We start from the raw sequence: 57,117 nt of genomic DNA, 5'->3' as shown, positions 1-57,117 counted from the left end.
CTGCTGCACTCCTCGCTCGCCGGCGACGGCTTCAACAACATGGCCCGCTACGACGACTCGGTCGTCGACAAGGCTCTCGACACCGGCCGCCGCAGCTCGGACCAGGCGACCCGCAGGAGCGCCTACGACCGCCTCCAGCGCGAGCTCGTGAAGAACCCCGGCTACACCTTCCTGACCCACATCGACCACGTCTACGTTCTCGCCGACCGCTGGACCGGTCTGACCACGCAGGTGGAGCCGCACGAGCACGGCTTCGCCTCGGGCCCGTGGTGGAACCTCGAAGCCTGGCAGCCCAAGAAGTGAGCCGACTCCCCTGGGGAGCGATGGCACGGCTGGCAGGGCGACGGCTGCTGTTCGCCGCCCCGATCCTGCTCGTTGTCACCTTCGGTGTCTTCGCGATCGCCGCCGCCTCCCCCTTCGACCCTGTCAAGGCGTACGCCGGCACGGCGGCGCTCGGTGCCGACGCCGAGACCCTGGAACGTCTGCGGGACAACCTCGGCGTGGACCAGCCGTTCACCTCACGCTGGTGGCACTGGCTCACCTCCGCCGTCACCGGTGACTTCGGCCAGTCCAGTGTGCTGCGGCAGCCGGTGGCCGAGGTGATCGGCGAACGTCTCGTCTGGTCCTCGCTGTTGTGCGCGGTCGCGTTCCTGGTAGCCGTGCTGACAGGAACGGTGCTCGGGGTGCTGGCGGGCCGCCGTCCCGGATCCCTGCTCGACCGGGTGGTCACCTCCGCCGCCTACTCTCTGGAGGCGGCACCGGTCTTCTGGCTTGCCTTGCTGGCTGTCTGGCTGTTCGCCCTCCAGCTCGGGGTGCTCCCGGCGGGTGGACTGACCGACACCGCCAGCGAGCAGGTCACCTTCAGGCAGGTCGCGAGCCACATCGTGCTGCCGGCAGGGGTACTCGCCGTCTCCCAGCTGCCCTGGTTCACCCTGTACGTTCGCCAAGGCGTCAGCGACGCCCTCGCCGAGGACCCCGTACGCGGCGCCCGCGCCCGGGGCTTGAGCGAGAGCACCGTCCTGCTCGGCCACGCCCTGCGCTCCGGACTGCTGCCGGTGTTGACCCTGGTCGGCTCCCGCGTGCCCGAACTCATCACCGGCGCCCTGCTGGTGGAGAGCGTCTTCAGCTGGCCCGGCATAGCGGCGGCCACCGTGGAAGCGGCCACCGCCGTCGACTTCCCCCTCCTGGCCGCACTCACCACACTCGCCACTGCCGCCGTGCTCCTCGGCAACCTCCTCGCCGACCTGCTCTACGGCCTGTTCGACCCGAGGGTGAAGTTCAGTGACATGTGAACCCACGGCTACATCCGGCCCCGTCTGGCGGTCGTACGGCATGAGCCGCCGCTCCACCCGGACGGTGCGCGTACGCATCTCCGCCGCGCTGGTGGCCGCGACCGTGCTGGCCGTGCTCCTCGTGCCGCCGCTGGTCCAGCTTGATCAGCAGGCCGTCGACCTGTCGTCGAAACTGCTGTCGCCGAGCTGGTCGCATCCGTTCGGCACCGACGACCTCGGCCGAGACCTGTTTCTGCGCTGCGTCTACGGCCTGCGCGTCTCCCTGCTGGTCGGTGCCGCCGCCGCGCTCACCGCGACGGTCATCGGCACGGCCATCGGGGCGATCGCCGGTGCGCTGGGAGGCAGGGCCGACCGGGCCCTCATGCGGCTCGTAGACACCTTCTCCTCCGTGCCGCACCTGCTGCTAGGCATCTTCATCGTGGCCATGTTCCGGCCCGGTGTATGGCCGGTGATTGTGTCCGTCGCGCTCACCCACTGGTTGTCCACCGCCCGGATCGTGCGCGCCGAGGTGCTCTCCCTGCGCGCCCGCCCCTACATCGACGCGGCCATCTCCGGGGGCGCCTCCCGGTGGCGGGTGGCGGTACGGCACCTGCTGCCCGCGGTGCTGCCGCAGGCCGCGCTGGCCGCCGTCCTGATGGTGCCGCACGCCATGTGGCATGAATCCGCGCTGTCCTTCCTCGGGCTCGGCCTGCCCACGCACCTGGCCAGCCTCGGCAACCTCATCCAGGGCGCACGGGGTTCGCTACTGGCCGGGCAGTGGTGGCCAACCCTCTTCCCGGGGCTGTTCATCATCGTGCCCACGCTCGCCATCGCCGGGCTCGCCGGTGCCTGGCGGGAGCGGATCAATCCCCGCCGCCGATCGGAGCTGATGCTGTGACCGCCCCAGTCCTTTCCGTGCGCGGACTCTCGGTGCGCTTCCTCATGCCCAGCGGACGCCGGATCGCCGCCGTCACTGACGCCCACTTCGACGTGGCAGCAGGTGAGTGTCTCGCCCTGGTCGGCGAGAGCGGCTGCGGTAAGTCCGTCCTTGCCTCCGCGCTCTTGGGCCTGCTGCCCGCCAACGCGCAGGCCGCGGGCGGCGCATACCTCGGCGACGTGGACCTGCTAGCCGCGGACGAACGCACCCTCGCCCGCACGGTACGCGGCCGGCTGATCGGGCTCATCCCGCAGAGCCCTGCCGCCCACCTCACTCCGGTCCGCACGGTCCGCTCCCAGTTGGAGGAAACAGTCGTCGCGTTGACCGGCACGCGCGGTCGGGCAGCCGTGCGACAGGCGGCCGAAGCAGCCGCCGAACGCGCGGCTTTCCCCGCCGGTCACCTCGACCACCATCCGCACGAGCTCTCCGGCGGCCTCGCCCAGCGCGCCGCCACCGCGCTCGCCCTCATCGGAAACGCACCTCTCCTACTCGCCGACGAACCAACCACAGGTCTCGACCGCGACCTGGTTCACCACACCGTCGATGAGCTGCGCCGCCAAGTGGACGTCGGCCGGCGAGCCCTGCTGGTGATCACCCACGACCTGGCCGCCGCCGAACGCATCGCCGACCGCATGGCCGTGATGTACGCGGGCCGCATCGTCGAAATCAGCGACGCGACAGCTTTCTTCGGCCTGCCGGGTCCTCGTCACCCCTACAGCCGCGGCCTGCTCGGGGCCCTTCCTGAACGCGACTTCATCCCGATTCCCGGCATGCCGCCCGAACTCGGAGATCTCCCAGACGGCTGCGCCTTCGCCCCGCGTTGCGAGCGGGCTACCCCCACCTGCACCACCCTCCCTGCGGCGGCCGCCGGGCTCGTCTGTCACCACCCGCACGTGACGGAGGACCTTCGTGCTTGAACTCCAGGCCATCACTGCCGGATACGACAGGAAGGCCCCCGTCGTCCGAGACGTCACCCTGAGCGTCGCGCCCGGCGAGAGCGTCGGCCTGCTGGGGCCCAGCGGCTGCGGCAAGTCCACCCTGGCCCGTGTTGCGGCTCTGCTGCACCGCCCCGACGCCGGCACCCTGCTGCTCGACGGCGACCCGGTACGCCGCTGGCGGCACCGCGCCCCATGCGCCCAGCGCACCGCCATCGGTGTCGTCTTCCAGCAGCCCCGCCTCTCCGCCGATCCCCGGCTGCGGCTCACCGACCTGATCGCCGAGCCCCTGCGCGCCACCGGACGCCGTGATGAAGTACGAGAGCGGGTCGCTGAACTGGCCCCGTCCGTCGGCCTCACCCCTGACCTTCTGGACCGTCGGCCCCACGAGGTCAGCGACGGCCAGCTCCAACGTGCCTGCCTCGCCCGCGCCCTGCTTCTACGCCCGCGCTGGCTCATCTGCGACGAGATGACCGCGATGCTGGACGCCTCCACCACCGCCGCTCTGGTGGCCGCTGTCGAGGAGTACCGCTCCGCCACCGGCGCCGGACTGCTTGCCGTGGGCCACGACCAGGTGCTTCTGGGGCGCTGGTGCGACCGCACCGTCTCCTGGGAGAAGCTGACCAGTACGGAAGCTGGGGAGTAGGCGGAAGCATTCCTGACGATCAAGTGGGTCGTCGCGCAGGACGCTGATCTCTTCACCGACTTGGTCCAGAATTCCGGCGCCTACCGGGGAACGTATGCCTCGATCATCGGCCCCCGCTGCGGACTTCGATGGCGAGGAGCGCTTCTCCGTCGTATGCCTAGGACTCGAGGCCGTGTCGGGGCAGGTGCGGCCAAACTTTTGCCGTGCAGGAAGGGGTGGGGCGTCGGCCTGGGTGGTTGCGGCCTTGGTGAGCTGGGCCCGATACGGTGGAACGGCTCCAGGGCTTCTATGCCCTGTTGCCGGAACCAAAGGAGTTGGACGACGCGATCCCCGAGTCCTTCGGCTCCTTCGCCGGTCGCCACTCGCTGATCTTGTACGTGATCTTGTACGTCAGTGAGGTCCGGGGGCGATACCGTCCCGGAGCGCCCGGCGCTCAGGCCTGGTGCGCGGAGTTCGCGCCCTATCGCCGGACGCTTGCGCTCCTCTGCGGCTTGGGGCGCCGGAATCGGGGGACACCCCGGAACCGGGAGAGGGGCCGAGAGGGGCGCTCGAGGCTGCCGGACGGGTCAGTGGGGGTCGTTGCGGGAGTAGTAGGTCTTGTGCGTCAGTACGCCGTCGGTGAAGTGGAACTCGATGTCGGGGTAGGCCTCGGAGACCGTGCCGGTGCACTGGATCATGGTCTTCCAGCCGCTGGGCGACGGGTAGCCGGGGTACTCGACCCACCTGTCGGTGCATGCCGTGCCGGCGATGCGTGCGTTGACCTCGGCCAGCGTGTCGCCCACCGCGAACTGCTGCTCGTACTGGGCCTTGGTCATGATCATGGGCAGATCGCGTGTGTACCAGGCGTAGGCGAAGGCGTAGTCCTTCTCCTTCCTCGTCAGCTGATCAGCGGTGTTGAAGGTGAAGGACCCTGTCTGATCGTCGAACTGGTTCTTCGCCCAGCACACCAGGGGGCCGTCGCTCCCGGTTCCGGAGCAGTGCGGCCGTGTGCCGATGACGGCTGCGACCTGCTGCCTGCTCATGCCGAAGGAGATGGCCTGGTACTTGGTGTCGGTGAGGTAGTTCTCGTCCGGGTCGGTTTTAGGGGCGGCCGAGGCGACTGCCGCGGTGGGGCCGGCCATGGTGGCCGCGAGAAGGGCGGCGGTGACGAGACGACGAAGACGCATGAGCATCCTCCTGCCGGAAAGGGGCGAACGTCCGCGACTCGGACGGGCGGCCACAACGGCCAGAGGGATCCTGGGACCTACCGCTCTCACGACTCTCTCCACCCGGTATCCGACGGCCGGCGATGCTACGCCTGTCGAACTCTTGACACGCTCTGACTGGAAGTAATCAACGTTGCAGGTCGGTTGGCGCACAGGTACCTGCAGGGGAGACTCCGACAAGACGAGGTCGATCATCCGTTCGGTGAGAGGTTCGAGCGAGATGTCGTAGGTGCGGGAGACCCGCTGCAGGCGGGCGATGGCCTTCCGGACTCCTGCGGTGTTGCCGGTTGCCCCTTCGATGCGCATCCAATCGCGGTGGAGCACTTCCCACGTTTCGTCGATGTCTAGGCCACGAAGGGCTGCGTGCCGGGTCGCGTCCATGTCGGGATCGTTGTCTTCGGTGAGCCAGGCGGCGAGAGTGCGGGTGCCGTCGACAACTCGGGAAGTGACCTCCTGCTGGAGGGGCTCGGCTCATGGTACTCATGGCCCTCGGAGGGCTTGCCGCGGACCAAACTGAGCGCGTTCTCCACGTCTGGGATACCGGTCTCCGGGCCGGCGGCCGCGGGTAGCCAGCTTCTGGAAACGGTCCCAGTCCGAACGGATACCAGGTGGAACGCATAGCCACGCCTGCGGCGTCCCTTGCACGGGCGTCTGCGGCTGGACGGTTTCCGACGACGTCGCCGAAGCCGTCGCTGCCCGGGTCGCCCGATTCCGGTTCCTCTGCCAACTTGATTTTTAACCCGTAGGAGGTTTCTGCCCGTGGCTCGCATACTGGTTCGATGAGCTCGAGCTCCAGGTGTCATCGGTTCCGGGACCCTCGCAGCACGAAGTACGACTTTCTCGCGTCGGTCCTCGTGTGTTGTCCTGGCTGCGAGAAGGTCGCGCACGTCGGTATAGCACCGCATCGGTCCGGGCTGCACGACCAGGTTCTCTTCGCACCAAGGCGCCTCGTTTGTCGGAACTGCGGTGTGGTTAAAGAATGGAGTCGTGGCGGTGTGGTCTTGCATCGGGACCGGCACGCGCCGGCCACGGACCCATACTTCGATGTCCGTCTCTGGCTGCAGGCCGAGGCCCGGCACGGGTGGATATGGGCCTACAACTTGGAACACCTGGACCTGATCAGACGATTCGTGCAGGCACCACTGCGTGAAGCGATTCCCTGGCACGACCACGGCCGAAAGATGACCGTGGTCGCCCGCCTGCCCGCATGGATGCAGCAGGCCAAGAACCGTGATGAGGTGCTGCGTCTTGCCGGTTAGAGCGTTCCCAGTCTTGTGCCCACCTTTCCAGCTCCGTACGGCGCCGCAGCTTGTCGGTACTGGCCGCGGCAGCTTGACGTAGCGGGGCCCACTGGCGGAAGAGCGCCTCATGGGCGACGTCCAGCACGGCATTGTCGCTGGTGATCAGGCATCCGGTGACGAACGCATCGGTCACGGTGCGTTCGTCGGGCGTGAGGTCGTCGCGGTGCGCGCGGCGGCGGGTCGGTTCGCCGTGCTCCAGGGTCACGAATTTCAGCAGTGTGGAGAGCACAGGCGTGTCCGCGTCGGCCGCACGCAAGTCGGCGGTGATCCGGTCCGCGTGTTCGGACAGTGCCCCAGCGACCCCGCCCAGGCGACGGTAGTCGTCCTCCGTCACCGTCCCACCAGAGCTGACCCGCAGGAAGAGCTCCTGAAGGGTGTACGCCAACAGCGGCAGTGCGTCCCCGCCTTCTGTGTCGTCCACCATCCGGGCCACGCCCCCGGGAGCGAAGCTCAGGGCCGCCTGTTCTGCGGGCTTCTCGATCACTTCGAACAGTTCTGTGCGGCCGAGCACACCGACCAGCGTCGGCTGGTGAATCAGCGCGGCGTATGCGGTTCCCAGGAAGTCGGTAAGGAAATCCGATCGCAGGGTGGCCACCACCCACAGATGCGGATCCGCCGCAAGCGACTCATCGATCAGCGAGAAAACCGCGCCGTGCGCAGCCGGTCCAGGCACCGCCGTATGCCCGCAGACCCCTGGGCCAGTTCCGTCTGGACCTGCTCGACGGTCATATCGGGCAGCACCGCAGCGACACTCGACGCGAAGCCCACCAGCGGATCGGCGCCCGGTGCTAACGCCGGCGTGATCACCCACCGGCCCGCCGCCGCCTCAGGGCGGGCAGTAGCCCCGCCCGCACCAGCGAGGACTTACCACTCCCGGAGGGACCGATTACCGCGACGAACCGGTGCGCACGGGCCGGGGCGGACGGATTGAGCCTGCCGACGAGATCCCTGATCTCGCGGTCACGGCCGAAGAACACGCCGCCATCGTCCTCGGAGTTCCACGTCCGCGCGATCGCGACAGGCCGCTCCAGGAAGTGCAGCCAGACCTGTCCCGCGACGAGAAGCAAGAGCACGACCGCTACCAAGGGAACCGACCATTCCCGCAACAGGCGCAGTGGCCACGGGACATGATCCGTCTGACTGGTGGCGTAGTTGGCCGCCATGCCCAACAGAGCCCCGAGCAGCATCAGCAGGACGTCCAAGACAAGCTTTACCGGACGACGGTCCACGCATCCCCACCAGAATCAGAGTCCGCTATCACTCCACGCGTTCGAGCAAGGGTCAGAACCCCTCGGTTGCCAGTATCTACCGGGTGCTCGCCGAGCACGCCAAGCGCGAGGCGTACCCGGAAGCCGTCGAGCAGGTTCACGCCGACTTCGCAGCCCTCGCTGGCCCCGAAGTTCCAAACCCGTACGGAAGCCAAGGCCCCAACAACACGCTGAGTTACTAGCCGCTTCGTGGCAGCTTCGGGAGAACAGGACCGTATCCAGCAGTAGTCACCCCGGCGCCGGCAACGCGTAGTCGCGCGCGGTTGTCACCAGGCGCCGCGGGGGCGGTCGACATCGAGTTGGACTTCGCGTCGGCACTCCGGCAGTCCCTCTACCCGGCGCGGCCGGCCGCCCTTCACCCAGCGGAACCCGCACAGCGCGTTGTGCGTGACGCCCCGGAAGAATTCGTCCTTGGTGGCGTGCGAGCCGTAGCCCGGCACCATCCAGGTCAACGTCGACTCCCCGTCATACGGTGCTCCGCCCGGCCACGTGTAGGCCGGCTCGGTCGTGGTGCAGCGCATCCGCAGATCAGGCCCGGTCCAGCGCTGGCCGTACCGGAGCTGCGAACTGGCGCCGACCGCGTCCGCGAGACGCCCGAAGGACAGGTCGTAGTCGTGCAGGTGCTTCCACTTGCCAGGTGGCTGCTCGCGCGTCAACGAGCGGAACATCAGCAGCAGCCGCACCGAGTGGTGATGAACGACCCGGACCGTGTTCGTCTCAGCGTCGAAACCGTATTCGGACTACAAATTGAGACAGAACCCGAAGTCGTGTACAAACCCAGGTGGCCAGTTCCGAATGTCTGGCGGGCAGCTGCTTGTTGCGGTTGGCTGGCGGGATGCCACAGCCCCGAGTTCTGATGGTCTACGGCATGGTGAGTAGGGGGTGGTTTTGTGGAGGCGGGGGTATGGGCGCCGTTGTTTTCGCTCGTGGGTGTGGTGCTGGGCGGAGGTCTGACGGCGTTGTCGCAGCGAGCCACTCAGCGTTCTGCTGAGCGGTTGGATGAACGGCGGCAGATCGCGGCGGGGGTTGAGAGCCGTCGGGCGGAGCAGTTGCAGGCGATCAAGGATTTTCTGGCGTGTGTGCAGGAAGCAGAAGGTGTGGCATACCGGCGCCCTGAGGGGTGGGGTGAAGCGGTGAGCGGGGAGGATGACGAGGGTTGGCATGCGGTGGCGTCGGCGGTGATGGGCAGGCTCTGGATCGCCGAGCGGCACCTGGTGCTGCTGTGCCACGCCAGTCTTCACGCTCCCGCGGAGGGGTATGCGCGGGCGTTGAATCAGGCGGTGTGGCGGGAGATCGGCCAGGTCGAGGTCAACGAGTACGTCGAAGCGCACAAGGACGCTTTCATGGCCGCGGCCCGGGCGAGTCTCGCCACCGTCTGAGCTGTTCAGCTCGCGGGCTGGCGCTTCAGGTCACTGGCGGCTGAGAAGCTTGGGACGCCCCGAGGCGATCACGAAGATGTCCGGGATGCAACGGTGGCGGAGGCGAGGGCTTAGACCGGCGGCTGCCTGCGTTGCGGGGGAGGGGGCAGACTGACGGCATGGATTCAGGTTTCGCGGCGGTCCTGGGCGCGGCCGTCGGCTCCCTGGCGACGCTGGGCGCTGCTTTCATCACCGGACGCTCGCAGGCGAAAGCGCAGCAAAAGCAGTGGCACCGTCAGCAGCGGCGTGACGCCTGCGCCGTCTACCTCGGCGCCCTGCACGCCCGGGACATCGCCATGGACGGCATCCTTGATCTGCTCCGCCGAGACGCCCCGGTAGCGGACATCGACGATGCGGTCCGCCGCTTCGTGTCGCTGGCCCGTGAGGTGCACCGGGCCGTTGAGGTGGTCATGCTCGAAGGACCTGCCGCGCTGGCTGCTTCCGCAGAACGTGTGGCCCGCGCATCCGGCGACCTCTCCCAGGTCATGCGAGGGATGGTCGACGACGCGCATGCTGGCGACACGACGCATCGGACCGAGAACCTGGCTCGCGCAGCGCGGATGGAACATGCCCTCTACCAAGCCGTCCAGGACTTCCGTCGGAAGGCCCGCGACACCATCACCAACACCGGTTGATGCATTGAGCGCGCGCCCCACGACATGTTCGCCCCCGGCCAGCCCGCCTCGCCGGCAGCTCCTGGACGCGAGAGCGCCCGCATGGGACAGATGTCGATGCCATGAGTCATGTCCGTCGCCGTTGACCCAGCAGGCGGGTCTGCTCCGTCTTGAGCGTCGTGAATCCATGGCGCGCGTAGGCGGCGAGCTGCTCGCTGGGGAAGGACACCACTGACAGGTGCTCGTCGTGGTGGCCCTGCGCCCATCGTGCGGCAGTGATCTCGTACCCCGACACATGCGCGCACAGATCGAGAAGCAACGGCGGCATCATGGAGCCGGTCAGTAGGTCTGCGTGCTTGACGACCAGATCACGCATGGCCTGGATGTTCGGCAGGAACACGGTGGTGACCCACAGACGCCACTCAGTGAGCTCTTCCTCAGTCGGCGCGGCTTCACCGGCGAACGGTGACCGGCCACCGGGGCGGGCATGACGTTCCACGAATGCGGCAAACGTACGGCTGTTGGCCTCGGTGAGGGCAAACAACGGACCGTAAAAAGAGGCGAGTTGCCGGTTCACTCGCGCCAGTCGTTCTTGACGCTGAGCCAGCCGAACGCTGTTGAGGTATGTGACGACATAGCCGGCCAGTGCCAGCCCGATGGTGACGACCACTGCGCTCATGCGAGGGGATGCTAACGACCTCGTGCACGATAAGCATCACCGCAGGTCAGGGGCTTGCACCGTCGCAACACTCGGGCCGTTGACCTGCATGGATGGGGCGACAGTTCTTATCGTGCACGAGGTCGTTAGGCGGGGCAGCACGGTAAGGACTCTGGTGGTGGGGTCGCGGCGGACGATGCGCAAGTCGATGCCGAGGGTGGCGGCGTGCTCCAGGAGATGCTGGCGGTAGCCGCCCGTCGACCCAGGTTGTGCGCATGGCTGGAAGCATGATGAGTGGACCGTCTGAGAACCCAGACCTCTGGGCATTCCTGGAGTCGCTGCACCGCGGCGATTTCCTTTCCGGCGCCGTCACAGCGATCGAACGGTTCGGTGTGTTCGTTGCGCTGGATGACGGCCCCGACCATCCGGTCTTCCCGGCGTCGGGTTCATCTCCTTCGCTGAACTGTCCTGGCGACGCTTCGCGGCAGCACCGACGTCGTGCAGGTCGGGCAGCGCGTCTCATGCGAGTTCCTCGAGTTCGACTCATGGAACCTGGAGGTCAGACTGTCCTTGAAGGCCACACAGCCGGACCCTTTCAGGTATTCGCCGACACCATCGCGGTGGGGCAGAAACTGCCTGGCCAGGTCACCAAGCTGATCCCGTTCGGCGTCTTCGTCCAGGTCGCCGACGGGATCGAGGGACTGGTTCACCTGCGAGAGCTCGCCTGGACACCGTCGGAGACTCCAGGAGATGTCGTTCAGGTCGGCGATGAGGCACGGTGGTCGTAACCGAGATCGACCGAGAGCGACGCAGGCTATCGCTATCCCGACGACAAAGCTCATCCGCCGGCGTGTGACGCGCCGCAGGCGGGCCGGCTGGCCGAGCCTCGGGAAACTCCTGGGGCCCAGCCAGCCGGTGAGAACGCGGCGCTCAGGAGCGGCGACATCGTCCACGAACGCGCCGTGCTGCGGCGTCTGACGACGGCGGGCGGCAGGATCGCGCAGGCCGCCCGGCAGGTCCGGGAGCTGGAAGGAGTACCGGCCGAGCATATTGATGTGGTGCCGCACAAATGGCGAGAGCCGGGCCACCTCCTCGTCGCGGACGTCGAAGCGGTCCTCGCGAAGCTGGGTGATTGCGGCGTCCATATAGCGGGTGTTGAAGAGCGCGAGAGCGTTGAGGACGAGGCCGAGGGCCCTCGACGCCAGCGAAGCCGATGTCCTGCCGTTCGACGGGACGCAGTAACCGCACAGGGCGGAGCCTCGCACGGCTGGTTTTCACATCGCTGAGCGTCGAGAACTCCGTGATCATGTAGGCCCGCGTCGCGGACTGCGCGCTGGACGCGGTCGTCGCCCATACAGGGCGGGCTGATCCTGGCGCGTGCATACGGCGACGACGCGACGTTCCTCGGAATCGTCGCCCGCACCGAGCAGCACCTGCTCGGCCCCACTCGCTGAGCCGACACCCCGAATCGGCCTCAGCCAGGCGACCGGTTCGGCCCGCTTGCTGTCGTGGCTGCTGGTTCGTTACTGGCGGCTGATCGCTCGTGAGATACCGGTGGCGGCGGTCGTGGCCAGGATCCATCCGGCAGCGGTCAGTGCGTAGGCGAGCCATTGCCCACTGCCTCGTGGCGCGAAGGAGGTCTCCTGTCCGAAGGCGGTGATCGGGATAAGAAGGTCGAGTGTGTAGAAGACGGCGCTGAACGGAGGTGCCTTCGCCGCTTCGAGGGGTGCGGGAGGATGCGCTCCGAAGAAGAGAGCGCCGCAGGCGAGCAGAGCCATGAGCCAGAGGCCGGCACGGAGCGGCCGGTATCCGTAGCCGACGGTCGCGTCCTGGAGGTAACCCCAGACGCGGAGGTGCAAGGGGAGCGTGGAACGGCGGTGGCGTTGCTTGGCGAGGAGGACCGTGCGTGCTTCGTCCTCGTGTCCGAGTCGCCGGTAGTCGGCTGCGAGCTGCTCGAACGGCTGTGGGAGGTAGCCGTTGGTGCTGCGCCGGAGCCAGTCAAGCCGTTCGGTGGCGGTCAGCGGGGAGGCGAGGGCGTCGTAGGTGGTCCCGGTCAGCCGGAGGTCGGCGGGCCAGGTGGCGGGTGCGTCGTACAGGGTGCCGAGCTGGGCGTGACTTGCGTCGACGGTGCCGTCGATTGGTTGCCGGGTGCGGAGATCAGTCTCCCGAGCTTGTGTCAGGCGTAGGGACAGGGCGGTGCCCCCGGGGTTCGTCAGCGTGGAGTTCCGGAAGCTGAGCTGCGTACCGATGCGGCTGCCGTCGAGTTTGATGCCGCCGTTGACGCTGAGGCCCAGGCCGAGGTCGAAGTTGCGGGCGACGTTGACGTCGACGGCCTCCAGCGCGATGTCGCTGGCGTTGTTCAGCCGGGCGCCGCAGAAGCCGATGGCCGCCGCGACCGTGGCGCCGGAGAGGATGATCCGCCCTTCGGCGCTGAAGCCCGGATGGAAGGTGAAGTCCTCGGTGACATGGACGTGATAGGCGTCCAGGGCGTTGCCGCCCGGGTTGCTCAGCGAGGCGCTCTCGAGGTCGAACTCGCCGGAGATGGTGGCGCCAGAGATGCGGAATGTTCCCTGGACGGCAAGGTTGGTACACAGCACGTCGCCGCCCACGGTAAGGCGAACTGCGGATATCGCCTCGGTGCCGGGCACGGTAATTACGGTGTCGCGGACGTCCAGGTTGCTGTGAATCTGTGCGCGGGTGAGTACGAGGGGCCCGGTCAAGTGGGAGCGGGACAGGACTAGCCGGCCGTCGATCTGGGCAGTGTCGGCTGCGAGACCTGGCAGAGTGCAGCCGCTGAGAGCCAGCTCGCGGATCTTGGAACCCTCGAGCAAGGGCACTTCGTCGAAGTGGCACTCTTCTAGGACGATCGGCACCGCGATCTCGGCGAATCGCAGATCCAGTTTGCCCGCGATGCAGGCACCAGTCAGGCGTAGCGCCGGGCGGTCGCCCGGGGCCGGATCGGCACCGGCACCTAGCAACAGTGCTGCGACGACCTCGGCCCGTACTGCGCGTTCCGCTGCTGACAAGCCGTCGTGGACATCGACGACTCCGCCCCGCGCGAAGGACCGCCACAACTGACTTTCAACAGCACTGAGTTCGCCGAGATCCACGATCAAGGATCATCCCGGTGCGGGCATGCCAACGACAAGACCCAATGACGTCCCGATCTCGCGGACAAGGCAATCGCGGCTGTCCATCGTAGGAGTGAAAACCATGATCCTTTCTCTAAGATCTCGTACACGATAAGAACTGTCGCCACATCCCTGCAGGTCAACGGCCCGAGCGTTGCGTCGGTGCAAGCTCCTGAGCTGCGGTGATGCTTATCGTGCCCGAGGTCGTTAGTCGGCGGCGGTGATGCCGAGGACGACGTGCCCGGGCTCGCTGAGGTGGCGGGCTGCGATGACGGAATTCCGTACCCGGTCGACGCCGCGGCTGCTCAGGGCTTTTTGGCGACTGCCCCGTACATGGCGATGTCACGGCCGTTGATGCCGGTCTGTTCAGGGCCGGGACGCCAGGAGTGCACCTGGGTGACCCCCGGCTCCTGCAGTTCCAGGCCGTCGAAGAGCGAGGTGGCGGTGGCGAGTTCGCGCAGGACGAAGGGCATGCCTTGCTGGCGGTATTCCTGGGCGACTTGGTTGACCTCCGCGGGTGCGAAGTCTGCGGTGCCGATGGTCATGGCCAGGTAGCTGCCGGACGGCAGTGGATCCAGCAGCTCAGCGATCAGGCGCCGGTCGTCGGGCGGCAGGATGAAGTGCATGATGCCGATCACCATGAGGCCGACGGGCTGGCTCAGGTCGATCAGTTCCCGGAACTCGGGGCTGTCCAGGATGGCGTCGGGGTCGTGCATGTTCGCGTCCACGTATGCGGTTGCGCCCTCGGGTGAACTCTGCAGGAGGGCGCGGGCGTGGGCGAGGACGATGGGGTCGTTGTCGACGTAGATTACGTGGGATTCCGGCGCCACTTCCTGCACGATCTCGTGCAGGTTCGGCGACGTCGGCAGGCCGGTTCCGATGTCGAGAAACTGGCGGATGCCCCGTTCCTCTGCCAGGAAACGGGCGGCTCGATGCATGAACCGGCGGTTTTCCAGCATGTGCACGGGCAGGGCGGGCCAGTGCCGGGCCATGGCGTCGCCAGCTTCCGCGTCCACGGGGTAGTGGTCTTTGCCGCCCAGGATGTAGTCGTACACCCGGGCGGAATGGGCACGTGTGGTTGCCAGTCCGTCCTGACGGTCGCTCGGCGTGTTCATACAGAGCCTCTTTCGTCAGGGGACGGGCCTTCTCGACGGTATAGAGGCACTGTCCCGGGTGCAACCGATGAGGTGCTCGGTAAGGGGCTGGTCATGAGTCCGGCCGGGCTTGCAGGGCGATGATGGCGATGTCGTCTCGGCGGTGGTGAAGAGGTGGGAGAAGGCCGCGGATCAAGGAGCGTAGCGGAGGGCTTTGGCGGGCCAGCGCGTCGGTGCGTTCACGCAGCTTTCGGAGGCTGTCGCTGATGTCCGTGTCCGGCGTCTCCACCAGCCCGTCGGTGTAGAGCACCAGGGTGTCGCCCTCAAGCAGGTCTGCGTAGAGGGTTGCGCGGGTGAGGCTGTCGGTGACGCATAGGGGCGGGTCCGGGGCTGTGAGGTCGTGCAGATACCGCGACGGCGCGTCTGCCGGAATCAGCAGGGGCGGCGGGTGCCCGGCGTTGGACAGGGCGATGGACCAGCCGCCGTGTGCCCGGCGACGCAGGACCGCGTGTACGGCCGTGATCATCGCCGGGCTGTCGAGCGCCTGCACGATGCGGTCGAGACGGTTCAGGGTGGCCGCAGGGCTGGCGGTCGGGCCGCTGTCGTACGCGAGTCCCCGCAGGATGCTGTTGACCCGTGCCATGGCCATGGCCGCGTCGAGGTCGTGCCCCGCGATATCGCCGATGGACAGGGCGAGGGCGTCGGCGGAGAGCCGGACGGCGTCGTACCAGTCCCCGCCGACTTCCGCCGCTGAGTCCGCCGGATGGTAGAGCGCGGTGATCGTGAGACCGTCGATGGACGGCGGGGCCGCCAGGAACGACTGCTGCAGCGCAAGCGCCTTGCCACGGATGCTCTGCAACTCCATCGTCCGGCGCAGCGGCCCGCTCATCTGCTGAAAAAGGTCCTGCAGCAGTGAGAGGTCGGCCTCGTCCGGGGGCGGGTTGCCCCGACACGTCGCGATCGTCGCCAGCGCGACGGTCCGGCCGTCCACCACCACGGGCACCAACGCTATGCCAGTCGCCCCGGCCTCCCGCAGCCACCGTACGGAAACGTCCGAGAGCCCGTCCCCGGGAGGCCCGTCGGGAGGGAAGGCCAACAGGCTGGCCTCCTGGCTCTCGATCGCCCGCTGGGCGACCGGGCCTAGCACAAAATCGGCGTCGAGCGGGGGCAGGGAGGGCAGCCCCGGGGCGAGCCCCACACGCTCCGGCGACGTTGCGGCTGGTGCGTCGGCGGGCCGCACACCGGCCTCGACGCCGTCCACGAGACGGAAGATGGCCACCGCGTCAGCGAGCTCGGGCACAACGGCTGCGGCCGTCGTCAGAAAAGCCTCCGAAAGATCGCGGGCGGCGGGCACCGCCGCCATACGAGCCAGCAACTTCTCCCGCATACGGCCGTGCCAGTGTTCCTCCGCGTCGGTGGCCGTTCCGACAAACTCCACCTCACCGTCCTCGTCGACAACGGGCGCAGCGATGATTTTGACGTGGCGGAAGCGGTCGACGGCACCGTCGAGCCGCACCCTGACGTTCGTGTCGAGAGGGGACCGCTGTTGCGTGGCCCTGCGCCACGCCCGCTGGAACCAGTCCCGGTCCTTGGGATGCACGGCATCCATCCACGAGGTATCGGTGCCGGGAGTCCACAGCTTCTCGGCGATCCCGCCTCCGGACAACACGGTGACGACACCGCCGGGCGACATCACCCATACCGACTGCGGCACGGCCCCCATGAGCGCCTGGTACCGCCTGAGGAGACGTTCCTCGTTCACGGCCGTCCCCTCCGCCGCCAGGCCGACGGGACCGAGGACCGGGCCGGCGGCATGGCACCGCCTGCGGCCTGCCCTGAGGGCCTCCGCCCGTCCCACTCTCCGGACGGCGCCAGTGGATCATCACCACTCATGCTCCGATAGTCCCTCGCATCCCGCACATCAGCACACCCAGGCGCTCCGCGTGACCACCGAGCCTTTCAGCGGCCGATGGCGCCGCGGTACATACCGTCGGTCACAGAGTGCACTCGTGGGGGCAGGCCCAGGCAGACGGAAGCGAGGACATGCCCCTGAGGGCGACCGGCGTTTCCTCGGAACGGCACTGCGTGCGGGATCTAGCGTCCTTCGCGCACCTGTGCGGCGCCACCCCGATCCCCGCCTTGTCCGGCCGGACCGACCGTCACCGCATCAACCGCGGCGGGGACAGCAACGCCAACAGTGTCCTCTGCACCATCATTCTGGTCTGCATGCGGTACGACCAACGAACCCGGGACTACGTCGCCAGACGCACCACCGAGGGCATGTCAACCAAGGACATCATGCGGTGCCTCAAGCAGTTCGTCATCCGCGAGATCTATAGGCACCACAGGAGCACAAGCACCCTGGACAGCGCGGGCTCGGCCGGAACCAAGATCGATCTCTAGCAATGAGGCCGGCAGGCATACGCCGAGCTGGCACTCGGCACCCTGCACGACCGCGTCGGTCAGCGGCGGCTGAACCCCGTACAGGCCCTCGCCCCCACAACGTCGCCTTATCAAACCGCGCCACGAACGCATCCTATGGACCTCGCAGCTCGGCTTGACGATCTATAGGAGCTTCAATAAAACAGCGCCGCCCCTGGGTACCTCCGCCGCGTGAAGAGGTCCGGGGGCGGCTGAGGGCTGTTCTACTGCGCGACCTCGTACTGCACGGTGGTGTCGGGGCAGGCTTTGGCGAGCGGAGGAGTGCGGCGCGTTCCTTGTCCTCGGCGGTCGGGCCCCGGCGGAGCTTGGTGCTGCTGCAGTCCGCACCGTAGGTGCAGTGAGCGCCATCGGCCGGTGGCAGCCACGCGGCGGGGTCCTGGTCGGACTTGGACCGGTTACTCTTCGCGGTGACCGCGGCCAAGGGCCGGTCTGCGCCGAGGTCGTTGGCGTAGGCCTGGCGTCGCTCGGCGGCTCAGTCATAGGCGCCAGTTGGTGAGGAGCGTCATTCGAACCGTGCGGTATTCCCACTCCGACCCAATAAGGAAGAGGTTCGCGCCAGTGATGCAGGCAGCGTGCGGTTCCATCGCTCGCTTGCCATGGAGACGGTACGAGAGTTGCCGGCGCTGTCAGTGGGTGGGGCTACGGTACGTCGTCGTGGACATTGGTGATCTTGACTATCAAGTCCGGATGCAGTCCGGCTGTATACCGCCGCATCTGGTCTCCCGGCTTGTCGAACTCGGCCATGTCGAGGAGGTGGAGTTGTGGGCCGGTCGTGGGGAGTGGTTCTGCGCGCAAGAGTGGGCGCGGCTGCTGGCAAGGTCAGGGCCGCGAGGAACAGGCGCTGGCAGTGCTCACCCCCTACGTCGCCACGGGATGGTGGACGGCTGTCAGGGCTACGGCGGAACTGCTGGAGAGCTGGGGGCGGGCCGACGAGGCGATCGCGTTGTCCCGGTCACGCATGGAGGCCGGGCACCCGCAGGCACTGCAATTCCACGCACGGCTGCTTGCTCGCCACGGCCGGGGCGACGAGGCATTCGACCTGTTGCGACCTCACATTCACGACTGGTCCCTCGCCGCTGCCCTGACCGACGTCGCGGACGACGCTGGCCGGGACGACGAAGCGGCCGCGCTACTCGCCGCCCAGATCCCCGACGAGCACCGGTGCGACGGACCATGGTGCTGCCGTGGCCTCGACCCCGACACGGCGATCGGACTGCTCGCCACGATCCGCGAACGCCAGGGCCGCATCGACGACGCCATCGCCCTGCTGCGAACCCGGGACAACAACTCGCTCAACAACCAGGATCAGCTGGCCGATCTGCTGGCCCGGCAAGGCCGGACCGAGGAACTGCACGCCTACGCGGCAACCGAGCCGCTCGGGCACGCCGCTCGGCGTCTGGCGGAGCTGTTGGAGGAACGCGGCGACGTGGAGGGCGCGATTGCCGTGTACCGGCATGCTGGTGACGCGTCCGTCTGCCCGGGAAACGTGGCAGTGGATCTCGCACAACTCCTGTCGCGCCACGGCCGGGTCGACGAGGCGGTTGAGGTGATGCGCGCGCTGGCCGACGCGCCTGGCGGAGCCGAGGACTGGATCGTCGACATGCTCTGCACCCTCTATGCCGACCAGGGCCGTCCCCAGGACGGCCTGGCCTACCTCGACGCCCTCAAAGCACGTCGCGGCGAGGAGGAGTGGGAGCTCTTCTGGATCCGGCTTCCACTGATGGCAGCGTGTGACCGGGTTGACGAAGCGGTTGAGCAGACCAGTTACCATCCCGAGGGCGGGACGTCGTACGCGGTGTCGCACGTTGCCAGGCTGCTGGCGGGCGCCGGACGTCTCGAGGAGGCCGTCGCCGCACTCGAACCCTACTCGTCGGCCAACAGCCATGACCTGGCTGGGTACCTCATCGACCTCGGCCGCGTGGAAAGAGCCGTAGTCGTCCTCCAGCAGCACAGCCCCAAGCCGCCCCCACCATCACCCGGACCCTGGCACGACACACCGCCGTTCTGAACAAACGTGATGGTGTCACGGTCCGTCTGGTGACAAGCCTGCTCCCCGTCATCGTTCTCGACGGGACTGGATGCCCGGCCAGGCCGCTTTCAAGGTCCGTATGGCCGGATCCTGCTACGACGGGTCTGATCACGGCCCTGCACACGGATGCCCGTCATGCTCGGGACCCGTCGCTGGCGGTGCCGATCCGCTACAGGACGGGTTCGTAGCTGACGATGGTGGGGAGGTCCTCGGCGAGTCCATGGAGAGCCTGGCGCTCAGCTTCATCGGAAGCGAGGTCCCAGCGCTCATTCGCCCCTTTGGCTGTGAGGCGAGTGAGTGCTCCAACCACCCGCCCAGTTGGCCCCGGTCGGTACCACGACTCTTCGCGCGCGGCAGGGCAGAATGCGAGTGTGGCTCTTTCCAGTAGTCGGGCGCAGACGTCAACAGCGCGCTGGTCGCCGTGAATGAAGGGCTCTACGGGGCCAGGAATGCTGACAGAGGGGCGATCCGGATGACTGATCGGGAACGTAACCCGATCTGCCAGTGGTGTGGACAGCCCGCTCTGGGTGTCCCTACGGTTACGGAATCCCCCTCGGCAGGGTCCTGGCCGGAGCAAACCGCCACGACTCCCCGCTGCTCGCCCCCCTGGACTTGCTGCACGACCTGGGGCCGTTGCCCGACGCGGTAGCCCGCCGTCGCCACCGCAGCGGCTGTTCCCGCCGAGGACCGGATCTCCAGGCTTACCGCCCTGGTGGAGCTGAGGAAGCAAGGGGCGCTGTCGGAAGCGGAGTTCGAGGCGGGGAAGGCCCGCGTCCTCGCAGGTCCCTGAGGCCGCCGTGACTGGAGACGGGCGCGTCGTCCGGTACCCGTCGGGCGGAGGCACCCCATGAGCGATCGCACCGCCGATCAAGGCCGAGCCTCACACGATCGCCAGGATTCCGATCGTGCGACGGCGGGGTGGCTGCGCTTCCGGGGTAGCGATGCACCGTCAAACGCCGTGCTGGTGCAGAATCACGGTATGACCGAGCACAGCCCTGACTACATCCGCTCCCTAAACAATGCCGAGCGGATCCTCGGCTTCAGCCTGGCGCCGTTCGTCGACCCCCGGCCGTCTGAGCCGGCCAACGCCTACGACTTCACCCGGATCGCGACCGAGCACGCCTTCAACGACGCCTGGCCCCGCACCGATCACCTCGACCTGCGTACCCGCGCGCTGGTCTCCGTCACCATCACGGCGAGCCTGGGCATCTTGGAGCCGCTCCGCGGCCAGCTGCGGATCGCCCTGTACAACGGCGTGACCAAGGAGGAGATCGTCGAAGCCTTCATCCAGATGGCCGTCTACGCGGGCGTCGCCCGCGCGTTCGACAGCTATTCCGTGGCGCGCGAGGTCTTCGCCGAGTATGACGAGGCGCGGGGCGCGGCCGCGACCGACGATGATTAAGAGCAGGTGTGTATTCATGGGTGCCGGTTCGGGCGGTCGTCCCAGCGGTGGGTGGTCCAGGCGCCCCGGATCAGGCTACGGACGGTGATGATTGTGTCCGCGAGGTCGAAGAAGGCGTCGATGACCGTGGCCCGACGTTCGTAGCAGCGGGCAAGGCCATGGAAGGCGTTCTGCCAGGCGCGCGTGCGCTCGACGTGCCAGCGCTGGCTTGCCTGGATCGGCGTCTTCTTGCCCTTGCGGGCGATGCGGCCGTGCAGTTTGCGGGCCGACAGTTCGGCGCGGGTCCTGTCCGAGGCGTAGCCGGCGTCCAGGTGGACGGTGATGTCGTCGGGCAGCGGCCCGAGGTCGTGCAGCAGGTCCAGGATGGGGGCGAGCAGCGCAGTCGTGGCGGTTTGCTCCGGCCAGGACCCTGCCGAGGGGATGCCGTAACTATCTGTCATGCCCGAGCGCTTCAGGCCCTGTTTGCCGCGGTCGACCGGTGAGCCCCCGGCGTCCTCGCCGCCACCGGGCGCCTTGGTGATGGAGCCGTCGATCGCGATCTGGTCGAGCACGAGTTCGACGATCCGGTCGTAGGACTGGAGCCCGATCTGCGTGAACTGGGCGAAGACGCCCAGCCGGGTCCACTCGTCACGGCGGTTGCGGATGGTCGTGGCCGAGCAGGTCGTGTCGGCAATCGCAGCTTGTCGAACACGATCCGATCGCTGACGCGGCGGCGGTGGCACCGCAGTGGGTGCGTCGGATCGAAGGCCGGGCGCTGCGGCAGCAGCGCCGCGAATCGGTCCCAGAGTGGTTCGGTCAGCCATGATGGCAGGACGGGCACAGGTCCCCTCAGTGATCACAGAGCAACGCATCTCCATGATCACCGAGGCCTGTGCCCGCCTTGCTGCCGGAGTTCCCGCACCGCCTATCTGCGCGAGCTCTAATATCCTGCCGAGGTCAGAAGCCCCGGAAGACACCGTTGTCGGCGACGTTCTCGAAGTCCTCCCAATCCATGTTGGCGAGGGAAAGATTGTTCTCGACCGACCACAGTTCTGTGGCTACGACCCGGAGCGGGCTGTGCTCCTGCCTGGACTCACCCTCCTCACGTTCGTCGTCTTCGTCGACTCCGTCGAATAGCGGGAGGGCCAGCAGCGGCATCTCCGGCGTCGTGAGGGCGGTCTTGTCGGCCACGATGAGAAGCTCGGTGTCCAGCTCGTGTGCCGCCGAAAGGATCTGTTCGGTCGTCAGGTCGCGATAGGCGGGATCATCCACGGGGTGGACGTTCGCGAGGAAGCCGTCCTGGTTCGGTGTCATGACGGTCGTGAGCAGGGCTTGCCAAGCGGTCGGGTCGGAGAAGTCGGTGCGGATCAGCAGGGTCTCGTCCACGTCCGGCAGGCTCTCCACGAGCCCTCCCCGTGCGGGCGGGTTCGGGGTGGCGGCCGGCTCGGCCACCGCCTCGCCGTCGCGCCAGACGACGGTGCGTCGGCACGGCACAGGACCACTCCGCCCTCCTCGACACGCAGTTCGTCGGCCGGTCCGCCCAGCGGTGGGCGTTCGTCGCCGAGAACGCGCAGCATGCCGTCCTCGTCGAGCCGCAGTCCGGGCTCGACCGCCTCGCCGAGGTGCAGATACCAGAGCCAGGTCTGGTCCGCCCCGAACAGCACGAGGCGGCGTTCGTCCCAGTGTCCGAGTACGGTGCTTCCGTCGGGGGAAGTGAGGGAGTGCCGTCCGAGCGTCTGTCCTCGGCGCAGCACAGCACCCTGCGGGGCGTCGGCCGTGGGGCCATGGCATGCCGTGTGTGTGCCTGTTGACCACACCGACCGGCCGTCCACGTCACGCAGTTCGGCGCGGCCGTCATCACCGACCACGAGCCTGCGGGCCCCCGAACCGGACGGGCCGGAACTCCACACCGGGACACCATGGGTGTTGCGGACCGAGAGGACGCCGTCCTCGGAGAGCTCGGCCCACCCTCCGTCCACCCACCCGGTGCCGGTCGACCACACGGCACGGCGCTCGGTGTGGCAGTACAGAGTCAGGTCGCCGTTGCCCTGGTGAGTCAAAGTGTGCGTACCGGCGGGAGACGTCAGCGACTGGTTGCGCAGGCGCCCTCCCACCTCCAACGCGGGCCCACCGTACGCGTAGGGCTTTCCCGGGGGGACCGGTCCATGCGGGCGTTGGGTGCCCTCGTGCCACAGGACGGTCCCGGCGGAGTCGACCAGGCACAGCATCAAGGCTTTGGATTTCGAACCACCCGCCAGGTGCCGGCGCCAGGTGAGCACGGTGTCTTCCTGTTCGAACCAGTCGACCAGCGGACGGGTCAGCGCGTAGCTCCTACCCCCGCCCTTCCCGTACGCGCAGACCCGCAGCCATCCGTCCTGCTCGCGGGCCACTGTCCGCCGCATCTTCCCCTCCCTGACCAGATACGTATCCCGGTTGATGGCAGCCGCAGGCGCCGCGTCCCCGAGCGGCACAGGGCGGGTGAGTCCGGTGCGTATGTTGCCCAGGCGGACGTGGGAGCGGTCAAGGAGTTCCAGCTCTCCGGCATCCGTGAGGACGAGGTACTGCGCGCCGGGCGCGGCGAAACCGGAGCGCCACACCGTGTCGTGGTCCTCCCCACCCTCGACGACGACCTCGTACCCGTGTCCGAGAAGCAGCTGTCCAGCTGCGCCCGCCCGCCAGACGACCTGACCGCAGTCGGTGTCCGTGACCACGGCGACACCCTCCGAGTCGCACCGCAGCACGAACCTCTCCGAGGGAGACGCCAGCTGGACATCGGGGTAAAGACGTTCGAACATGGGCAGTTCACGCACAGAAACCCTCTTCTCCTACCGGGTGACGCCAGGTCCTGGTGGCGTCGGTGAAGCAGATTCTGCCGGACGCCACTGACAACGCACCTGGTTGGCCCGTCGGCCCCCGCCCTGACACCCCCCACAGTCGGCAGTCTGGCGCCAGGCCCGCCTCTCCGCCGAGCCGATGCCAGCTCGGCTCGTGGCACTGCCGAGCAATGACGGCACGTCACGCTCGGCGACGGGGTTCCCTTCGCCATCCGGGACACGTTCGTCCGCGCGCACACGGGTGACGGCGCGTTGAGCCGCGCGCTCGCCTACTACCGGGCCCTGCCTCACAGCGCAGTGCAGACGGCGCAGGCTGTCAGCACGGCCCGACTGACAGTGCCGACCATGGCAGTGGGCGCCGTCCTGGAACGCCAGCTCCGCCCCGTCACCGACGACCTGACCGGACACCTCATCGAGGACTGCGGCCACATCATTCCCTTGCATCGTCCACACGCCCTGCTGGAGCCGCTGATTCGATCGTGGAGTGCGACGGCTTTCTCGGTGACCCCCGTGGTGCGGCCTACTCACCTTGACCTCACGGTCGTCCGGACTGGCCTGGATGAACCAAGGCGCGGGCCGGGCCCGCCCCACTCGGGGGCGCTGTCGGTGGCGGCTGCGAGGATTCACGGAGGCGAGCAGATGCTGAACGGCCGCGTCTACGGCCACGACCACAACGACCCCAACCCCGGCCCGCTCCCGCACCGGACCTACGCCGAACTGGTCGGCGGGCCGCTGGGCGGCCTGCTGCTGGACACGGGTGGCGGACCGTGGAAGTCGACGACGGAGTTGCTCTGGCCACCAAGCTCGGGCGGTTCCCCGGGGGGCCGCGTTCCCCGAACAGGCCGAACGCCTCGCCGCCTACCGGGCGCGCATCCTGGAGCTGACCACCCAGATCATCACGCACCCCTACTGGCGCACGCTGTCCGGACCGGACCGTGTGGAGGCCCGTACCGCGCTCGAGCACGTCCACGACACCCCGCCGACCCCGACGCGTAGCCATGCCCGACGACACCCCGACCCCCGGCGCCATCAGCGACCTGGAGAAGAACCGGGCCTCCTGGACTGGCTGCGCCGGCAGGTCGGACAGACCGAACCGGAAATCCAGGAAGCCCGCGAACAGGCACGCCGCGAGCGGGCACGAGCCGAGATGGCGTTCAAGATCCAGCCGCAGCGCTCCTCGTCCACCGCACTGCTCCACCGCGGAGGCTGCGCCACCTACCCGAACCAAGTCGGCTTGATCTCCCGCGAGGACGCCCTGGTGGCGCTCGCAGAGCCGGCATCGAGCCGTGCGAGGTCTGCCGACCCTGTGCGCACGCCCGCCCCGCCACCCATTCCGGCTGATCGAGCAGTCGTTCCGCGTCCCGGGAGCCCGGGCGGCTCGCCGCGGGCGACTCTCCGAAGAAGGCGTTCAAGGCTGGAGCCCTCGGGCGCCGGGTCACGGTCACGGGTGTGGACTTCGTGTTCCGGCCGCAGCCGACGATCTACCTCCTGTGGGCGTTCGGGGGTGAGGAGACCCATCTGGTGATCGAGGCTGCGCACGAACGGGCGATCGAGCGGGTGCTGGAGTGGTTCGAGGACGAGGTCGCGGTGATCCGGTACGGCAAGGACGGGCATCTACCGGGTGCGGCCGCCTGGCGGTCTGGTCGCCGCCCGCTTCCGCAACTACGAGGCGCGTTCCGGGATGCCGCTGCTCCAGGACCGTCTGCTGCAGCTGTCCGTGAAGGGGCAGCGCCTGGACGGCACGTGGGGCTCGATCCACATCACTGCCCCGCACGAGAGCTCCGTGGCCGCCTCCGCGCTGCTCGAGGAGGAATTGGCCAAGGGGCCGGCTGCTCACGGATGGCCGGACCAGCGGTGGACGCTCGCCCGGATCAAGACGTTGATCGGCCGACGGTTCCACACGTCCATGACGCTGTCGGGGGTCTCCAGGATGCTGCGGTGCCGTGGCTGGAGCCATGAGGTTCCGGCCCTTCGTGCCGTCGAGCGACGAGGCAGTCGTCGCCGGCTGGGTGAAGGAGGTGTGGCCACACCTGGAACCGCCGCGGCGGCGCTCGGGGCTTGGATCGTCTTCGAGGACGAGGCCGGCTTCTCGATGACGCCGCCGACCACACACGGGGGGCAGAGGTGGATCCACCCCGGTCGTCCGTGCCCGGGGCCGTTCCCGGCGTCGCTTCTCCGTAGCAGGCCTTGTGCTGCTACCGGCCTGGCGAAGGCTCCCGCCTGATCTACGGCCCAAACGGCATACCGACCACAAGAGCGGCGGCCGCAAGGGCTTCGCCTGGACCGAGTACCGCGACCTCATCGCCGCCCACCAGCAGCCCGACGGCCCCATCGTCCTCATATGGGACAACCTGAACGTCCACAAAGACCGCCGCATGCGGGCCTTCATCGACGCTCAGGACTGGATCACCGCCCGCCGGCACGTCTGTGGGTGGCCCTTGACCGTCACCGTGCACGTGACCGGCCCTACCCCGGTCGACAGCGCGGCGTTCCGCCCCTTGAGCAAGACGTGGTCACCGGCACCTCGGTCGATCATCGACGAACACCACTGCTTCTTCCTCGCCCGCCCGAGCGGACACGCGCAGACAGACCCACATCCTGATGCGCAGTCCTCGGTGTTCCCGGCGGCGGCCTCGATTCGGGCGGCTCGCCCCTGGGGCCTGTTCCCGGGCCTGGACGGTGTCGCGGTGTGCGGTGGTGGCTTCCGCCGACCTTAGGGGCACGCACGGGGCCCGCCAGGAGCTTCGTACACATCGACCGCCGGACCGGCGGTGTCGCCCCGCCGCGGTGGCTGTGCCGGCAGGGAAGCGCGACAGCGCCGTCTCCCCGGGATGCGGGAGCGGCGCTGTCTCTGTCAGCGGCTACGGGTTGACGCAGCCGATCGAGCCGACCGGGAGATTGTTGCCGGTCGATGTCGCTGTGAATCCGAAGGTGACGCTGCCGTCCGGTGGGATGGACCGGTTGTAGTCGAGACTCCTGACCGTGACCGCGCCGTCGGATCCAGTGGTCAGCGCGCCGTTCCAGACGCTGCTGACCTTGGCTCCGGCGCCGGGTGTCCACTTCACCGCCCAGCCGTCACGCGCCGTCGTGCTGTGGTTCATCACCTCGACGGACCCCTGGAATCCACCACTCCAGTAGTTGGTCACGCGGTAGACGGCCATGCACCCGCTGTGCGGGTCGGTCGGCGTGGGGGTCGGGTCCGGGGTCGGCGTGGGCGTCGGGTCCGGGGTGCTGCCCGAACCCCGGATGCCGGTGACCTCGCCGTTACCGCCGTCGAAAACGACGTCGGAGCAGGAGAAGAAGTTTTCCTGGCTGTCGGAGCGCACCCACTGGATGAACATCACCGCGTCACCCGAGCGGCCACTGGGCAGGTCCAGATTCCAGTAGTAGTGGCCGCCGTCGGTGCCCGGCGAACCCGTCTGGGGCGGGTTGGTGACGGTCTCGATCAGCTCCAGGTCGTCCCAGCCCAGTTCGGTGCTGGGCGAGTAGCCGGGCTTGGACAGGTACACCCGGAAGGAGCCCGGATGCGCGGCCCAGTTGCTGTGCTTGACCTGGATCGTCCGGCCGGCCGTCAGGTGCGTCCGAGGCCAGTCGGAGCGGGCGGCGTTGTATCCGGTGAAGTTGTACGGCGACCGGTCGCCGGCACTGCACAGCTTTCCGTCCGGGACGTAACCGGCCCCTCGTCCACCCGCGTTGGAGTCGAGCACGGCGAACCAGTTGTACAGCGCATTCGAGCCGCTTTCGCTGAGCGCAGCCTTGCACGCCGGGTTGGTCGGGTCCAGGGAGCCGGTGCTGGTCTTGGCGTCCAGCCAGCAGAGGTAGGTACGCGAGCCTGGGGTCATCGTCACGCCGTGAGCCTGCGCGTTGCCCTGTCCGAACAGGGTCAGGGCGATTCCGCCGAGCAGGGTCGCGAAGACCGCTGTCAGAGATACAAGTAGTCTTTTGCCTCGAGCCATGGTGTCTCCTTTTCCTGTGTGGAGTTTTCTTCCGATTGAGCCTGTCTCCTGCTGTCGCCGTCCGGTGAGGGAAGCCTCGTCCTACGGTGGAGGCACCCGCCCTGAGGGGAGAGAGGTCCGGGAGTCAGGCGTGTTCCAGGGAGGCTGTCGGGTCGCGGCGGTGAGGTTGGGCGGCCTGTGCGTGCGGGGAGACAGGGCAGTGGTCGTGCGCCGTACTCATGCGCAGCGGGCGCCGTTGAGACTGAACCCGGACGGCTTGGAGAACGTGCCGCTGTAGGTCCCCTGGAAACCGAATGTCTGGCTGGCCCCAGCTGCTACTCGGGCGCTGTGCGCGAGGCCGGTCGCCGTCACTGCTCCGGTCGGCCCGCTGACGGTGGCGTTCCACGCGTTGGTGACGCGTTGCCCGGAGGGCAGAGTGAAGGACAGTGTCCAGGAGTCGACGGGCGTCGAGCCGGTGTTGGCAATCGTGACGTCGGCGGTGAAGCCGTCGCTCCAGACGTTCGTCGCGTAGGCCACCTCGCAGGCTGTCACCGGTTCCCCGGGCGCCCCCGGGGAACCGGTGCCCGGAGTCCCGAGGTTCACGGTTGAGGAGAAGGAGTTCACCGCGAGTCCGGCACCGTTCTGCCACGGCTCGAATCCTGCCTGGACACTGGTGAGATACCAGTTGTTCTGCGCCATGCCGCGGGCGATGGTGTTCCGGACGAAGTCCATGACGTCGAAGCTCCAGCTGACGACGGCCGAAGGGGCGACGAAGGAGATGACGTCGTTGGAGCCGTTGCTGCCCCTCCACACCTGCCAGGTGCGCCCGCCGACGGAGGCGGTGCCGGCCTGCGAGCCGATGGGCTGGATCGGGCCGACCTTGTTGAGCCAGATCATGATCTCGGTACGGTTCACCCCGTTCTTCTTGGGTGTGGGGTCCAGCCAGATGTCGTACGACGCGTTGTACACGGCGCTGCCGACAAAGCCGTAGGAGATGCTGCTGGGGGCGCTGGCGATACCGCTCACCTGCGCCGGGAGGTTCGTCCCGGGCGGGCAGTTGGTGTAGTGACAGCCGTTGAAGACCGAGGGATAGGACTTCGGGGCACCGTTCGTGGGGACGGCGCCGTCGGCCTGGGTCACTCGGAAGCCGCTGTCGGTAGCGGTGACGCACTGGGGGGCACTCGTGCCCCAGCGGTTGTTCTGGACCACATAGCGGCCCTGGATCGTCGTCGAACCGTACTGTTCGCAGACCAGAGTGTCCGCGTGGGCCGCCGGAGCAGCGGCCAGGACGGCCGCCACGGTGGCGAGAGCGAGGAGCAGCGCACCGAGCAGGCTGCGCGGAGTTCTGGGGCCGTGCGGTAACGCTCGCATGGGGGCCTCTCCAGGAGGGATGACCGGATGGGGCGATCAGGGAATCGGCAGCGCCCAGCCGTGTCGAATCTGGGAGCGCTCCCACCCTTGGTTCGTAGGGACTGTAGGAGCGCAGACGTGCCCCTGACAACCCATCGGGGTGGAATGCGGCAAAGGGTTTTCAAAGGGGCAGGTCAGGCACAGGGGAGCCGGTCGGCGAAGACCACCGGCGCTTCGCACCGGCGCCCATTCGCACGCCGCCGCAGCCGGGCTGCCCTCATGACCTTGTGCCGCCGGCCATGACACAACGGCCCGACCATGCAACGAGCCCCCCGCCACTCGGCCGCGATCAACGGTGCAGCGCTCGACTTCACCGGTGTCCGCATACGAGCTTGGTAAGAGCTGCCGCCATATTCGTGGAGCTCAAAAGGTTCGGGGTGTCGCGAAGGTGCAGGCGAGCGACCTGCGGTGCTGCCCCCGTGCGCAAGGTCATCAGTTGATGACGAAGGCGACGCGACCGCCGTCAGCCATGCTTTCTGCCCGCAGGGACGTGCCGAAGCATTGGGTATGCGTAACAGTGTCTGAATCATACCGATGGCATGCGCCTGGCTGAAGAACAAGCTCAGGAGGAGCGCCGGCCGACAAGGGTCCGCTCGACCACTCACGGCTTCGGGGAGCAGAGTCGCATCATCCGTGCCGGGCAGGGGGTTGCGAGGACTTCCGTGCCGCGCCGGTCGGCATTCCGGGTGACCGGGCGATCTCTTCCTCGGCGGCTTCGATGAGGGCCAGGACCGCGGCCGCCGCAGCCGAGGGATTGCGGGCCTCGACGGCACGCACGATGGCGCGGTGTTTCGGCAGTGAGGCTTCCACGGCGCCCGGCGTCCGGGTACTGACGAGGAAGCTGTGTTCCAGCGCGATGTCGACAGCGCGGCCCAGTGAACCGAGAAGACGGTTGCCGCTGGCATCGAGCAGGGCCCGATGAAAGGTCATGTCGGCCTCCACGTAGCCGCTGCGGCCGGGTTCCGCCGCTGCGGCTTCCATGGCCGCGAGGCAGTCGTACAGGACTCGTACAGCGTCGGGGTCGGCCCGGTCGGCGGCGAGCCGGGCCGCCTCGGGTTCGACGATCCGGCGCAGTTCACCCGTGTCGCGAAGCAGGGAGGCGGCGTCCCCGGCCTGTTTCCAGCGCAGTACGTCACGGTCCAGGTGGTTCCACTGCTCCGGGGGCAGCACGCGCGTGCCGGTGCGTGGACGTACGTGGAGCATCCCCTTGGCCACCAGCGCCTTGACCGCTTCACGCAACGCCCCTCGGCTGACACCTGTCTCGGCGGCGAGCGCCTCCTCGACCGGCAACGGGTCGCCCGGCCTCCACACGCCGGCCACGATGCGCCGCCCGAGTTCGTCGACCACTCGCTGATGCATGGTCAGGTAGTGCACCACGATCTCCGCCCGCCCCCTGGACACCATTCATCGAATCATCTAATGATTGCCTCACAGGGTAGGGCCCACGGGTCCTCATCCGGAAACGCCCCATCGCGAAGCGACGACGCCAGAGCAACGGGAGTGCCTCCATGACCGACGGTCGGAAGACGAGTCGCAGCCAGGCATGGTTCGGTGCCCGGGGCCGCAGCGGGATGCTGTACCGCTCCTGGATGCGCAATCAAGGTCTCGGGCACGAGGTGTTCGACGGGCGCCCCGTCATCGGCGTCGCGACCAGCGCCTCCGAACTCGCCCCGTGCAACGCCCATCTGACACATGTCGCCGAGGCCGTCAAACGTGGCGTGTGGCAAGCAGGCGGCCTACCGCTTCAGTTTCCCACGATGGCCACCGGCGAGACCCTCATGCGCCCCACCGCCATGCTGTACCGCAACCTCATGGCCATGGAGGTCGAGGAGCTGATCCGGGCCAATCCGCTCGACGGTGTCGTACTGCTGTCCGGCTGCGACAAGACGACGCCCGCTATGCTCATGGGCGCCGCCAGCGTCGACCTGCCTGCCGTCATGGTCACCGGCGGGCCGATGCTCAACGGCAAGTACCGGGGCCAGGACGTGGGGTCCGGCACCCACGTCTGGAAGTTCGAGGAGGACCTGAAGACCGGTCGGATGACCGAGGAGGAGTGTTTCTTCGCGGAGGGGTGCATGGCCCGTTCCCACGGGCACTGCATGACGATGGGTACCGCTTCGACCATGGCCTGCATGGCCGAGGCGCTCGGGATGCAGCTGCCGGGCTCGGCGGCCTGGCCCGCGGTCGACTCCCGGCGGATGGAGACCGCGCAGGCGGCGGGACGGCGCATCGTACGGATGGTGGACGAGGATCTGCGCCCGTCTCAGATCATGACCCGGGCGGCGTTCGAGAACGCCATCCGGGTCAACGCGGCCATCGGCGGCTCCACGAACGCCATCATCCATCTCACCGCCATCGCCGGACGGCTCGGCGTCGAACTGAGCCTGGAGGATTTCGACGCCCTGGTCCGCGCGGTTCCGACCCTGGTCAACCTGATGCCCAGTGGCAGGTATCTCATGGAGGACTTCTGCTACGCCGGTGGCCTGCCGGCCGTCATGGCCGAGCTGCTCGGCGGCAAGCTGCTGCACGGCGAACAGACCACGGTGACCGGACGCACTGTCGCCGAGAACACCGAGAGTGCCGAACGCATCATCTCCGATGTGATCACCGGCCTCGAAGCCCCCTTCCAGCCCGCTGGCACCGGCATCGCCGTCCTGCGTGGCAACCTCTGCCCCGACGGCGCCGTGATCAAGCAGTCCGCCGCCTCACCGCACCTGCTCACCCACCGCGGCCCCGCGCGCGTCTTCGACTCACCCGAGGCCTATCACGAGGTGGCCGACGACCCGGACCTCGACGTCGACGAGAACACCGTCATCGTCATCCGCAACGCCGGCCCCAAGGGCTACCCCGGAATGCCCGAAGTCTCCAACGTCCCGCTGCCCGCCAAGCTGCTGAAAGCCGGGGTCAAGGACATGGTGCGCGTCTGCGACGGTCGGATGAGCGGCACCGGGTACGGGACGGTGATCCTGCACGTAGCGCCCGAAGCCGCCGTCGGTGGGCCTCTCGCCCTGGTGCGCGACGGGGACCCCGTGATCCTCGACGTCCCGAACCGCATCCTGAGTCTGGAGGTGGACGAGGCCGAGCTCGCGCGACGCCGGCAGACATGGAGGGCACCCGCCGAGCGGTATACCAGCGGCTACACCTGGCTCTACACCCAGAACGTCGAACAGGCGGACCGAGGGGCCGACTTCGGATTCCTGCGCGGAAGCCGTGGTCACGAGGTCCCCCGCGACTCCCACTGATCCCGTCCAGGGCGACCCGCCAGTCCTCGAACCCAGGAGAGCAGCGATCGTGGAACCGGCAACGACGCGCACCCGCCAGACCCTGACAACCGGCTCCGTACTGCCCGAGGACGCCGATCGAGCGGCGCTCGTCGCGCGGGTGTACGACCCGGAACGGGGCGGACCGTGTGTGGCCGCGGTCCGCGGAGAGCACGTCGTCGACCTGACTGCCCTCGTACCCACGGTCGCCGACCTCATGGAACTCGACGACGCGACGGCGGTCGTCCGCGAGGCCGACGGCGGACGCGTCTGGAGGCTGGCCGAACTGATCCAGGCACCGGCCGACCGCCGTGAGGCTCCGCATCTCCTCTCTCCCGTCGACCTGCAGGTGATCAAGGCGGCGGGTGTCACCTTCGCCCGGAGTCTGCTGGAACGCGTCATCGAGGAGCGTGCGGGCGGCGATCCGGCGCAGGCGCAGCGGGTACGCGCCCGCATCGGGCAGGCGGTGGGCGGCGCACTCGACGGAATCCGCCCCGGGTCGCCGGAAGCCGGCAGGGTCAAGGAGCTGCTCGTCGCAGAAGGACTGTGGTCGCAGTATCTGGAGGTCGGGATCGGTCCGGACCCGGAAGTGTTCACCAAGGCGCCGGTACTGTCCTCGGTCGGCACCGGCGCCGACATCGGAGTCCTCGGTGCCTCGGTGTGGAACAACCCTGAGCCCGAGGTCGCCCTCGTCGTGGACTCGCGTGGCAGGGTGCGCGGTGCGACGCTCGGTAACGACGTCAACCTCCGCGACATCGAGGGTCGCAGCGCCCTGCTGCTGTCCCGGGCCAAGGACAACAACGCCTCGTGCGCGATCGGCCCGTTCATCCGCCTGCTGGACGAGGGCTTCGACCTCGACACCGTGCGCGGACTCGAGGTCGGCCTGCGGATCGACGGCCCGGACGGCTACGTACTGCACGGCAGCAGTTCCATGCGTGAGATCAGCCGCGACGTGCTGGAACTGGTGGCCGCCACATACGGTCCGCACCATCAGTACCCGGACGGCCACGTCCTGTTCACCGGAACGCTGTTCGCCCCCACGGAGGACCGCCGGGCGCCGGGCGAGGGCTTCACCCATGCGTACGGCGACATCGTGCAGATCTCCAGCCCGCGGCTCGGCACTCTGGTCAACACCGTCGTGCCCAGCGAGCAGGCCGCGCCCTGGACCTTCGGTGTGCGAGCGTTGATGCGCAACCTCGCGCAGCGTGGCGTGCTGTGAGGGCGGCCGGGAGCCCTGGGTCGGACACCTGACGGCGGAGTTCCTGCGCTCACGGAGTACCGACCCGTGCCCGGTGGGACCCGGGTCCGGACCTGCGCGTGTCCGGCCCTGCGGCCGGAGTGCGCAGCGGCGCCGCACCTGCGACGTTCGCTGCGCCCCTCGGTTCACGCCTGATCGACCGGATCCTGCTCGATCGTGGCGTGCAAACGGCGTGTGTGGTCCACGTGGCGCACGGCTCCGGTCAATGTGACCCTGGCTGTCAGCCGCGGATCCACGCTGGACGCCGCCAGCCTCACTTCCAGCTCGCCAGGCTCGACGACGCGCCGATGGTCGCGTCCGGTGAAGGAGGCGACGTCGGCGGGGACGACGACACGCAGGCGCCGGGCCTCGCCCTGTTGCAGTTCGACCCGGGTATAGCCGACGAGGCGCTGCACCGGCTGGACGACGGAGGCGACCGGGTCGTGCAGGTAGATCTGGACGACCTCGGTTCCGGACCGACCGCCTGTGTTGCGGACGGTGAAGGTGAGGACGAACTCACCGTCCGTCGGGGCCTCTTCGACGACGATGATCAGATCCGTCCAGTCGAACCGCGTGTAGGACAGACCGTGGCCGAAGGCGAATGCGGGTGTCGGGTCGCTGCTGGACACCTCGCTGACGTGCGCGAGCCGCGCTCCTAGATACGTGGCCGGCTGGGAACCCGGTACGCGCGGCACACTGACCGGAAGGCGGGCGGAGGGATTGGTACGGCCGCTGAGCACCCCGGCGATCGCTCGGGCGCCCTCCTCGCCCGGGAAGAAGGACTGCACGATCGCGGCGGACTCCTCCACGGCGCGGCCGAGGGCGTAAGGCCGTCCCGCGAGCAGCACGGTGACCACGGGTGTCTCCAGGTCGAGCAGGGTGTCGAGTAGTCGCTGCTGTACGCCGGGCAGCGCCAGCGTCGCGACGTCGCATCCCTCACCGCTGGTGCCCCGTCCGAAGAGCCCTGCTCGGTCGCCGAGAACCACTAGGGCGATGTCGGACTCGCGTGCCAGCCGGGCGGCCTCGCGGATGCCGGAGAGATCTCCGTCGTCGATTCCGGTGCCTGGGGCGACCGTGATCTCGGCGTCGGGAAACTCGTGGGCGAGAGTGTCGCGCAGCGTGGGCAGCTCGATGCCGAGTGGAGTCCCGGGATGGCGGACGCCGATGTGCTGGGGAAAGGAGTAGCACCCCAGGACGGCGACGGGCTCGTCGGCGTTGGGGCCGATCAGGGCTACGCGGCGCGGCCTTCCGAGCGGCAGGATGCCGTCGTTGCTCAGCAGCAACACTGCCTTCTCGGCGACCGTGCGTGCCAGCGCGCGGTTCTCCGGACCGTCGAGGTCGATCCGGCCGCGCACGGCGGCCGGATCGTTCAGATCTGCTCCGTGGAGCGCGGCCGGCAGCGGATTCCAGTCCGGGTCGAGCAGGCCGATTACCGCCTTCTGGGTGAGTGTCCGGCGCAGAGCGCGGTCGACCAGCGCTTCCGGAACGCGGCCGTCCGCGACGGCCTCGGTCAGGGGTGCCCCGTAGGTCTTGATATTGGGCAGTTCGACGTCGATACCCGCACGCAGCGCCGTGCCTGCGGCATCTGCCCAGTCGGCTGCGATGCCATGGAGGGTCTTCAGGAAGGCGATGGCGAAGTAGTCGGCGACGACGGTGCCGTCGAAGCCCCATGTGTCGCGCAGCAGCCCGGTGAGCAGTTCCTCGTCGGCCGCGGAGGGCATGCCGTCGGTGTCGGTGTAGGCGTTCATCACCGACCGGGCCCGGCCTTCACGGAGAGCCATCTCGAAGGGAGGCAGCAGAACGTCGGCGCGCTCACGCGGGCCCATGGAGGCGGGCGCGAGGTTACGGCCGGCACGGGAGGCCGAGTAGCCGACGAAGTGCTTGAGGGTGGCGGCGACCCCGGCCGACTCGAGGCCCTGCACGTAGGCCGTCCCGATGGTGCCGACGAGGTAGGGGTCTTCGCCGATGGTCTCCTCGACCCGGCCCCAGCGGGCGTCGCGCACGACGTCCAGGACGGGCGCGAGCCCCTGATGGACGCCGACGGAACGCATGTCGCGGCCGATGGCGGCGGCCATGCGCCGCACCGTGTCGGGATCGAAGGTGGCGCCCCAGGAAAGCGGAACGGGGTAGGCAGTCGCCCCCCAGGCGGCGAAGCCGGCCAGACACTCGTCGTGTGCGAGAGCCGGTATGCCGAACCGGTTCGTGGCGGCGATACGCATCTGTGTGCGGGCCAGGGAGAGCGCGCCCAGGGCGGGGTCGACCGGGACTGTGCCGAACGGACGGGTCAGCTGCCCCAGTCCGGAGGGCAGGAGTGCGTCCAGGTCGACGGCCTCCTCCATGTCGTGCTGGTGAGGGGCCACTTCACCGCCTTGATCGGAGGCACCCACCCACACCCCGTACAGCTGTGCGGTCTTCTCCTCGATGGTCATCGCGTCGATCAGGGCGTCGACTCTCGCGGTGACCGGAAGGCTGAGGTCGTTCCAGAGAGAGGTTCCGGCAATGTTCTCTACAGTCACGTTGGCGTTCCTTTTCCTTCCACGCCCCTCAGTCTCTTGGCCAGGGCGCGACGGACGAACGGGTGAGCGGGTGGGGCTCGAGGCGGGGCGGTTGCGCACAGGCCCCGGCACCGGCTTCGGACGGCTCGGGCTACAGACCTGCCGCCGGGGGCGGAGTCAGCGGCTGAATCCAGCGGTCAGACCGCTCAGCAGCTGGCGGCGGCCGAACGCGTACAGCACCAGGAGGGGCAGAGTGGTGAGGACGACGGCGGCGAGAATGGCAGGGACGTTGACTCCGTACTGGCCCTGGAAGGTCCACAGTGCCAGCGGCAGGGTACGGCGTTCGGGGCTCTGGGTGAGGATCAGGGGCAGCAGGAATCCGTTCCAGATGGTCAGCGCGTTGAAGATGGTCACGGTGAGGATGGCCGGGCGGGTGAGCGGTGCCGCGAGTCGCCACAGCGTCGTCCATTCGGTGGCGCCGTCGACCCGCATCGAATCGAACAGCTCCTTGGGTACGTCGCGGATGAAGTTGGCGAGTACCAGAACGGACAGGGGGACGGCGAAAGCGATCGACGGAAGGATCAGGGCCAGCAGACTGTCGTACAGATGCAGTCTGATGATGATCAGGTAGACCGGGATCACCGTCGCCTGCAGCGGGATGGCAAGGCCCAACAGGAACAGCCTGTTGATCGCACGAAGACTCCGCATGTGCCAGCCGCGGACGATCGCGTAAGCGGCCATGAAGGAGAACACGACTGCCGGTGCGACGGCGCCGGCGGTGACGACGATGCTGTTGACGAAGTAGCGGAGGAAGTCGGACTCGATGACCAGCCGGTAGTTGTCGAGTGTCGGGGCGGCCGAAGGCACCAGCGGGTTGGTCGCATAGTAGCGGCTCTGGGTCTTGAGACTGGTGATCAGCGTCCAGTACAGCGGTACGACGACGATGACGAGCCAGATCCATCCGGCCAGTCCGCCCGCCCAGTTGCGCCGACGGGAGCGTGGTCGTCCTGTGCGACCGGTGGTCTTCCGCGGTTGTCGCGCCTCGGTCGGCGTGGCGGTCACGTCAGGCCCCCTCGAGTTGGCTCGCACCGGCGTCCCGGCCGCCGAGCCGGCGCAGCAGCAAGGCGAGTGCCAGGCCCACCAGGACCAGGATGACCGCGATGGCGCTGGCCGGCCCCATCAGGCTGGCCTGGAACCCCCGCTTGTACATGTCCAGCGCCAGGACCCGAGTGGCATCGCCGGGGCCGCCCTCGGTCAGGACGAAGATGAGGTCGAAGAAGGTCAGTGACCCGACCACCATCAGCGTGGACGACGTGATGATGGTGTATCTCAGCTGGGGCAGGGTGATGCTGAAGAACTGCCGGATCCGGCCTGCCCCGTCCATCTGCGCCGCCTCGTAGAGGGACTTCGGTATCTGCTGCACACCGCCCTGATAGATCAGGGAGTGGAACGGAACGAACTGCCAGGAGACGATGAAGACGACGACCCCGAAGGCCAGCCCGGGCCGCCCCAGCCAGTCCTGGCTGAGCACCGGGATCCTCAGCCCGGCACCGAGCCCGAAGTTGGGGTCCAGCAGAGCCTTGTACGCGATCGCGATCGCCGCGGAGCTGAGCATGAGGGGGACGAAGTACACGACCCCCAGTACCGCACGGTAGCGCTGGCGGCCCGCCAGGAGCGTGCCGAGCAGAATACTGAGCGGCGTCTGGAAGGCCCAGGACACGGTCATCACGAGAAACGTCACCCCGAGGGCGTGCGGCAGTCCTGGATCGGTGAGCACCGTACGCCAGCTGGTGAACCCCGTCGGGTGGATGGCGCCGATTCCGTCCCACGTGGTGAAGCTCAGAGCGAAGACACCGACGAGTGGGATCACCGCGAAGCCGACGAAGACCACCAGCGCCGGCATCGCCAGCCAGGGCAGGAAGGCACGCGATCCACGGTGCGGCCGATGGCGAGTGAGGGAGGTCATTTGGCGGTGGCCGCGTTGAGAGCGCTGGCGAACTGCTGCGGCGAAACGCTTAGTTGGAACAGCTTGGCAATATTGCTCAGCAGGGTCTCGGCGGCCGCCGGACGGAGCGCCTGATCCCAGGACTGGCCGAACACCTCGGCCTCGCTGGCGAGGTCGTAGGTGAACTGCAGGAAATCGGCGTTCTTGGATGTGGCCAGCAGCTTCTCCGTGCCGAGCCGGATCGGGACCGACCCGTTGTCGATCCACCTCTTCGTCTCGTCCTCCTGGAGGACACCCGAGGCGAAGAATTCCTTGGCGGTCCTCTTCTCCTCGGCGCCAGCTTTCGAGGAGATGGACAGGTACTGCGCAGGGTTGCCGACGGTGTTGCCCGGATCGCCCTTGCCGCCGTCCACGGGCGGGAAGTTCATGTAGCCTAAGCCACCGCTCGGGACGAAGTCCCCGCCGTCGGCCTGCTGGATGCCGTACGACCAGGCGCCGTGCAGCATCATCGCGGCTTTGCCGCGGTACAGCAGTGCCTGGTCGGCGTTGGAGTCTGCGGTGATCGAGGAGAAGCCCTTGACGAACCCGTCGGCTTTGACCAGTTCCTGCAGCTTCGTGAGCGCGGCGATGGCGTCCGGGTGGGACCAGGCGTTCTTCTCGCCTTCCATGATGGCCTGGAACACCTCGGGACCACCGATGCGGTCGAACAGGAACTCCAACCACATCATGCTCGTCCACCGGGACTGACCACCGAGGGAGAACGGTGCTATGCCCTTGGCGTTGAACCTGGGCACCAACGCCATCACGTCGCCCCAGGACTGAGGGGGCTTCACGCCGACTTGGTCGAAGACCCTCCTGTTGTAGTAGAGGATGATCGGCTGCACGACCTCGCACGGCATCGCGTAGATCCTGCCGTCGACGGTGGCCGCTCCGAACGAGGAAGGGAACAGCCCCTTCCTGACCTCGGAGTGCTCGCCGAACCACGAGGTGAGGTCCTCGACCTGGCCCGCTTCCACATAGGTGCGCAGCGTCCCGCCACCCCATCCCCAGATGATGGTGGGCGCCTGTCCGGCACCGATGGCGGTCTTGATCTTCGTCTTGTACGCGTCGTTCTGGAAGGTGGTGTCCTTGATCCGCCCCTGGGGGTGGGCCTTGTTGAAGGTGTCCACCGCCCCGGCTCTGGCACCTTCCTGCGGCTGGCCGCTCAGGTACCAGTACGTGGCACCCCCGTCACGGCCGGGGCCGGACGAGCCGCAGGCCGCCAGCGCCGCGGAGAGCGGCACGCCAGCTGCCAGGCCGAGGAGGGTACGTCGGGAGAGTGCCATGTCTGTTCTCCGCACTCGAGAGCCATCGGCTTCTCGTGAGTCATGGTGAAAGGTTTTCGAAACAAGCCTTCTCCGAGCTCTGTGCATGCAAATTAGGTTTCGAGCTGACGCCCTGTCAAGACGTCTGCAACCGCGTACTGGAGGGCCCGCTCCAGCCTTTCAGTAAGGGAGACGAACAGCCCTCGATCAACTCCGGACGCCACCGAAACCTTTTCGAAAGGGCAGTCAGGGACAGGGGAAGATGGGATGATCGTGACTCTCGCGCTGTCAGTGCAGGCCACCCCGGCGTCGGGAGGCCCGGCTGCACCTGTGCGGACGAACTCGGTACCGGGTTGCCGTACGGTTGACCGGTTCCACTCGTGTCGCCGGTGCCGACGGCGGCTCACCCCCACCGGTGGACGTACGACTGAGAGGAACCGATGCGACCGAAGGCCAGGCGTACCACTCTGGCGGACATCGCCCAAGCGGCTGGGGTCTCCGTCGCGACCGTGTCCAAAGTGGTCAACGGTCGCGGTGACGTGGCGCCGCACACCCGCACCCGGGTGCAGGAACTGCTGCATCAGCACCATTACCTCGCGCCCGTGTTCCGCCACACCAAGGCCACCGACATGCCGACGATAGAGGTGCAGTTCAAGGGGGGCCTCAAGTCGTACGTGGCCGAGACGCTGGAAGGCATCATCGACTCCGCGGCCGAGTCGGGGGCTTCGGTGGTCATCAGCAAGGCGTCCCTTGCTCCGCACTGGGCCCGGGATCTGGTCTCAGCCGGACGCCGGGCCGTCATCGCGATCACCAGCGTGTACACCGCGGCACATCTGGACGAACTGGGCCGGTCCGGCCTGCCCCTGGTCGTGCTGGACCCGCTCCACGTGCCGGACAGCCGGGTCCACAGCATCGGGGCGACCAACTTCACCGGCGGCCTGGCGGCGACCCGGCATCTGCTCTCCTTGGGCCACCACCGCATCGCCTATCTCGGCGGACCGGCCGCAGCCGTGTGCAATCAGGCCCGCACGCACGGCTACCGGGCGGCCATGGAAGCGGACGGCATGCGGGTGCCCGACGGCTACGTCCGGTCCGGAGACTTCACGTACGAGACCGGGCTGCTGGGTGCCACAGCGCTGCTGAGCCTTCAGGAGCCGCCGACGGCGGTGTTCGCCGGCAACGACGAGATCGCAGCCGGCGTCATCGAGACGGCCCGCACCCGCGGCCTGCGCATCCCCGAAGATCTGAGCGTGGTCGGCTTCGACGACACGAGCCCTGCCCGGATGACCACACCGCCCCTGACCACCGTGCGCCAACCACTGAGGGAGATGGGGGGCACCGCGCTGCGTACCGCCCTGCGCCTGGCCAACGGCGAAAAGGTCGAGTCCCACCACATCGAGCTCGCCACCGAACTCGTGGTACGCGCGTCTACGGCGCCGCCCGGCGAGGGGGCTTCGGCACCTGGCTAGTCGCGACGAGCGAGCACCGGGCGGCGTCGGCGAATCGGTCGGGCCGGGGCGTCGACCGCACCGCACTCCGGTGCCGTGGGAGCACTGACGTTGTCGCCCGAAGCGGGTGGACGCGGCCATCGGCCGGACCCACCACGCCGACCCCGACGGGCTGGCGCCGTTGATCGTGAACGCGCGGAAGTAGCGACCCCTGTGCGCCGATCGTCCCTACCAGCAGGAATGGCCCAGAAGCTTGCACACCTGCGAGGCGTCGCGCGGATTCGTCGTCGAATCGCTCCTGCGGCACCCTCTTCACGGCCCGACCCTCACGTGGGTGGCCCGCCGCACCCGGCTCGACGAGTGGATCCGCGCGCGGCTGGCCGGCGGCCCTCGAGGGAGAGGCCACGCCGGTTGCGGGATCCGCCACGGGGACGGGCCCGCAACCGGTCGTTCGCCGGACAGAGGTCAGCCGCTGACCGTGATGTTCGAACTCCCGCTGCTCTGATAGCCCTCGGTGGCCATGATCATGTAGTACCTGAACTGGCCCATGTTCATGCCCGCGCGCGCCCAGGCGTCGAAGTGGTTGCCGGTGGTGATGGTGCCGGAGCCACTGGTCACCTTGGACTGCCGGACGCTCCAGTACTGATCGAAGGTGCGGGTGCCCTCGACGGAGGGGGCGTTGTACCGCGTCGTCTTGTAGATGTCGTACGTGCCTCCGTCACTGGAGACGGTGCCCCTGTACTCGCCGGTGGGCCGATAGTTGCCCCAGTTGTCGACGATGTAGTACTCCACCAGCGGGTTCGACGTCCAGCCGTAGAGGCAGCCGTATCCGTTACCCGACGGGTTGAAATAGCCGTTGTACCGGACGGACCTGCGCCCGCCGGTGTTCCAGCCCTTGCCTGCGACGAAGTTGCCGCAGTTGGTCCACCGGGTGCTGTAGCTGCCGCCGCCGTTCAGCGTCATGGAGACGGAGCCTCCGCCGTCGGTCCAGAACGAGTAGTACATGCCGTCGTTGCCGGTCTGGCTCGTGGTGATGGTGGTGGCGGCATGGGCGGTGCCGGGCAGCAGCAGCCCGGACGCCGTAGCGAGCGCGGCCGTACCGGCGCCGCCGATGAAGCGTCGCCGGCTCATGCCGCCGAACTGAGCTGGGTTCTGCCTGGTCCGGTCCTGCTGCGTTCCGTCCTGCTGCATGGGTTCTCCCGATGAAGGCTGGTGGGGGCGGGCGGCTTCTGCCGCCCGCTGCCTTGCGCGAACCACGGCGGCCCGCCCGGTCGTCACGCCGCCACGACCGACCGCCGTGCCGGCCGGCCACACGGCGCGAGCCGACCGACGGGCTCATGTCGTCCGATGGGCCAAGTTTTCGTAGGCCGCCATGCCCCTGTCAACGCTTTCGACATTCTTTCGGAAACATTCCTTACGCCGGAACACGCCTCGGTGCCTCCATCGCCGCTGTTCAGATCATCTTGCACGCGAGCCGCCGCAGAGGGCGGAAGGAGATGCGCGAGGGGCATCCGCCGAGCGTGCGCGTCAGTTTCGAAACTTTCGAGTGTCGGCGGACAGACTTACGCGTTGGCAGGTCGGCGACGACGACTCCCGCGGCTTTCTCGGCAGAGGCACCGACCTGCCGCGCTCCTCGCGACCGGCCCGTGGGTGCTGCGGCCGCGTCCTTCGCCCCGCCGCAGCTGCCGGTCCCGCCCGCGTCCGGTGCCTGCCGTCGTCATCGTGGCGCTCGGGGAGCCGCCTCGGGAACGCCTTGGGAACGACGCGCCTCCCGCGCGGACGCGCCACCCCACCGGACGGCCGGTCAGTTCAGGCCGTTACTGAGCGCCTCCTCGATCTTGGAACTGGTCGGCCTTGTCCCCTCGATCAGATAAGGACCCTGCAACGTGGGGGAGGGAGAGGCACCTTGCGGATGATCAGGTCGGAAGCCGAACCGTGAACACGGTTTCCGTGCCTGGGCTGCTCACCACGTGCACTTCTCCGCCGTGCGCTTGCACGAGGTGTCTGACTATGGAGAGTCCGAGACCGCTGCCTCCGGTATTTCTGCTGCGGGACTGTTCGGCTCGCCAGAAGCGGTCGAATATACGGGGCAGATCCTCTGGTTGGATGCCGCTGCCGGTGTCGGCGACGTGGAGCTCGACGCCGCCTTCCACCCGGTAGCCGCTGACTATGACGGAGCCGTTCGGCGGTGTGTGGCGTATCGCGTTCGACAGGAGGTTGCCCAGTACCTGGCGCAGGCGGACGGGGTCGCCTTCGATGGTGAGGTCGTCTGTGAAGTAGCCGGTCAGTGCGACTCGGCCTGCCTGCGCGGCTGTTTGATGGGCGTCGAGTGACTGTTCGGCCAGCTCCCGCAGGTTCAGCTTGCGGAAGTTGAGACGCAGGGAGCCTGCGTCTGCCGCAGCGAGCACTTGGAGGTCGTCGATGATGTGCTGCAACAGGCCCGCTTCCTCCTGGAGCGAGGCGACGAGCGACGAGTCCGGATCTGCCAGACCGTCCTGGGCTGCGTCCAGCCAGCCGCGTATGTTGCTGAGCGGCGTCCGAAGCTCGTGCGCGATGTCGCTGACCATGACTCTGCGCTGTTCGTCGGTGCGTTCGCGACGTTCCGAGAGCTCGTTGAGGGCCGCAGCCAGATAGCCGATCTCGTCCCTGGTGGTGATGGGGATCTGAATGTGCCGGCCCGAGGTGTCGCGGGCGGCGTTGGTCAACTTCCGCAACGGACGTATGAGCCGGATCGCGATGATCGCGGTGATGGTGATGGTCACGGTGAGGATCAGGCTGGTGGTTCCCAGTACGCGCAGGGTTCCGGCCCTGGACAGATCGAAAACGGCAGTGGCCGACTGGGCAGGGCTGGTGACGAACAGCAGGGCGGCCGGGGCGACATGAGGTGCCAGCTGTTCGCGACGGCCTTCCTCCACGCAGTCGTCGAGGCGGGAGGAGCCCTGCTCGAAGCCGGCCTGGCGCAACCGGAACTGCGTATCGATGGTGAGGGGTTCTTCGATGCGTATGCGGTTGCGTGCCGCGCAGGTTCGGACGAGGGCGGTGAGTTCGGTGAGAGCCTTCGCCTCGGTCGGGGTGGGGGCGGGCAGGTCTTTGGTCGCGCAGGTCTGCGGGGTGACCGCTCCGGAGGGGAGAGCCCGGATGACGGGCCTGCCGCTGGGTTCCTCGACGATGTGTGCGCGTAGCCCTTGTGCGTCGTAGAGACAGTCGACCTCCTGACGGGCGAGTTGCCTCAGCTTCTTCCGTTCCGTGGTGGGAAGCAGGTAGGGCCCGACCGCCCGTGGGTCAATTCGGGAGACGTCCTCCGGCGAGCCGGCACCCTGGTCCGGGAGCGGACTGAGGTGCAGAGGATCGATGACAGCGCTCGCGTTGAGAGGTAGCCGGTCCACGGAGGACCGGTCCGAGGCGGTGATGACCTCGCGTGCCCGCGTTGCGATGACGATGCCGCGTCCGGTTCTACGGGCGAGATCCCGGACGGTGTGTTCGGCTCCGTCCCAGTTCGGGTGCGAGGCCGCGAAGCCTTCGAGCGTGTTCTGGATGGTGGCGTCGTCCGCGAGGATCTGGCCCCGTTCCTGTTTGAGGGCGAGCGTGGTGCTGCGTGCCGTGAGCCAGGCCGTGGCGGCGATGGAGACCAGGGAGATCGCGAAGGAGGCGATCAGGAGGCGGAGCAGCAGGCTGTTGCGCAGCGGCACTTCAGGCGCCATGGTCGCCGCTGGCCAGTTTGTATCCGATGCCGTGGACCGTGAGCAGGTGCTGGGGTCTGCGGGGAGAGGTCTCGATCTTCTTCCGCAGGTTCAGTATGTGTACGTCCACGGTGCGCTCGGAGACGGGTCTGCCGTGATCCGTCAGGCAGTCCAGCAGTTGGGATCGGGTGAAGACCCGATCGGGTGAGGCAGCCATTGCGCTCAGTATGCGGAATTCGCCAGGGGTGCAGTTCACCGGGCGATCGTGGACGAATACCTGGTGCTGAGCCGCATTCACGGTCAGTCGGCCGACCGTGAGAACTGCTGGGCTCGCGGGCGCCGCAGGAGATACGGCGGCCGGACCGGCCGAGGGGCGGCTGCGGCGCAGCAGTGTGCGGATGCGTGCGACCAGTTCGCGCGGCCTGAATGGTTTTGTCATGTAGTCATCCGCTCCGAGGTCCAGGCCTCGAAGAAGGTCGTCCTCCGTGGAGCGGGCGGTGAGCATGAGGATGGGCAACTCGCCGGCACCCCGCAGTCGCCGGCATACCTCCAGCCCGTCCAGGCCGGGGAGCATCCAGTCGAGGACGAGCAGGTCCGGTGGCCGGCGGGTGGCTTCCCCGAGCGCTGTCCTGCCGTCGTGCACGACGGATACCTCATGGCCGTCGTGCGCAAGATAGCGGCGGATCAACTCCGCCTGCTTCCGGTCGTCTTCCGCCACCAGTACGTATGTGGACATGGCCAGATCATAAGCCTGTGGTGCACGGGTGGAAATGCAGGCAGTAGATCGGTTCCCCTGACAACTTCTTGACAATTGCGTGCTAGAGGCCGGCTCGCACGCAAGCGTTGATATTTTCCTGACAATCTCATGCCAGTCTGTGCCGCATGAGAACAGATCTGATCGGTACCAGCTTCCGTCCGCTGTGCCTTCCACGTGAAAGGCTCCTCCTTGTTTCTGGGGCTGTGGCGGCGGTGATGCTGCTTGCGGGTTGCTCCGGCTCCGATGTGAACGAGGAACCCGGTGTCGATTCCGTCGATCGGTCCACTGGAACGGCAGAGAAGGCGGAATCGGGGAGCGGGGGTGGTGCGGATGCCGACGTGGATGACTCGGAGGCCGGTCGTCCTCAGCGCCGGATGGACACGTCGGCTGTCGAGGAGCTGCGGATGAGTCAGGGGTATTTCCAGTGCCTGAAAAGTCATGGTGTGAGAATCGGCGAGATCGGCTCAAAAGTGGAGGGAGCGGACCCCGACCTTCTGGCATGGCCCGGCGTGGATGTGTCGGTAGAACATCCGGACGCGGAGAAGAAGTGTTTGGGGAAGAAGCCTCTCCCGCCCGCGGAGACGGACCCGGAGAGAAATCCCAACTACATGTCTGATTACGCTGAATATATCCAGTGCATGAATGAGAAGGGGCTCAAAGTGGACCCCCTTCCTAATGGTGAGGGTTGGAACTACAAAGCGGGCACGACGCCACCCAGAAACGCTGATCAGATTGACCAGGAATGCATGATCGAGGCGTTCAGTGAATAGTGACCGCGATCCTGCCGAGACGATGCCGCTGCGCGTGGCCGTTCAAGAAGAAGGCGGCGAGGTCCTTGACAATGAGGCGGACCTCCCTGAGCCGGCGGCGCGCGGCCGGAAGAAGGCGGTAGCTCTCAGTGTCGTCGCCGTGCTCCTGGTGACAGGAGTGGGAGCCGGGTTGCTGTGGGCGGGCGGTGGCGGAAACACCGCCGGGCCCGAGGCCGGTCCGAAGATACGGCAGGTCGCGGTGGCCAAGACGGACATGTCCGGGGTCAGGGAGATGGAGGGCACGCTCGGCTACGACTCCGTACGCACCATCCGGGGCGCCGGCGAAGGAGTGGTGACCTGGCTTCCGAAACAGGGTGCGACCGTCGCACGCGGTGAGCAGCTGTATCGGGTCGACGAGCGTCCCACCGTGGTCTTCTACGGCAGTACCCCCATGTACCGCAGGCTCGACACTCCCGGCAGTGTCGGCCGTGACATACGGGCCGCGGCCGACAACCTGAAGGCCCTCGGATACGACATCGGGCAACAGCCGGCTCCGGGCACAGTCGTTCAGCAGCGGGAACCAGTGGATCAGCAGACGTCGGCGGACGCCGGTCCTTCGACAGCGGGCGAAACGGGTCAGGACACCGCCGAGCCGAGCTCCGGCCCGCCCCCGTCGGCTCAGGGCGACGATGCCGACCAGGAGACCGGGGCAGGCAAGCCGGCGGAAGACCAGACGCGGGCGGGCCAGTCGCCCACGCCCGCCCGGCAGGTCACGGTCAAGGAGGGCGACGGTGTGCTCACCGAGGGCCTGATGTCCGCGATCAAGCGCTGGCAGAAGTCCGTCGGTATCGAGCCGACCGGGGTTCTGGAGATCTCCGATGTGGTGGTGACACGTTCAGCGGTCCGTGTTTCGGAGGTTTCTGCTCAGACGGGGGACGCGGCGGCGAACGACTTGCTGTCGGTCTCCGCCACCACCAAGTCCGTGCACATTCCGGTGGAGACGCTTGATCTCGGGACCATCAAGGCGGGTCAGAAGGTCACCGTCGTGCTTCCGGACGGGACCGAAACCGCGGGCGAGGTCGCCACGATCGGTACGACCATCAAGGCGGATCAGGAGGGAGAGAGCGGCACGGGCGTAACCAAGATCAATGTCACCGTCTCGGTCGACGACACCGAAGCTGTCAAAGGCATCGACGCCGCGCCCGTGCAGGTGAGGTTCCAGGGCGAGGCCAAGAAGGGTGTACTCGCTGTCCCGGTCGGGGCGCTGCTCGCTCTGCGCGAGGGAGGCTACGCGGTGCGTCTGGCCGAAGGCCGTTCCGCTGAGGGGCGTTCCGCCGGGGGCAGGCTCGTTCCGGTGGACACGGGCATGTTCGCCCGGGGACTGGTCGAAATCAGCGGCGAGGACATCGCCGAGGGCATGAAGGTGGAAGCCACGGCATGACCGAGGTCATCAGCGTCCTGGAGGCGAGCGTTGTCTACCCGCCCGAGGTACGAGCCCTCGACTGTGTATCCCTGTCCGTCGCACAGGGCGAGTTGCTGGCGATCCTCGGCCCTTCCGGCTCGGGCAAGTCCACCCTGCTCAACATCATGGGCACACTGGCCCCGCCGACCAGGGGCAGTGTGATCATCGAGGGCTGTGACGTGGCGGAGCTCTCCGACCGCGAACTGTCCGCCCTGCGCGGGCGCCGCCTGGGCTTCGTCTTCCAGCATTTCCATCTGACGGACGGACTCACGGCGACGGAGAACGTGGCGACCGGTCTGCTGTATGCCGGTGTGCCGCGCAAGTGCCGCAAGAGGATGGCCGCAGAAGCCCTGGCCCGTGTCGGTCTCGCGCACCGCGCCGACCATCTCCCGCACCAGCTTTCCGGGGGAGAGCGCCAGCGGGTTGCCATAGCCCGCGCAGTCGTCCACGAGCCGGCCCTCGTCCTCGCCGACGAGCCGACCGGTGCGCTCGACACGGCGAACGGCGAGGCAGCGCTGGCCCTGTTGACCGAACTCAATGCGGCAGGCACCACGATCGTGCTCATCACCCACGACCGGGACATCGCCGAACAACTGCCACGCAGGGTCCACATGCGCGACGGGCGCAAAGTCGCGGACACCGCACTGACCGAGAGCCTCACATGACAGCCACCCGCTCCAAACACTCCTGCTCCAAGCGCCCCCGCTCCGAACCGTTTTCCACCCAGCACTCAAGTGCCCCGTCCTCGCGCTCGCGCAGGTCCGCCACGAGCAGCGTCAAGCCCGTGCGGCTGGCCTTTCCGGATCTGCTGAGTCTTGGCATGCTCGGCCTGCGGACCCGCAAGATGCGCTCCGTGCTGTCGGCGCTCGGCATCTCCATCGGTGTCGCCACGATGGTGATAGTGACGGCAATCCCGGCCTCCAGCCACCGGGCGTTGATCGAAGAAATATCGGCTTTGGGCCCCAACATGCTGCGTGTCCAGCCGGTCCCCGGGCAGTCCAAGCCGGTGCTGCTGCCCGAGGAGTCGGTCGCCATGGCGGGCCGTATCGGGCCGGTCACCGGGGTGAGCGCGGTGGCCAACACCAATACAGAGGTTCAGCGTTCCGATCTCACCTCCGGGGAGGACTTCTCCAGCGCGGGACTGAGCGTTCTGGCTGCCCGGCGAGATCTCCTGGACGTCGTGGGAGGCACGGTCCTGTCGGGCAGGTTCTTCAGCAAGGCTGATGAACAGTTCCCCACCGCGGTTCTGGGCTACGAGGCGGCCAGCCGTCTCGGTATCGGGGAGATCTCCACGGATGAGCCTGCTCCGGAGATAAGAGTCGGCAGATCGTGGTTCACCGTCATCGGCATCCTCCGCTCCGTACCGCTGGCCGAGGAACTCGACGTCGCCGTTCTGACGGGATGGACCGCCGCCAAGAAGGCACTGCGGTTCAAGGGAAACCCCACGGTGATCTACATCAAGGCAGGGGAGGACCACCTGGAAGACGTACGGAAGGTACTGCCCGCCACCGTTTTCCCGGAGCAGCCGGGACAGGTTCAGGTCAGCCGTCCGTCCGATGCCCTGGCCGCCAAGCGCGCAACGCAGAACTCCTTCTCCTCGCTCTTCCTCGGGCTGGCCGGTGTCGCCCTGCTGGTCGGCGGAATAGGCGTGGCCAACACCATGGTCATCTCGGTTCTGGAGCGCCGCAGAGAGATCGGGCTCCGTCGAGCGCTGGGTGCGACCCGGGGCCATGTACGGGTCCAGTTCTTCACCGAGTCGGTGGCGCTTTCGCTGCTCGGTGCCCTGGCCGGAACAGCGCTCGGCGTGCTCGCCGCTGTCGGCTACGCGACCTATCAGGGCTGGCCGTCCGTCATCCCCCTGACCTCGGTCGTGGTCGGCTGCCTCGGTGCCGTTGCGGTCGGCATGGTTGCTGGGGTCTACCCCTCGGTCCGTGCGGCCCGGCTCCCCCCGACGGAGGCGCTGGCCTCGGCATGAACGACCTGCGGTCGTCCGAGTGACTGCGGGCGGGTTGGGTGCGGGCCATCGGCCCCGGCGGGTAGTTCCGGTGGACCGTTTCCCGAACCACGGTCGAGTGGGGTCGGTGGGAACGGTTCTGTGAACTGGTCCGCCGATGGCGCGGGCCGATCGTGTGCCGTGCGGAGCGTACTGTCCGGCGGTGTCGTGTCGAGCCTCGCGATCACCGACGGGGACGCTTGCGCGGCGGATCTACCAACAGTCTGCACCCGGCTCGAGCAAGGTCAGGAGCCCATGTCGATCGTGATCAGGCCGCGGCGACAAGGGGACTCCGCCGCCCGCGGTCGGACCCTCGCCTTCGCTGTCCCGTATGGATGCGGCCTTCCGGTCGGCGTGCCAGGCGAAGGCGGCACGCAAGGGGGGCGTACCGCGTCTGAAGACGCCACCGAGCTGACGGCCTGCTGGATGCCATCCCGCCCACCGCTTGCAGCGGCGAGCGCCGTCGGCCGGGGGCGGAGGGCCGGGAGCGGTCCTGTCATGCGGTCAGCGCGGCTCCGCCGGGCGGGCGCCTCGCAGGAACTGTGTCACCGCTGTGCCCACAAGTCCTTCGAGCCGCGCGGGCTCGATCATGCCGCTGTTGAGCATGGAGGTGATTCCCAGGACGGTTGCGTAGATGATGAGTCCGGTCTCTTCCGGGTCATCTCCCTCCAACTCACCGCGTTCCTGGCCGTCTTCGATCAGGTCACTGATCTGGCCGAACGCGGCCGCTGCGGCCTCGGTGACTGCCGTAGCTCCCGGGCGGTGCTTGCTGGAGTTCATCAGCTCGGTCAGCGCGGCATTCTCGGTCGCGAACAGGACGTAGGCCGACGCGAACGCGAGCAGGCGGGCGGGGAGGTCGTGCTCGTCGCCGATCTCGTTCACTGCGGCCCGCAGCTGCTCGCCCAGGCGCGTGAAGCCCGACTCGGCGAGGGCGTCGAGCAGCGCGCGGCGGTCCGCGAAGTGGCGTCGTGGTGCCGCGTGACTCACGCCGACGTCCCGCGCCAGATCCCGCAGAGAGAGCTGCTCGGCCCCGTGCGCCCTCAGGCTGCGCTCCGCCGCGTCGAGCAGGTCCGTGCGGAGATTCCCGTGGTGGTAGGGGCGCCGCTCGGTGGTGTCAGGCATGGGGGGAGCCTACCCAACTAGATGTTTCCATTGACAACAATGTTGCTAGTGTCTACTTTTGTGGTGTGTCCAGATTCTCTCTCGCCGACCTGCCCGATCCGACCGGCCGCACCGCTGTCGTCACCGGTGTGCGAGCAGCGGCATCGGGCTCGTCGCGGCCCGTGCCCTCGCCGAGCATGGAGCGCGGGTGGTCCTGGCCGTACGCGATCCGGAGAAGGGGGAAGCCGTGGCGGCGACCATGAAGGGGCCGGTCCAGGCCCGCGCCCTCGAACTCGCCGACCTCTCCTCCGTACGGGCCTTCGCCGGTGACACTCCGGGCCGCGTCGATCTATGGGTCAACAAGGCTGGTCACTCCCTGGTGCCGCTCTCGCGGACCGCGGACGGATTCGAGTTGCAGTTCGGGGCCAACCACCTGGGCCACTTGGCCCTGACCAACCTGCTCCTTCCGCGCATCAGGGAGCGGGTCGTCACGGTGGCTTCACTCGGGCACCGGATCGGCTCCCCGGACTTCACCGACCTCCAGTGGGGGCGAAGGTCCTACCGTCCCAGCGCCGCCTATGCGCAGTCGAAGCCGGCCGACCTCCTGTTTGCCGCCGAACTCCAGCGCAGACCCACCCGCGCGGGATCCCTCGTCATCTCGACGGCCGCACACCCCGGCATCTCCGCGACAAACCCGATGCGAGCGGAGAAGAGGCCCTACCTCGGTTTCCGTGTCGAGAAGGCCCTCGTCGCACTGGTCGCCCAAAGCGCTGAGGAGGGTGCCCTGCCCACTCCGTACGCCGCCACCGCGGACCTTCCAGGCGACAGCTGTGCCGGCCCCGATCGGCTCTGGGCCATGCGCGGTGCGCCGGCGCCGGTCGGGCGGTCCGCCCGGGCACGTGACGGTTCGGCGGCACGGCGGCTGTGGGAGGTGTCGGAGGACCTGACCGACACACGCTTCCCCTTGGGCCGTCCGCAACCCTCGTCTCGTGAAAGGACCCACCTTCGTGATCCGTCCACCCAAGGACTCGCGTAAAGACCAGCGGAAAAACCCTCGGAAGGCCGATGGACTCGTCGTCGTCTCGGGCGCCTCGTCGGGCATCGGAGCCGCGACAGCCCGTGCCCTCGCCGCGAAGGGATACCACGTCCTCGCCGGGGTACGCACCGACAGCGAGGCGGATGCCGTCCGGGCCGACGGCATCGAACCGGTCACCCTGGACATCACCGTCCCACACCATGTGGAGGCCCTGGCCCGGCGGATCGCCGACGACCCTGAGCGGCGAGCCCTGCGCGTCCTGGTCAACAACGCGGGGATCGAGATCAACGCCCCCGTCGAGGTGCTCCCCCTTGCTCTGTGGCGCGAGCAGTTCGAGGTGAATCTCTTCGGGCACGTCGCCGTCATCCAGAAGCTCCTGCCCTTCCTGCGGCGGAGCCGGGGCAGAATCGTCAATATCAGCTCCGTGGGGGGAGTGGCCGCGTTGCCCGTCTTCGGGGCCTACGCGGGAACCAAGTTCGCCCTTGAAGCGGCCAGCGACTCCCTCCGCCGCGAGGTCTCGGCGCACGGTGTACAGGTGGTCGTTGTCCAGCCCGGCGGCGTCCGTACCGAGATGGCCGCCCGCAGCGGCGACCTCTCTCTCGAACTCGCTGCCGCGATGAGCGCCGAACACCAGCATCTCTACGGTCACCTCATCAACGCGACGGTGGCATCCAACGCAGCCTTCCTCGAACGAGCCCTACCAGCGGCGAAGGCGGGCGCCAAGATCGCCAGGGTGGCGACCACGCCCCGTCCGCGCGCCCGGTACACCCTCGGTGCGGACGCCGCCTTCATCATCCCTCTCACACGATTCCTGCCGGCCCGGCTGATGGACGCCATCCTCGCCATGAGCCATCGGCCCCGGAAACCGAAAACCGCATCCACGCCCGCAGGGAGTCCTTCATGACCTTCTTGGCAACCGCATCGAACTGATCGAGCTGATGGGCCGACCACCTGCGGCGGGCGATATCGCCTGGGCCGTTTCGTTTGGATCATCAGGCTGACCACAGGAAGATGCCTGCGATGTGGAGCCCGGCCGGATAGATCGTGGCGGTCTTCTCGTAGCGGGTGGCAATACCGCGCCATTACTTGAGGCGGTTGATGCAGCGCTCGACAGTGGTCGTTCGCGCGGACGGATCAGCGTCGGTGGGGCGGGTCTATCTGCGGGTCTGTTGCTGGATGGCGGGCGCAAGTCGGTGGAGTCGATGGCCGCCCGCCTGGGCGAGGACGGGAACCGGCAGACGCTGGCCCAATTCGTGACCTCCAGCCCGTGGGATGCGGCGCATATGTAACAGGAACACCTGCTGTTTCGAAGGTGGGCATTGCCTTGACCAGGTGTGCCTGATCTCCCGCGAGGACGTCGTGACGGTGCTTGTGCTGCCGGACCACGAGCTGTGCGAGGTCCGCCGACCGACCGTAGACGGCACTCCTTGGCTGACGTCGGCCTCCGCGGTGACACGCCCATGGGATCGCTGACTCCTTGCGAGCCTGGTGAGAACCAATCTGTTTGAACGGAGCGATAGCGGTCACGCGGTGAATGACCATGATGTCGAGAACAGCAAGGTGTGAGTGAAATGGCTGCTGACGAGAAGACTCAGGCCAAGACCGAGCAGGCCAAGGGCAAGGTCAAGGAAGCTGCCGGTCGCACCGTGGGCAATGAGCGGCTCACTGCCGAGGGGCGTGCCGATCAGGCCAAGGGCGACGCTCGGCAGGCCAAGGAGAAGGTCAAGGACGCCCTGACCGACTGACGTCGCTCAGAACCCGCCCTCGGCCCCGCGACGTCCTCTTCACGCGGGGCCGAGGTGTGTTCCAAAAAGGTACGGAGCCGCCGCACGCGCTTTGCTGTCCCGCAGGGAGAGCGAGCGCGTAGGCCCCGACGGGGTCGAGGTGCAGTTCGACGAGACTTCGAGTTCCTCGCGGAGCGCGGGGACGAGGAGGAAGCCGGGGTGGTCTTCCCTCTGCGGGTGCGGCAGGCGGAGCCGACGGGGACGTCACAGTTCGGGCCGGCGTGAAGTTTGACCGTCAATGCACACAGATGGCCAATTGCGCGATGAGCTTCGCGCGACTTACGTGCTGCGGATTCCCAGCGCCAGCAGGCCGGCGTCGAGATCGCGTGTTCTGGGGATGTCGTTGAGTTCGACGCCGAGCTGCACCAAGGTCTGTGCGACGCCGGGGCGGATGCCGACGAGGACGGGGTGGGCGCCGGGGAGGCGTGCGACGCAGGCGATTACGGAGAGTCCGCCACCGACGAATGTGTCGACTACCTGCACGCCGGTGATGTCGTCGAGGACACCATGAGCGCCCTTCTCCACGACCTGGGCGGACAGCACCTCCTGGAGGGAGGCCACCGCTGTCTCGTTCAGGTCCGACGAAAGGGCTACCAGGAGAACACCCCCGATGTTCCGATGTGCTCGCTCATCGAATCTTCCTCTTGCACGTCAGTTCCTACCGCGGCTGCCCGGCCGAACTCGCAGTCAGACCAGGAGAAGCACTGTCATCTCGAAGGCGCTATGCCCGCGTCGGGCCTGATACTCCCACGTTGCCCCCCTTCGACTGTCCGCCGCCGGGTCCGGTGTGCTCGCTCGGACGGCCAGGTACAGGAACGGATGGACGACGTCTCCCACACACTCTGCGTCCACCGGTGCAAGCAACATCTACGTCGCGCTGATCGCCGCCTGACACCAACTGCCCGGCGCACATTCTCAGGACGACGTGCCTGTACGCAGTTGAACCCAACGTCGTCGGGTGTGCCTGGCTCTGCGCTTCGAGGGACCGCGGACGGAGGAGCTGAGGCAGCGGTCGGGGATCGGGTTGCTCGTCGTCGATGTCGACAAGAGGCAGACTGCGGACGCGCGAGTGTGGACGCCTGCCGGGATCGTCTTATCTCAGTGCGGAGAAGTGGCTCCCTGGGTCGATATGACCGGTTCTCGGCCGCGATGACCTACTGGCAGTCCCCCCGCGGTGTGCGCTGTCAACTGTGCGCTCGCGGAGGCGATCTGCGCGACGCCCGCGACAGGGACGAGCGGAGCGACATCCCGCCACGGCCGACGTCAAGAGCGGCAGGTTGCCTTCATCTGCGCGGCCGCGTGGTGGGCCTTAGCCCAGCCGCTGGACCAGTCGTCACCCCGGTCCAGGAGCTTCACGCCGATGGTGGGGCCCTTGACCGGAAACGTACCGACGCCGATCCACTGACCTCGCAGACCTGCCTGGTTGACGGTGAAACTGCTGTACTTCGTCGTCCGGTCATTGGCGTCGACCAGCACGTGGTACGTGGAGGGGTGCCCTCCCACGTACAGGGTTGTGTTGCTGTGCGGGATGAACACGGAGATCTGGCAGGTACGCGCTTCGGTGCCCGGCCTCCACCACCACATCACCCTGCTCTCCCCATCCGTGGACGTGGAACCGGACATGGGGACCGCAGCGTAACTGCCGCTGCACCCGTCACCCGTCCAGGCTCCGGTCGTGCGGGTGTACCAGCCCGCTGTGCCGTCGCTGTAGTAATTGACCTGCTTGTAGCCGCCGCCGACCGGGGTGGGGCAACCGTGTCCAACGACCCCCGTGTAGACGACGGCAGAGGCTGCCAGCGCCTTGGGCGCCTGGGGCGGGGTACCGGAACTCTGAGTTGAAGCCGACTTGTCTGCAGCCGGGGTGGGAGCGGCAGTCGTCCCCGGCTCGCCGACCACGCCCTTGGCCTTCTTCTCCGCATTATCCTCTCCTGCGAGAAAGCCGGCCTCCTCCCGGCCCCGTCCGGACGCCTCCGCACCGCTGCCCGGTACCGTGGCTCCACGGGCCTTGGGCCCCCCACCGTGCCGAGCGTCAGGTGAGGCCGCCGAGAAGGTCCCGGGCGCCTCTGTGCCGCCACCGCCGAGCACCGTGCCGGGTGACTCGCTCGCACCGGGCCGGCCGCCGTCGCCGACGGCGATCAGGAAGGGCACACTGATGAGCAGGACTCCGGCGATCGCCGCAGCGGCCAGCAGTGCCTTGCCGGGGCGCCCCACCTCCTTGGAGCCAACTGGGCCGTTGAGCTGGGCTGTTGCCGCGGGGCCGTATGCCGCACCCTTTCCCTCGGTGCCGACGGGCACCGTGGCCTGACGCTCCGCTTCGGCAGAGATCAGTGACGTTCCGCTCGACGCGGTCACGGCAGAAACGCCAGTACCTCCGGCGTCCCCGGCTCCTTCGGACCGCGCTGATTCCCCTGGACCCACAGGCTGCCCGGCTTTCGCAGCACTCCGGGCAGCCGTCGCATCCACCCCGAGCCCTTTCGACTGTCCCGGCTCTCCAGGCCTGCCGGCTCCTGCAGCCGCGGTCTCGGCTCCGGTCTCAGCCCTCGGCTCCGTATCGGAGGCGAGTGCAGATCCGGCCGCAGGATCGCGCTTGCCTGGCTCCAGGGAAGGATCGTGGTCCGTTCTGGCGGCGCCATGCCTCTGCGCGGACGGGCTATTCCGTTCGTCCGCAGCCTCTTTGTGCTGGGGCATGATGATGGACTCCTCTGCATGAGAACTCACGGGGGCGGCATCGTGCGCTTACCAGAGGCACGCAGCACGGTCCGCGACAGTATCCGCCCACTGGGATTCCACGGCAGGCGCGGCCGAAACAGCGAGCCGACGCTCTCCCGTCGTCCGGACCCATAGCCGCCCCTCCCCGGCACTGTGGATGATGCCTTCGAGGCCCGCAGACGCCGGACATGACGCAAACCGTATCGTGGGCTTGTCCGGTGATCATGCACTCCGGCCAGGGAAGCACTTGGCAAGTATGAAGGCTTTCCGGGGACTGTACGGCGATGTTCGGCGCGATGAGAAGCCGCCCCACGTCTCGGCGGTACGGCAGCCCTCTCTCTGCGACGCGGGTCAGCGCAGCGATCCGGATTCCGCCGCGGACGATCTCTCCGGTGCTGTGCCCTCAGTGAAGCCGAGTTCCTGGGCCCCAATGACAGACAGCAGTTCCAGTTGCTCGGCTCCTCGGCTTCCGGGCGGCGCGGTGAACCACAGCAGACGCTGGCGTCCGTCCTCGCTGAGCAGGTTGTAGCAGTCGAGTTCGATGACGCCGAGCGCGGGATGGACGATCTTCTTGTGGTCCATGCGGCGCACCGCGACGTCGTGGGTGTCCCAAAGGGCTGCGAACTCCTGGCTGCGTCGGCGTAGCGCGGCAACCATTTTCGTGACCTCCGCGTCCCGGCCGCGCCGGGCGGCCGCTGCCTGGAGGTCGGCCACGAACACCCGGGAGTGGTGCGGGTGGTCCTCGGCCGGGTACCTCTCGCGGGTCTGCGGGTCGGTGAACCAGCAGTACACGAAGCTCGCCGCCGGGCCGCGGTGTGCCGGGGACTTGCCGAGCAGGTGCTGGGCCAGGTCGTTTTCCGCCAGGGTTTCGTGCAAGTCGGTGATGACGCGCGCGGGGGTGTTGGACAACCGGTCCAGCAGTCCGAGAAGCGCAGGCTGCACGTGTGCCGACGGCCCGTGGGCTGACAGGGGGATCGGCCGCTCGGCCAGGCGGAACAGGTGGTCGCGCTCGTCGTCGTTCAGACGTAGGGCTCGGGCGAGGGCGGCCAGGGCCTGGGCCGAGGGCTGCACGCCGTTCTTCGCGCTGCTTCGTTCCAACTCGGTGTAGTAGTCGGCCGACAGCCCTGCCAACTGGGCGACCTCCTCACGGCGTAGCCCCGGGACGCGCCGGCGCGGGCCTTGGGGGAGACCGACCTCGGCGGGTCGGACGCGGTCGCGGCGTGTCCTGAGGAAGGCGCCGAGTTCTGGAAGGTTCACCCGTTCATGGTCTCTCGCGCGCCAGGCCGTAGCCAGGGGGTGGCATCCCCTGGGTAGACGCAGCCCTGGCTAGGGGGGAGGACCCGGCCCATTGTCAAGGACGCAGCAGGGCGACGGCGAGACCGCGGCCCGATCCGCATTCACCACAGGAGTCAGTAATGCCCCTTCCCGCCACCCTCGACGGGATCACCGCCCCGGCTCAGCTCTCCGCCTCACCTCGTGTCGCGATCGTCACCGGCGGCTCACGAGGCATCGGTCGCCAGGCCGTCAGGGGGCTGGCTGCCGACGGGTACGCCGTCGTGGTCGGCTATGCCGGCAACCAGGACGAGGCCGAAGCCGCAGTAAAGGAAGCCGTCAACAGCGGTGCCCGGGCGATCGCGGTACGCGCCGA

General features: G+C 67.9%; 49 protein-coding genes and 7 pseudogenes (2 of these 56 only partly in view). 29 read left to right on the top strand and 27 right to left on the bottom strand.

From position 1 onward, the window contains the following. The 5 genes in view from IA22_RS0130480 to IA22_RS0130460 are tightly spaced (at most 40 nt apart) and all read left to right on the top strand, a layout consistent with a single transcriptional unit that may run on beyond the window. A protein-coding gene (locus IA22_RS0130480; protein ID WP_030125452.1) for an ABC transporter substrate-binding protein crosses the window boundary here: on the top strand, nt 1-303 show its 3' end. Its footprint begins 1,284 nt before the window's first position; the window shows 303 of its 1,587 coding nt (coding positions 1,285-1,587); the start codon falls outside the window, past its left edge; it ends in the stop codon at nt 301-303. 20 nt (nt 304-323) lie between these two features. Continuing rightward, the gene (locus IA22_RS0130475) at nt 324-1,292 is read left to right on the top strand and encodes an ABC transporter permease (protein WP_030125451.1); all 969 of its coding nucleotides are present in this window, start codon (nt 324-326) and stop codon (nt 1,290-1,292) included. A 40-nt stretch (nt 1,293-1,332) separates the two neighbouring features. Further along, nucleotides 1,333-2,169 (top strand): ABC transporter permease, encoded by an 837-nt coding sequence (locus IA22_RS0130470; RefSeq protein ID WP_051694860.1) that lies wholly within the window; start codon nt 1,333-1,335, stop codon nt 2,167-2,169. Continuing rightward, nucleotides 2,166-3,125, top strand: a complete 960-nt coding sequence (locus tag IA22_RS0130465) for an ABC transporter ATP-binding protein (protein WP_015575595.1) — start codon at nt 2,166-2,168, stop codon at nt 3,123-3,125. The genes IA22_RS0130470 and IA22_RS0130465 overlap by 4 nt, the downstream gene beginning before the upstream one ends. After that, on the top strand, nt 3,118-3,789 hold the full coding sequence (locus tag IA22_RS0130460) for an ABC transporter ATP-binding protein (protein ID WP_030125449.1): 672 nt from the start codon (nt 3,118-3,120) through the stop codon (nt 3,787-3,789). The genes IA22_RS0130465 and IA22_RS0130460 overlap by 8 nt, the downstream gene beginning before the upstream one ends. A gap of 566 nt (nt 3,790-4,355) precedes the next feature. On the opposite strand, the gene IA22_RS0130455 is transcribed toward IA22_RS0130460, so the two are convergent. From IA22_RS0130455 to IA22_RS0130435, 4 genes are all read right to left on the bottom strand, one after another. Next, nucleotides 4,356-4,955, bottom strand: coding sequence for a BLIP family protein (locus IA22_RS0130455; protein ID WP_030125448.1), 600 nt, complete (start codon nt 4,953-4,955; stop codon nt 4,356-4,358). A gap of 1,158 nt (nt 4,956-6,113) precedes the next feature. After that, the gene (locus tag IA22_RS38150; protein WP_015575592.1) at nt 6,114-6,968 is read right to left on the bottom strand and encodes an nSTAND1 domain-containing NTPase; all 855 of its coding nucleotides are present in this window, start codon (nt 6,966-6,968) and stop codon (nt 6,114-6,116) included. A gap of 130 nt (nt 6,969-7,098) precedes the next feature. Further along, nucleotides 7,099-7,497 carry an ATP-binding protein gene (locus IA22_RS37780; protein WP_015575590.1) on the bottom strand — a complete coding sequence of 133 codons (399 nt, stop codon included), beginning with the start codon at nt 7,495-7,497 and terminating at the stop codon, nt 7,099-7,101. Nucleotides 7,498-7,829: 332 nt separating this feature from the next. Next, nucleotides 7,830-8,246, bottom strand: coding sequence for a hypothetical protein (locus tag IA22_RS0130435; protein WP_030125445.1), 417 nt, complete (start codon nt 8,244-8,246; stop codon nt 7,830-7,832). Nucleotides 8,247-8,489: 243 nt separating this feature from the next. On the opposite strand from IA22_RS0130435, the gene IA22_RS0130430 reads away from it, so the two are divergent. Together IA22_RS0130430 and IA22_RS0130425 are read left to right on the top strand one after the other, a co-directional pair. Further along, entirely contained in the window at nt 8,490-8,942 is a 453-nt protein-coding gene (locus IA22_RS0130430) for a hypothetical protein (protein WP_015575587.1), read from the top strand. A gap of 158 nt (nt 8,943-9,100) precedes the next feature. Continuing rightward, nucleotides 9,101-9,616, top strand: a complete 516-nt coding sequence (locus tag IA22_RS0130425; RefSeq protein WP_015575586.1) for a hypothetical protein — start codon at nt 9,101-9,103, stop codon at nt 9,614-9,616. A gap of 106 nt (nt 9,617-9,722) precedes the next feature. Here the strand turns inward: IA22_RS0130425 and IA22_RS0130420 are convergent, their stop codons facing one another. Continuing rightward, nucleotides 9,723-10,274, bottom strand: coding sequence for a hypothetical protein (locus tag IA22_RS0130420; protein WP_030125443.1), 552 nt, complete (start codon nt 10,272-10,274; stop codon nt 9,723-9,725). Between the two features lie 120 nt (nt 10,275-10,394). Then, a pseudogene (locus tag IA22_RS38145) lies at nt 10,395-10,536 on the bottom strand (IS5 family transposase); the annotation flags it as partial. On the opposite strand from IA22_RS38145, the gene IA22_RS35585 reads away from it, so the two are divergent. Beyond that, nucleotides 10,529-11,041 carry a S1 RNA-binding domain-containing protein gene (locus tag IA22_RS35585; protein ID WP_319302587.1) on the top strand — a complete coding sequence of 171 codons (513 nt, stop codon included), beginning with the start codon at nt 10,529-10,531 and terminating at the stop codon, nt 11,039-11,041. The pseudogene IA22_RS38145 and the gene IA22_RS35585 overlap by 8 nt on opposite strands. A 228-nt stretch (nt 11,042-11,269) precedes the next feature. Here IA22_RS35585 and IA22_RS0130415 read toward each other — a convergent pair. The 4 genes and pseudogenes from IA22_RS0130415 to IA22_RS0130400 all read right to left on the bottom strand — a co-directional run. Next, nucleotides 11,270-11,518: pseudogene (locus IA22_RS0130415) on the bottom strand (Tn3 family transposase); the annotation flags it as partial. Nucleotides 11,519-11,776: 258 nt separating this feature from the next. Then, on the bottom strand, nt 11,777-13,363 hold the full coding sequence (locus IA22_RS0130410) for a hypothetical protein (protein WP_030125441.1): 1,587 nt from the start codon (nt 13,361-13,363) through the stop codon (nt 11,777-11,779). A 326-nt stretch (nt 13,364-13,689) separates the two neighbouring features. Further along, nucleotides 13,690-14,499 (bottom strand): SAM-dependent methyltransferase, encoded by an 810-nt coding sequence (locus IA22_RS0130405; protein WP_030125440.1) that lies wholly within the window; start codon nt 14,497-14,499, stop codon nt 13,690-13,692. A gap of 91 nt (nt 14,500-14,590) precedes the next feature. After that, nucleotides 14,591-16,240: a SpoIIE family protein phosphatase gene (locus tag IA22_RS0130400; RefSeq protein WP_030125439.1), complete on the bottom strand. Its 1,650-nt coding sequence runs from the start codon at nt 16,238-16,240 to the stop codon at nt 14,591-14,593. A gap of 323 nt (nt 16,241-16,563) precedes the next feature. Between IA22_RS0130400 and IA22_RS0130395 the strand changes: the two genes are divergently transcribed. From IA22_RS0130395 to IA22_RS0130385, 4 genes and pseudogenes are all read left to right on the top strand, one after another. Beyond that, a complete protein-coding gene (locus IA22_RS0130395; RefSeq protein ID WP_051694861.1) occupies nt 16,564-16,881 on the top strand; it encodes a transposase in 318 nt (105 codons plus the stop codon). 886 nt (nt 16,882-17,767) lie between these two features. Next, nucleotides 17,768-18,928: a tetratricopeptide repeat protein gene (locus tag IA22_RS34375; RefSeq protein WP_245229625.1), complete on the top strand. Its 1,161-nt coding sequence runs from the start codon at nt 17,768-17,770 to the stop codon at nt 18,926-18,928. A gap of 540 nt (nt 18,929-19,468) precedes the next feature. Continuing rightward, nucleotides 19,469-19,597: pseudogene (locus IA22_RS36590) on the top strand (IS5/IS1182 family transposase); the annotation flags it as partial. A 199-nt stretch (nt 19,598-19,796) separates the two neighbouring features. Then, nucleotides 19,797-20,351, top strand: a complete 555-nt coding sequence (locus IA22_RS0130385; protein ID WP_245229624.1) for a carboxymuconolactone decarboxylase family protein — start codon at nt 19,797-19,799, stop codon at nt 20,349-20,351. A gap of 14 nt (nt 20,352-20,365) precedes the next feature. Here IA22_RS0130385 and IA22_RS34370 read toward each other — a convergent pair whose 3' ends face one another. The 3 genes from IA22_RS34370 to IA22_RS34365 form a co-directional block, all read right to left on the bottom strand. Next, the gene (locus IA22_RS34370) at nt 20,366-21,154 is read right to left on the bottom strand and encodes a transposase (RefSeq protein WP_386295793.1); all 789 of its coding nucleotides are present in this window, start codon (nt 21,152-21,154) and stop codon (nt 20,366-20,368) included. Nucleotides 21,155-21,287: 133 nt separating this feature from the next. Beyond that, nucleotides 21,288-21,716 (bottom strand): DUF6924 domain-containing protein, encoded by a 429-nt coding sequence (locus IA22_RS37770; protein ID WP_245229623.1) that lies wholly within the window; start codon nt 21,714-21,716, stop codon nt 21,288-21,290. Further along, on the bottom strand, nt 21,698-23,125 hold the full coding sequence (locus IA22_RS34365; protein ID WP_245229622.1) for a Curculin domain-containing protein (mannose-binding) lectin: 1,428 nt from the start codon (nt 23,123-23,125) through the stop codon (nt 21,698-21,700). Before IA22_RS34365 ends, IA22_RS37770 begins: the two co-directional genes overlap by 19 nt. A gap of 222 nt (nt 23,126-23,347) precedes the next feature. On the opposite strand from IA22_RS34365, the pseudogene IA22_RS37765 reads away from it, so the two are divergent. The 5 genes and pseudogenes from IA22_RS37765 to IA22_RS38335 form a co-directional block, all read left to right on the top strand. After that, nucleotides 23,348-23,635: pseudogene (locus IA22_RS37765) on the top strand (alpha/beta hydrolase); the annotation flags it as partial. Nucleotides 23,636-23,785: 150 nt separating this feature from the next. Continuing rightward, a pseudogene (locus IA22_RS37760) lies at nt 23,786-24,048 on the top strand (hypothetical protein). Nucleotides 24,049-24,553: 505 nt separating this feature from the next. Beyond that, nucleotides 24,554-24,763: pseudogene (locus IA22_RS38345) on the top strand (relaxase domain-containing protein); the annotation flags it as partial. Between the two features lie 22 nt (nt 24,764-24,785). Further along, entirely contained in the window at nt 24,786-25,388 is a 603-nt protein-coding gene (locus IA22_RS38340) for a winged helix-turn-helix domain-containing protein (RefSeq protein ID WP_421702147.1), read from the top strand. After that, nucleotides 25,354-25,881, top strand: a complete 528-nt coding sequence (locus IA22_RS38335; protein WP_421702145.1) for a hypothetical protein — start codon at nt 25,354-25,356, stop codon at nt 25,879-25,881. Before IA22_RS38340 ends, IA22_RS38335 begins: the two co-directional genes overlap by 35 nt. A 144-nt stretch (nt 25,882-26,025) precedes the next feature. Here the strand turns inward: IA22_RS38335 and IA22_RS0130360 are convergent, their stop codons facing one another. The 3 genes from IA22_RS0130360 to IA22_RS0130350 all read right to left on the bottom strand — a co-directional run bounded on the left by IA22_RS0130360 (nt 26,026) and on the right by IA22_RS0130350 (nt 29,913). Then, nucleotides 26,026-27,120 (bottom strand): lytic polysaccharide monooxygenase, encoded by a 1,095-nt coding sequence (locus IA22_RS0130360; RefSeq protein WP_015575564.1) that lies wholly within the window; start codon nt 27,118-27,120, stop codon nt 26,026-26,028. 216 nt (nt 27,121-27,336) lie between these two features. Continuing rightward, nucleotides 27,337-28,470, bottom strand: a complete 1,134-nt coding sequence (locus IA22_RS0130355; RefSeq protein ID WP_030125436.1) for a glycoside hydrolase family 12 protein — start codon at nt 28,468-28,470, stop codon at nt 27,337-27,339. Nucleotides 28,471-29,136: 666 nt separating this feature from the next. Further along, complete coding sequence (locus IA22_RS0130350) at nt 29,137-29,913, bottom strand: FadR/GntR family transcriptional regulator (protein WP_015575562.1); 777 nt, start codon at nt 29,911-29,913, stop codon at nt 29,137-29,139. Between the two features lie 104 nt (nt 29,914-30,017). Here IA22_RS0130350 and IA22_RS0130345 point away from each other — a divergent pair, with 104 nt between their 5' ends. Beyond that, nucleotides 30,018-31,751, top strand: a complete 1,734-nt coding sequence (locus IA22_RS0130345; RefSeq protein ID WP_030125435.1) for an IlvD/Edd family dehydratase — start codon at nt 30,018-30,020, stop codon at nt 31,749-31,751. Nucleotides 31,752-31,800: 49 nt separating this feature from the next. Continuing rightward, nucleotides 31,801-32,988 (top strand): fumarylacetoacetate hydrolase family protein, encoded by a 1,188-nt coding sequence (locus tag IA22_RS0130340; RefSeq protein ID WP_015575560.1) that lies wholly within the window; start codon nt 31,801-31,803, stop codon nt 32,986-32,988. A 164-nt stretch (nt 32,989-33,152) separates the two neighbouring features. On the opposite strand, the gene IA22_RS0130335 is transcribed toward IA22_RS0130340, so the two are convergent. The 4 genes from IA22_RS0130335 to IA22_RS0130320 form a co-directional block, all read right to left on the bottom strand. Continuing rightward, nucleotides 33,153-35,522 (bottom strand): beta-xylosidase/alpha-l-arabinosidase, encoded by a 2,370-nt coding sequence (locus IA22_RS0130335; RefSeq protein ID WP_030125434.1) that lies wholly within the window; start codon nt 35,520-35,522, stop codon nt 33,153-33,155. Between the two features lie 156 nt (nt 35,523-35,678). Continuing rightward, nucleotides 35,679-36,563, bottom strand: coding sequence for a carbohydrate ABC transporter permease (locus tag IA22_RS0130330; RefSeq protein ID WP_015575558.1), 885 nt, complete (start codon nt 36,561-36,563; stop codon nt 35,679-35,681). 1 nt (nt 36,564) lies between these two features. Further along, on the bottom strand, nt 36,565-37,467 hold the full coding sequence (locus IA22_RS0130325; RefSeq protein WP_030125433.1) for a carbohydrate ABC transporter permease: 903 nt from the start codon (nt 37,465-37,467) through the stop codon (nt 36,565-36,567). Next, nucleotides 37,464-38,771 carry an extracellular solute-binding protein gene (locus IA22_RS0130320; RefSeq protein WP_015575556.1) on the bottom strand — a complete coding sequence of 436 codons (1,308 nt, stop codon included), beginning with the start codon at nt 38,769-38,771 and terminating at the stop codon, nt 37,464-37,466. Before IA22_RS0130320 ends, IA22_RS0130325 begins: the two co-directional genes overlap by 4 nt. A 419-nt stretch (nt 38,772-39,190) precedes the next feature. Between IA22_RS0130320 and IA22_RS0130315 the strand changes: the two genes are divergently transcribed. Then, nucleotides 39,191-40,219 (top strand): LacI family DNA-binding transcriptional regulator, encoded by a 1,029-nt coding sequence (locus IA22_RS0130315; RefSeq protein ID WP_015575555.1) that lies wholly within the window; start codon nt 39,191-39,193, stop codon nt 40,217-40,219. Between the two features lie 444 nt (nt 40,220-40,663). Here IA22_RS0130315 and IA22_RS0130310 read toward each other — a convergent pair whose 3' ends face one another. From IA22_RS0130310 to IA22_RS0130300, 3 genes are all read right to left on the bottom strand, one after another. Next, nucleotides 40,664-41,389 (bottom strand): glycoside hydrolase family 11 protein, encoded by a 726-nt coding sequence (locus tag IA22_RS0130310; RefSeq protein WP_015575554.1) that lies wholly within the window; start codon nt 41,387-41,389, stop codon nt 40,664-40,666. Between the two features lie 725 nt (nt 41,390-42,114). Then, entirely contained in the window at nt 42,115-43,899 is a 1,785-nt protein-coding gene (locus IA22_RS0130305; RefSeq protein WP_030125432.1) for a sensor histidine kinase, read from the bottom strand. Continuing rightward, nucleotides 43,889-44,614 carry a response regulator transcription factor gene (locus IA22_RS0130300; protein ID WP_030125431.1) on the bottom strand — a complete coding sequence of 242 codons (726 nt, stop codon included), beginning with the start codon at nt 44,612-44,614 and terminating at the stop codon, nt 43,889-43,891. Before IA22_RS0130300 ends, IA22_RS0130305 begins: the two co-directional genes overlap by 11 nt. A 146-nt stretch (nt 44,615-44,760) precedes the next feature. Here IA22_RS0130300 and IA22_RS37745 point away from each other — a divergent pair, with 146 nt between their 5' ends. The 4 genes from IA22_RS37745 to IA22_RS0130285 all read left to right on the top strand — a co-directional run bounded on the left by IA22_RS37745 (nt 44,761) and on the right by IA22_RS0130285 (nt 48,821). Further along, nucleotides 44,761-45,405 carry a hypothetical protein gene (locus IA22_RS37745; RefSeq protein ID WP_245229621.1) on the top strand — a complete coding sequence of 215 codons (645 nt, stop codon included), beginning with the start codon at nt 44,761-44,763 and terminating at the stop codon, nt 45,403-45,405. Nucleotides 45,406-45,439: 34 nt separating this feature from the next. Continuing rightward, on the top strand, nt 45,440-46,825 hold the full coding sequence (locus IA22_RS0130295) for an efflux RND transporter periplasmic adaptor subunit (RefSeq protein ID WP_245229620.1): 1,386 nt from the start codon (nt 45,440-45,442) through the stop codon (nt 46,823-46,825). Beyond that, complete coding sequence (locus IA22_RS0130290; RefSeq protein WP_030125429.1) at nt 46,822-47,511, top strand: ABC transporter ATP-binding protein; 690 nt, start codon at nt 46,822-46,824, stop codon at nt 47,509-47,511. Before IA22_RS0130295 ends, IA22_RS0130290 begins: the two co-directional genes overlap by 4 nt. Before the next feature lie 119 nt (nt 47,512-47,630). After that, entirely contained in the window at nt 47,631-48,821 is a 1,191-nt protein-coding gene (locus IA22_RS0130285; RefSeq protein ID WP_033249266.1) for an ABC transporter permease, read from the top strand. Between the two features lie 522 nt (nt 48,822-49,343). On the opposite strand, the gene IA22_RS0130280 is transcribed toward IA22_RS0130285, so the two are convergent. Continuing rightward, nucleotides 49,344-49,961, bottom strand: a complete 618-nt coding sequence (locus tag IA22_RS0130280) for a TetR/AcrR family transcriptional regulator (protein WP_030125427.1) — start codon at nt 49,959-49,961, stop codon at nt 49,344-49,346. A gap of 187 nt (nt 49,962-50,148) precedes the next feature. Between IA22_RS0130280 and IA22_RS0130275 the strand changes: the two genes are divergently transcribed. The 4 genes and pseudogenes from IA22_RS0130275 to IA22_RS35540 all read left to right on the top strand — a co-directional run bounded on the left by IA22_RS0130275 (nt 50,149) and on the right by IA22_RS35540 (nt 52,721). Continuing rightward, complete coding sequence (locus IA22_RS0130275) at nt 50,149-50,976, top strand: SDR family NAD(P)-dependent oxidoreductase (RefSeq protein ID WP_030125426.1); 828 nt, start codon at nt 50,149-50,151, stop codon at nt 50,974-50,976. Then, nucleotides 50,948-51,880 (top strand): SDR family NAD(P)-dependent oxidoreductase, encoded by a 933-nt coding sequence (locus IA22_RS0130270; protein ID WP_030125425.1) that lies wholly within the window; start codon nt 50,948-50,950, stop codon nt 51,878-51,880. The genes IA22_RS0130275 and IA22_RS0130270 overlap by 29 nt, the downstream gene beginning before the upstream one ends. A gap of 216 nt (nt 51,881-52,096) precedes the next feature. Further along, nucleotides 52,097-52,259 (top strand): annotated as a pseudogene (locus IA22_RS35545) (transposase); the annotation flags it as partial. Between the two features lie 288 nt (nt 52,260-52,547). Next, the gene (locus IA22_RS35540; RefSeq protein WP_014158333.1) at nt 52,548-52,721 is read left to right on the top strand and encodes a CsbD family protein; all 174 of its coding nucleotides are present in this window, start codon (nt 52,548-52,550) and stop codon (nt 52,719-52,721) included. Nucleotides 52,722-53,039: 318 nt separating this feature from the next. On the opposite strand, the gene IA22_RS0130255 is transcribed toward IA22_RS35540, so the two are convergent. The 3 genes from IA22_RS0130255 to IA22_RS0130245 all read right to left on the bottom strand — a co-directional run bounded on the left by IA22_RS0130255 (nt 53,040) and on the right by IA22_RS0130245 (nt 56,726). Continuing rightward, the gene (locus IA22_RS0130255; protein WP_030125424.1) at nt 53,040-53,372 is read right to left on the bottom strand and encodes an STAS domain-containing protein; all 333 of its coding nucleotides are present in this window, start codon (nt 53,370-53,372) and stop codon (nt 53,040-53,042) included. A gap of 651 nt (nt 53,373-54,023) precedes the next feature. Further along, nucleotides 54,024-55,112, bottom strand: a complete 1,089-nt coding sequence (locus IA22_RS34785; RefSeq protein ID WP_157840943.1) for a hypothetical protein — start codon at nt 55,110-55,112, stop codon at nt 54,024-54,026. Between the two features lie 708 nt (nt 55,113-55,820). Beyond that, on the bottom strand, nt 55,821-56,726 hold the full coding sequence (locus IA22_RS0130245; protein WP_030125422.1) for an MmyB family transcriptional regulator: 906 nt from the start codon (nt 56,724-56,726) through the stop codon (nt 55,821-55,823). Between the two features lie 158 nt (nt 56,727-56,884). On the opposite strand from IA22_RS0130245, the gene IA22_RS0130240 reads away from it, so the two are divergent. Further along, on the top strand, nt 56,885-57,117 hold the 5' portion of the coding sequence (locus IA22_RS0130240) for an SDR family oxidoreductase (protein ID WP_015575539.1). Its footprint extends 550 nt past the window's final position; only the first 233 of its 783 coding nucleotides appear in the window; the start codon lies at nt 56,885-56,887; the stop codon falls past the right edge of the window.

The organism is Kitasatospora papulosa, from assembly GCF_000717245.1.
Classification (GTDB): Bacteria; Actinomycetota; Actinomycetes; order Streptomycetales; family Streptomycetaceae; genus Streptomyces; species Streptomyces papulosus.
This window is presented reverse-complemented; position numbering and strand designations above follow the sequence as displayed.

What these genes read in the sequence shown, in the direction of transcription:
- IA22_RS0130425 (WP_015575586.1), top strand. Translation starts at nt 9,101, where the DNA reads ATGGATTCAGGTTTCGCGGCGGTCCTGGGCGCGGCCGTCGGCTCCCTG.
- IA22_RS0130360 (WP_015575564.1), bottom strand. Translation starts at nt 27,120, where the DNA reads ATGGCTCGAGGCAAAAGACTACTTGTATCTCTGACAGCGGTCTTCGCG.
- IA22_RS34370 (WP_386295793.1), bottom strand. Translation starts at nt 21,154, where the DNA reads ATGGCTGACCGAACCACTCTGGGACCGATTCGCGGCGCTGCTGCCGCA.
- IA22_RS0130290 (WP_030125429.1), top strand. Translation starts at nt 46,822, where the DNA reads ATGACCGAGGTCATCAGCGTCCTGGAGGCGAGCGTTGTCTACCCGCCC.
- IA22_RS0130405 (WP_030125440.1), bottom strand. Translation starts at nt 14,499, where the DNA reads ATGAACACGCCGAGCGACCGTCAGGACGGACTGGCAACCACACGTGCC.
- IA22_RS0130455 (WP_030125448.1), bottom strand. Translation starts at nt 4,955, where the DNA reads ATGCGTCTTCGTCGTCTCGTCACCGCCGCCCTTCTCGCGGCCACCATG.
- IA22_RS0130345 (WP_030125435.1), top strand. Translation starts at nt 30,018, where the DNA reads ATGACCGACGGTCGGAAGACGAGTCGCAGCCAGGCATGGTTCGGTGCC.
- IA22_RS35585 (WP_319302587.1), top strand. Translation starts at nt 10,529, where the DNA reads ATGGCTGGAAGCATGATGAGTGGACCGTCTGAGAACCCAGACCTCTGG.
- IA22_RS0130320 (WP_015575556.1), bottom strand. Translation starts at nt 38,771, where the DNA reads ATGGCACTCTCCCGACGTACCCTCCTCGGCCTGGCAGCTGGCGTGCCG.
- IA22_RS0130385 (WP_245229624.1), top strand. Translation starts at nt 19,797, where the DNA reads ATGAGCGATCGCACCGCCGATCAAGGCCGAGCCTCACACGATCGCCAG.
- IA22_RS0130310 (WP_015575554.1), bottom strand. Translation starts at nt 41,389, where the DNA reads ATGCAGCAGGACGGAACGCAGCAGGACCGGACCAGGCAGAACCCAGCT.
- IA22_RS0130305 (WP_030125432.1), bottom strand. Translation starts at nt 43,899, where the DNA reads ATGGCGCCTGAAGTGCCGCTGCGCAACAGCCTGCTGCTCCGCCTCCTG.
- IA22_RS0130355 (WP_030125436.1), bottom strand. Translation starts at nt 28,470, where the DNA reads ATGCGAGCGTTACCGCACGGCCCCAGAACTCCGCGCAGCCTGCTCGGT.
- IA22_RS0130325 (WP_030125433.1), bottom strand. Translation starts at nt 37,467, where the DNA reads ATGACCTCCCTCACTCGCCATCGGCCGCACCGTGGATCGCGTGCCTTC.
- IA22_RS0130315 (WP_015575555.1), top strand. Translation starts at nt 39,191, where the DNA reads ATGCGACCGAAGGCCAGGCGTACCACTCTGGCGGACATCGCCCAAGCG.
- IA22_RS0130470 (WP_051694860.1), top strand. Translation starts at nt 1,333, where the DNA reads ATGAGCCGCCGCTCCACCCGGACGGTGCGCGTACGCATCTCCGCCGCG.
- IA22_RS0130420 (WP_030125443.1), bottom strand. Translation starts at nt 10,274, where the DNA reads ATGAGCGCAGTGGTCGTCACCATCGGGCTGGCACTGGCCGGCTATGTC.
- IA22_RS0130280 (WP_030125427.1), bottom strand. Translation starts at nt 49,961, where the DNA reads ATGCCTGACACCACCGAGCGGCGCCCCTACCACCACGGGAATCTCCGC.
- IA22_RS37745 (WP_245229621.1), top strand. Translation starts at nt 44,761, where the DNA reads ATGAGAACAGATCTGATCGGTACCAGCTTCCGTCCGCTGTGCCTTCCA.
- IA22_RS0130300 (WP_030125431.1), bottom strand. Translation starts at nt 44,614, where the DNA reads ATGTCCACATACGTACTGGTGGCGGAAGACGACCGGAAGCAGGCGGAG.
- IA22_RS34365 (WP_245229622.1), bottom strand. Translation starts at nt 23,125, where the DNA reads ATGTTCGAACGTCTTTACCCCGATGTCCAGCTGGCGTCTCCCTCGGAG.
- IA22_RS0130475 (WP_030125451.1), top strand. Translation starts at nt 324, where the DNA reads ATGGCACGGCTGGCAGGGCGACGGCTGCTGTTCGCCGCCCCGATCCTG.
- IA22_RS35540 (WP_014158333.1), top strand. Translation starts at nt 52,548, where the DNA reads ATGGCTGCTGACGAGAAGACTCAGGCCAAGACCGAGCAGGCCAAGGGC.
- IA22_RS0130350 (WP_015575562.1), bottom strand. Translation starts at nt 29,913, where the DNA reads ATGGTGTCCAGGGGGCGGGCGGAGATCGTGGTGCACTACCTGACCATG.